The sequence below is a fragment of the Roseovarius sp. MMSF_3359 genome, assembly GCF_030733385.1.
Taxonomy (GTDB): Bacteria; Pseudomonadota; Alphaproteobacteria; order Rhodobacterales; family Rhodobacteraceae; genus Roseovarius.
This window is the reverse complement of record NZ_JASHJC010000023.1, coordinates 1-41,298: the sequence shown is the minus strand read 5'-3', so window position 1 is coordinate 41,298 and position 41,298 is coordinate 1. Positions and strand designations below refer to the sequence as shown.

The 41,298-nt window shown below is 59.7% G+C and carries 42 protein-coding genes and 1 pseudogene; 15 read left to right on the top strand and 28 right to left on the bottom strand.

The window, feature by feature from the left end; genetic code table 11:
• Positions 1-21 precede the first annotated feature (21 nt).
• The 5 genes from RBB29_RS21230 to RBB29_RS21210 all read right to left on the bottom strand — a co-directional run bounded on the left by RBB29_RS21230 (position 22) and on the right by RBB29_RS21210 (position 5,873).
• The gene (locus tag RBB29_RS21230; protein WP_306116799.1) at positions 22-1,161 is read right to left on the bottom strand and encodes a ring-hydroxylating oxygenase subunit alpha; all 1,140 of its coding nucleotides are present in this window, start codon (positions 1,159-1,161) and stop codon (positions 22-24) included.
• 90 nt (positions 1,162-1,251) lie between these two features.
• Complete coding sequence (locus tag RBB29_RS21225; RefSeq protein WP_306116800.1) at positions 1,252-2,283, bottom strand: GlxA family transcriptional regulator; 1,032 nt, start codon at positions 2,281-2,283, stop codon at positions 1,252-1,254.
• Positions 2,284-2,322: 39 nt separating this feature from the next.
• Positions 2,323-3,360, bottom strand: coding sequence for an ACP S-malonyltransferase (locus RBB29_RS21220; RefSeq protein WP_306116801.1), 1,038 nt, complete (start codon positions 3,358-3,360; stop codon positions 2,323-2,325).
• Positions 3,357-5,540 (bottom strand): thiamine pyrophosphate-dependent enzyme, encoded by a 2,184-nt coding sequence (locus RBB29_RS21215; RefSeq protein WP_306116802.1) that lies wholly within the window; start codon positions 5,538-5,540, stop codon positions 3,357-3,359. Before RBB29_RS21215 ends, RBB29_RS21220 begins: the two co-directional genes overlap by 4 nt.
• Positions 5,541-5,624: 84 nt before the next feature.
• Entirely contained in the window at positions 5,625-5,873 is a 249-nt protein-coding gene (locus tag RBB29_RS21210) for an accessory factor UbiK family protein (protein WP_306116803.1), read from the bottom strand.
• 120 nt (positions 5,874-5,993) lie between these two features.
• Between RBB29_RS21210 and lgt the strand changes: the two genes are divergently transcribed.
• From lgt to RBB29_RS21185, 5 genes are all read left to right on the top strand, one after another.
• A complete protein-coding gene (gene lgt / locus RBB29_RS21205; RefSeq protein WP_306116804.1) occupies positions 5,994-6,884 on the top strand; it encodes a prolipoprotein diacylglyceryl transferase in 891 nt (296 codons plus the stop codon).
• On the top strand, positions 6,881-7,942 hold the full coding sequence (locus RBB29_RS21200) for a class I SAM-dependent methyltransferase (protein ID WP_306116805.1): 1,062 nt from the start codon (positions 6,881-6,883) through the stop codon (positions 7,940-7,942). The genes lgt and RBB29_RS21200 overlap by 4 nt, the downstream gene beginning before the upstream one ends.
• Entirely contained in the window at positions 7,939-8,694 is a 756-nt protein-coding gene (pgeF, locus tag RBB29_RS21195) for a peptidoglycan editing factor PgeF (protein ID WP_306116806.1), read from the top strand. Before RBB29_RS21200 ends, pgeF begins: the two co-directional genes overlap by 4 nt.
• A 269-nt stretch (positions 8,695-8,963) precedes the next feature.
• A complete protein-coding gene (locus RBB29_RS21190) occupies positions 8,964-9,101 on the top strand; it encodes a hypothetical protein (RefSeq protein ID WP_306116807.1) in 138 nt (45 codons plus the stop codon).
• A 316-nt stretch (positions 9,102-9,417) separates the two neighbouring features.
• The gene (locus RBB29_RS21185; protein ID WP_306116808.1) at positions 9,418-10,212 is read left to right on the top strand and encodes a Hint domain-containing protein; all 795 of its coding nucleotides are present in this window, start codon (positions 9,418-9,420) and stop codon (positions 10,210-10,212) included.
• On the opposite strand, the gene RBB29_RS21180 is transcribed toward RBB29_RS21185, so the two are convergent.
• Complete coding sequence (locus tag RBB29_RS21180) at positions 10,209-10,709, bottom strand: Lrp/AsnC family transcriptional regulator (protein ID WP_306116809.1); 501 nt, start codon at positions 10,707-10,709, stop codon at positions 10,209-10,211. The two genes, RBB29_RS21185 and RBB29_RS21180, sit on opposite strands and share 4 nt — an antisense overlap.
• 346 nt (positions 10,710-11,055) lie before the next feature.
• Here RBB29_RS21180 and RBB29_RS21175 point away from each other — a divergent pair, with 346 nt between their 5' ends.
• Positions 11,056-11,853, top strand: a complete 798-nt coding sequence (locus RBB29_RS21175; protein ID WP_306116810.1) for a VWA domain-containing protein — start codon at positions 11,056-11,058, stop codon at positions 11,851-11,853.
• A 76-nt stretch (positions 11,854-11,929) separates the two neighbouring features.
• Here the strand turns inward: RBB29_RS21175 and RBB29_RS21170 are convergent, their stop codons facing one another.
• Complete coding sequence (locus tag RBB29_RS21170) at positions 11,930-12,241, bottom strand: hypothetical protein (protein ID WP_306116811.1); 312 nt, start codon at positions 12,239-12,241, stop codon at positions 11,930-11,932.
• A gap of 201 nt (positions 12,242-12,442) precedes the next feature.
• Here RBB29_RS21170 and trxB point away from each other — a divergent pair, with 201 nt between their 5' ends.
• Positions 12,443-13,387 (top strand): thioredoxin-disulfide reductase, encoded by a 945-nt coding sequence (trxB, locus tag RBB29_RS21165; protein WP_306116812.1) that lies wholly within the window; start codon positions 12,443-12,445, stop codon positions 13,385-13,387.
• 448 nt (positions 13,388-13,835) lie between these two features.
• Here trxB and RBB29_RS21160 read toward each other — a convergent pair whose 3' ends face one another.
• From RBB29_RS21160 to RBB29_RS21105, 12 genes and pseudogenes are all read right to left on the bottom strand, one after another.
• The gene (locus RBB29_RS21160) at positions 13,836-14,873 is read right to left on the bottom strand and encodes an extracellular solute-binding protein (protein ID WP_306116813.1); all 1,038 of its coding nucleotides are present in this window, start codon (positions 14,871-14,873) and stop codon (positions 13,836-13,838) included.
• A 17-nt stretch (positions 14,874-14,890) separates the two neighbouring features.
• Positions 14,891-15,700: an ABC transporter permease gene (locus RBB29_RS21155; RefSeq protein ID WP_306116814.1), complete on the bottom strand. Its 810-nt coding sequence runs from the start codon at positions 15,698-15,700 to the stop codon at positions 14,891-14,893.
• Positions 15,700-16,629: an ABC transporter permease gene (locus tag RBB29_RS21150; protein ID WP_306116815.1), complete on the bottom strand. Its 930-nt coding sequence runs from the start codon at positions 16,627-16,629 to the stop codon at positions 15,700-15,702. Before RBB29_RS21150 ends, RBB29_RS21155 begins: the two co-directional genes overlap by 1 nt.
• Positions 16,629-17,717: an ABC transporter ATP-binding protein gene (locus RBB29_RS21145; RefSeq protein ID WP_306116816.1), complete on the bottom strand. Its 1,089-nt coding sequence runs from the start codon at positions 17,715-17,717 to the stop codon at positions 16,629-16,631. The genes RBB29_RS21150 and RBB29_RS21145 overlap by 1 nt, the downstream gene beginning before the upstream one ends.
• Positions 17,718-18,215: 498 nt before the next feature.
• Positions 18,216-19,601, bottom strand: a pseudogene (locus RBB29_RS21140) (APC family permease).
• A gap of 260 nt (positions 19,602-19,861) precedes the next feature.
• On the bottom strand, positions 19,862-20,023 hold the full coding sequence (locus RBB29_RS21135; RefSeq protein WP_306121219.1) for a hypothetical protein: 162 nt from the start codon (positions 20,021-20,023) through the stop codon (positions 19,862-19,864).
• A gap of 116 nt (positions 20,024-20,139) precedes the next feature.
• Positions 20,140-22,209 (bottom strand): FAD-dependent oxidoreductase, encoded by a 2,070-nt coding sequence (locus tag RBB29_RS21130; RefSeq protein WP_306116818.1) that lies wholly within the window; start codon positions 22,207-22,209, stop codon positions 20,140-20,142.
• Positions 22,210-22,318: 109 nt separating this feature from the next.
• Positions 22,319-23,254: a LysR substrate-binding domain-containing protein gene (locus tag RBB29_RS21125; protein ID WP_306116819.1), complete on the bottom strand. Its 936-nt coding sequence runs from the start codon at positions 23,252-23,254 to the stop codon at positions 22,319-22,321.
• Positions 23,255-23,280: 26 nt separating this feature from the next.
• Entirely contained in the window at positions 23,281-24,774 is a 1,494-nt protein-coding gene (locus tag RBB29_RS21120) for an aldehyde dehydrogenase (protein WP_306116820.1), read from the bottom strand.
• Between the two features lie 16 nt (positions 24,775-24,790).
• Positions 24,791-25,465 (bottom strand): DUF1028 domain-containing protein, encoded by a 675-nt coding sequence (locus RBB29_RS21115; RefSeq protein ID WP_306116821.1) that lies wholly within the window; start codon positions 25,463-25,465, stop codon positions 24,791-24,793.
• 75 nt (positions 25,466-25,540) lie between these two features.
• Positions 25,541-25,957, bottom strand: a complete 417-nt coding sequence (locus RBB29_RS21110; RefSeq protein WP_306116822.1) for a RidA family protein — start codon at positions 25,955-25,957, stop codon at positions 25,541-25,543.
• A 47-nt stretch (positions 25,958-26,004) separates the two neighbouring features.
• Positions 26,005-27,282, bottom strand: coding sequence for an NAD(P)/FAD-dependent oxidoreductase (locus tag RBB29_RS21105; RefSeq protein ID WP_306116823.1), 1,278 nt, complete (start codon positions 27,280-27,282; stop codon positions 26,005-26,007).
• Between the two features lie 771 nt (positions 27,283-28,053).
• Between RBB29_RS21105 and RBB29_RS21100 the strand changes: the two genes are divergently transcribed.
• Positions 28,054-30,129 carry a bifunctional sulfate adenylyltransferase/adenylylsulfate kinase gene (locus RBB29_RS21100; protein WP_306116824.1) on the top strand — a complete coding sequence of 692 codons (2,076 nt, stop codon included), beginning with the start codon at positions 28,054-28,056 and terminating at the stop codon, positions 30,127-30,129.
• A 117-nt stretch (positions 30,130-30,246) separates the two neighbouring features.
• Positions 30,247-30,942, top strand: coding sequence for a hypothetical protein (locus tag RBB29_RS21095; protein WP_306121218.1), 696 nt, complete (start codon positions 30,247-30,249; stop codon positions 30,940-30,942).
• A 12-nt stretch (positions 30,943-30,954) separates the two neighbouring features.
• Here the strand turns inward: RBB29_RS21095 and RBB29_RS21090 are convergent, their stop codons facing one another.
• The 4 genes from RBB29_RS21090 to RBB29_RS21075 all read right to left on the bottom strand — a co-directional run bounded on the left by RBB29_RS21090 (position 30,955) and on the right by RBB29_RS21075 (position 33,920).
• Positions 30,955-31,893, bottom strand: coding sequence for a lysophospholipid acyltransferase family protein (locus RBB29_RS21090; protein ID WP_306116826.1), 939 nt, complete (start codon positions 31,891-31,893; stop codon positions 30,955-30,957).
• Between the two features lie 119 nt (positions 31,894-32,012).
• Positions 32,013-33,161 (bottom strand): DUF2235 domain-containing protein, encoded by a 1,149-nt coding sequence (locus RBB29_RS21085; protein WP_306116827.1) that lies wholly within the window; start codon positions 33,159-33,161, stop codon positions 32,013-32,015.
• A gap of 113 nt (positions 33,162-33,274) precedes the next feature.
• Complete coding sequence (locus RBB29_RS21080) at positions 33,275-33,502, bottom strand: DUF1150 family protein (protein WP_306116828.1); 228 nt, start codon at positions 33,500-33,502, stop codon at positions 33,275-33,277.
• Between the two features lie 4 nt (positions 33,503-33,506).
• The gene (locus RBB29_RS21075; RefSeq protein ID WP_306116829.1) at positions 33,507-33,920 is read right to left on the bottom strand and encodes an Hsp20 family protein; all 414 of its coding nucleotides are present in this window, start codon (positions 33,918-33,920) and stop codon (positions 33,507-33,509) included.
• A gap of 159 nt (positions 33,921-34,079) precedes the next feature.
• Here RBB29_RS21075 and RBB29_RS21070 point away from each other — a divergent pair, with 159 nt between their 5' ends.
• On the top strand, positions 34,080-34,304 hold the full coding sequence (locus tag RBB29_RS21070; RefSeq protein WP_306116830.1) for a YdcH family protein: 225 nt from the start codon (positions 34,080-34,082) through the stop codon (positions 34,302-34,304).
• Positions 34,305-34,310: 6 nt separating this feature from the next.
• On the opposite strand, the gene RBB29_RS21065 is transcribed toward RBB29_RS21070, so the two are convergent.
• Entirely contained in the window at positions 34,311-35,114 is an 804-nt protein-coding gene (locus RBB29_RS21065; protein WP_306116831.1) for a bifunctional 2-polyprenyl-6-hydroxyphenol methylase/3-demethylubiquinol 3-O-methyltransferase UbiG, read from the bottom strand.
• A gap of 147 nt (positions 35,115-35,261) precedes the next feature.
• On the opposite strand from RBB29_RS21065, the gene purE reads away from it, so the two are divergent.
• Together purE and RBB29_RS21055 are read left to right on the top strand one after the other, a co-directional pair.
• The gene (purE, locus tag RBB29_RS21060) at positions 35,262-35,750 is read left to right on the top strand and encodes a 5-(carboxyamino)imidazole ribonucleotide mutase (protein WP_306116832.1); all 489 of its coding nucleotides are present in this window, start codon (positions 35,262-35,264) and stop codon (positions 35,748-35,750) included.
• On the top strand, positions 35,743-36,816 hold the full coding sequence (locus RBB29_RS21055) for a 5-(carboxyamino)imidazole ribonucleotide synthase (RefSeq protein WP_306116833.1): 1,074 nt from the start codon (positions 35,743-35,745) through the stop codon (positions 36,814-36,816). Before purE ends, RBB29_RS21055 begins: the two co-directional genes overlap by 8 nt.
• A 101-nt stretch (positions 36,817-36,917) precedes the next feature.
• Here RBB29_RS21055 and RBB29_RS21050 read toward each other — a convergent pair whose 3' ends face one another.
• The gene (locus RBB29_RS21050; protein ID WP_306116834.1) at positions 36,918-38,066 is read right to left on the bottom strand and encodes an alpha-D-ribose 1-methylphosphonate 5-triphosphate diphosphatase; all 1,149 of its coding nucleotides are present in this window, start codon (positions 38,064-38,066) and stop codon (positions 36,918-36,920) included.
• Positions 38,063-38,785, bottom strand: coding sequence for an alpha/beta fold hydrolase (locus RBB29_RS21045; RefSeq protein ID WP_306116835.1), 723 nt, complete (start codon positions 38,783-38,785; stop codon positions 38,063-38,065). The genes RBB29_RS21050 and RBB29_RS21045 overlap by 4 nt, the downstream gene beginning before the upstream one ends.
• 65 nt (positions 38,786-38,850) lie before the next feature.
• On the opposite strand from RBB29_RS21045, the gene RBB29_RS21040 reads away from it, so the two are divergent.
• A complete protein-coding gene (locus RBB29_RS21040) occupies positions 38,851-39,288 on the top strand; it encodes an NUDIX hydrolase (protein ID WP_306116836.1) in 438 nt (145 codons plus the stop codon).
• Between the two features lie 8 nt (positions 39,289-39,296).
• Positions 39,297-39,788, top strand: coding sequence for a GreA/GreB family elongation factor (locus tag RBB29_RS21035; RefSeq protein ID WP_306116837.1), 492 nt, complete (start codon positions 39,297-39,299; stop codon positions 39,786-39,788).
• A gap of 9 nt (positions 39,789-39,797) precedes the next feature.
• Here the strand turns inward: RBB29_RS21035 and RBB29_RS21030 are convergent, their stop codons facing one another.
• Positions 39,798-40,259, bottom strand: coding sequence for a MarR family winged helix-turn-helix transcriptional regulator (locus tag RBB29_RS21030; protein ID WP_306116838.1), 462 nt, complete (start codon positions 40,257-40,259; stop codon positions 39,798-39,800).
• A 132-nt stretch (positions 40,260-40,391) separates the two neighbouring features.
• On the opposite strand from RBB29_RS21030, the gene RBB29_RS21025 reads away from it, so the two are divergent.
• Positions 40,392-40,616: a hexameric tyrosine-coordinated heme protein gene (locus tag RBB29_RS21025; protein WP_306116839.1), complete on the top strand. Its 225-nt coding sequence runs from the start codon at positions 40,392-40,394 to the stop codon at positions 40,614-40,616.
• Positions 40,617-40,628: 12 nt separating this feature from the next.
• Here the strand turns inward: RBB29_RS21025 and RBB29_RS21020 are convergent.
• Positions 40,629-41,298: DMT family transporter (locus RBB29_RS21020; RefSeq protein WP_306121217.1), on the bottom strand; the 670-nt coding region annotated here is incomplete at its 5' end.

Genomic DNA, 41,298 nt, shown 5'->3' with positions numbered 1-41,298 from the left:
CGGCGCGGCGGGGCAGACCCATCACGAGGTCACCTTCGCATAGGCGTCGAGCACCAGCCCGTGGAAATGATGCACCGCATGCTCGGACTTGCCCGACCCCGACGGATCATTCACGATCCGCCCCTGTTGAAACGCCGGTGTGCTCATCCCCCGCTGCACACTTTCGACCAACCCGATATCCTCGACCTGCAACACTTCATCCAGGTACCGGATCGCATCCAGTTCCATCGCATCAGGCTCCGGTGTTTCCAGAAAGAAATCATAGGTCTCCAACGTCCGGTCCGGCCCGACCGGAATGATGTTCAGCACGATCATCGACGACCGCCCCGGATACCGCATCAGGCAGGTCGTCGGCCAAAGCCACCAGACCGCATGGGTCCGCACCGTCGCATTCGACACGTCATAAGCCGAATTCGCCCCCGTCCCCGCGTCCGCCATGTGGCTGGAATAGATGCCATAGGTCGTGACCTTGTAGGTATCCATATCCACCAAGTCGCAGAAATCTTTGTGCGCGGTCGGGCAATGGTAGCATTCCAGAAAATTATCGACGACATTCTTCCAGTTCGACTTGATGTCATAGGTCAGCCGATGACCGAAGGTCAGTTGGTCAATATCCGGCGCCCAATGACGGATCTCGGTCTCCAGGTTGCCCGACACCTCACGCAACGGTGTCGCCTCGGGATCAAGATTGACATAGATAAACCCCGCGAACTCCTCGACCTGCACCTGATCGAGACAGATTTCCCGCGTATCGAAATTCTCCAGGTGCTCGGTCTCCGGCGCGCGCACCAGTTGCCCGTCAAGTTTGTACACCCAAGCGTGGTAAGGGCACATGATGCGGGTGGTGTTGCCCTCACCGGACAAAAGGTGATGCGCCCGGTGCTTGCAGACGTTGAAAAAGGCGCGCAGCACTCCATCGCGGTCCCGCACCACCGCCACCGGATGACCCGCCACATCCACGGTGACGAACGACCCCGGCGCACGCAACTTTTCCACGTGACAAACCCATTGCCAGGATTTCGCAAGAATGGCTTGGGTATCCGCGGCAAACCATTCGTCGCGGGTATAGGCATCCGCATGCAGAGATTGCGAATTGCCTTCATCGGCGGAATACCCGCGCGCGATGGCGGCGAATTGTGATGTGGATGGCAGTTGCGTCACGCTGGCTCTCCCCGATGCTGACCTGACTGACCATGATGATCGAAGATCAAGGCGGTACCCGTCTGTGCGCAATTCGCCGTTATTTTATCCTTAATCGCCACTCACAACATCTTCGGACCGGCGATACATCGGCCAGGCGCGGAATTCGAACGGCACACGCCCCTCGATCCGGTCATGGCTGGGCGACATGCCAAACCGCGCTTTGTAGGCGCGGCTGAAATGCACTTGGCTGGCAAAGCCGGCCGCAAGGGCCGCCTGCGCCAGCGGCAGTTCAGTCTGCGTCACCAACCCGCGCGCCCGGTCAAGACGAATGTCGCGATAATAAAGCTGCGGGCTGGTTTTGACGGTTTGCTGGAACAGCCGGGTCAATTGCCGCTGCGAGATATCGACCAGCGCACATATCTCCGGGATCGGGATTGGATGCTCAAGATGGGCCTCCATGATCTCGATTGCGCGCCGCACTTTTGCGGGCGCAGTATTCCCCAAAGGCTCCAGATGTGCATCGGTCTGATGGGTGCCCGGCCCGCGCACTGCGCTGTGGAAAAGATATTTCGCGCAATCGTTGGTGAGCGCATCGCCCACCAGGTCGCGCAGCAGGAACAAGGCATAATCCGCCGAGGCACTGCCGCCGCAACACGTTCCCACCGTCGTCTCATGCACGAACACATCCTCGGTCACCTCCACATCTCCGAACCGCTCACCCAGCGCGTCAATATGCTCGTAGTGAACCGTCGCCCGCCTTCCCTGCAACAACCCGGCTTCGGCCAGGATGAACGCCGCCGTGTCGATGCCGCCGACATAGCTGCCCGCGCGGGACATCCGCCGGATCACCGAGAGAAGCGCAGGGCTGGCAAAGGCCTCCGGGGTCCAGCTACTGGTCACGATCACCATGTCGGGGCGCCTGTCGCGCACGGCGGCGATTGGTTCCACCTCGACCGCAATGCCATTGCTTGCCCGGCACAAGCCCCCCTCTTCCGAAACCATCCGCCAAGTAAAATGCGTCCGCCCCGCGAGGTAATTGGCCGCCCGGAAGGGATCGAGGAAAGCCATCGTTCCCGCCATGTTGAAATGCGGGGTCACGAGGATCAGAAGGTCAACAGGATCAGAAGAAGGGCGGCGCATGCGGCCAATCTTGCACAAGATCCGGCGAATAAGAAAGGGTCAGCTGGTCACCAACGCCCGCTGCGCATCCAGCCCCATCGACAAAAGCACCGGCGCGGCGTCCTGCGCCGCCTTGAAATCGGATTTTGTTCCGAGGCCGCGCCAGTCGTTCAACAACAGGCTTTGCGCAACCGCCCCGCCCAAGGTGCCGCCGGGCCCCAGCACGATAAAGACATCCGGCATGAATTCCCGCGCGGCCACGCGGATCGCGGCGGTGAAATCATAGGGTTCGACCACCTGGTGGCCGAGCGTGTAATCGCGCAGGGCAGTACTGTCCGAACTGCGCGGATGCCAGATCGCCCCGCGCCCGTCGATCAGCGGCAGGTTGGGATCGCCAAACATGCCCGCATCCAACGCTGCACGCCCCTGGGCCGCGACCGGCACCTGCAGCGCGCTGTGGAACCCGGCATGGCCCGGCAGGCGCATCGGGAACCGGCCCTGCACAACCGGCATTTCCGCCTCGAACGCGGCCAGGCCTTGGGCATTCCCGGCCAGCACCAGCATCCCGCCCAGGTCAATCGACAGGCCAAGGACATGACCGGGCCGCATGTCGATCTCCGCCATCTTTGTCTCAACTCTCGCGCGCGCACCGGGGATAACCTGCCAATTTTCATCGACAAAGGGATAGATGAGCTGCCCGCCGATCATGTGCTCATGCATCAGCGTGCCCATCGTATTGACCAGCTTGAACCCGTCGAGCGGCGCCAGCGCCCCGGCGCAGGTCAGCGCGATGTACCAGCCCATGGAATTACCCGTCACCGCCAGAATGTCGAACCGATCCCGGTCAATTGACAGGAAATCCGCATAGGCACAGGCATGGATCAACCCGCTCGCATTGTCGCCACGGGTATGGCGCGCGCCGGAAAATCTTTCGGCACCGTCAAGAGCGGAAATCGCCTCCTGACCCTGCGCGGCACGATAGTCATCGAAGCTCGCCATGAGATCCCCCCGCGCCCCGTGATGGCGGGCAAGATACCCAAGCTCGTCCCGGTTATACGTCCCCCGCCCAGGGGCCACGACGACAGCGGTCTGTTTCATGCCGCCCCCCACAATCTGCGGGCCGCCTCGGCAATCGACGCGCGCGATGGCATTGTGGCGGCATAGGCCGGACCGGTCGCGATGAAACTGTCAAAAGCCGCGATGCGGGCATGGGGCAGGTCGGTATTTTCCTGCAGGAACGCCATCAACGCCTCGGACTGGCTGCCCGTTGTGCGGCATTCATCGACGATGAGAACCTTTTCGGCCCCCTCAAGCGCGGCAAGGATACCCTCAGCCGGCAAGGGCGCCAGCCAGCGCATGTCGATGATCCGGGTGCCGATCCCGTCGGGCCTCAGGTCCGCTGCGGCCTGGGCCGAAAGGTACCGGCCGTTGCCATAGGTCAGGATCGCGAGAGGACCCTCCCCCTCAACGCCCACCTCGCCCAGAGCGATACGCCGGTCCGGTGACGGATAACGCCCCATCCAGCCGCCATCCTTTTCAGCTATCAGATCGCGCATCGGATATAGCGCAATCGGCTCGACCATCACGACCACCCGTTGTTCCTCCCGCGCAAGGCGCACGCATTCGCGCAGCATCATCGCCGCGTCATCCCCGCGCGACGGACAGGCCACGATCAGCCCCGGAATATCGCGCAGGACCGCCAGCGAGTTGTCATTATGGAAATGCCCGCCAAACCCTTTCTGATAGCCCAAGCCCGCAATGCGGATCACCATCGGGTTGGTGAATTGCCCGGTCGAGAAAAACGGCAGCGTCGCCGCCTCGCCGCGCAACTGATCCTCGGCATTGTGCAGATAGGCGAGGAACTGGATTTCCGGCATCGGGACAAACCCGTTATGCGCCATGCCGATCGCGAGACCCAGAATGGATTGCTCATCGAGAAGCGTGTCGATCATCCGATCCGGGCCGAACCGGTCGATCAGTTTCTGCGTGACGCCGTAAACACCGCCCTTGCGGCCCACATCTTCGCCCATCATGGCGATCTCAGGGTGCTCCAGCATCAAGTCGGTCAGCGCCCAGTTCAAAAGCCGCGACATCGGCTGCGGGCTGTCCATCTGCTTGAAATCCGCCCCGAACGCGGCCTGCCTGGCGGCCTCGGACGGGCCATTGGTCGGCGCGCAATCGCGTTTCGGCGGGATGATCGAGGCCATGACCTGCTCCGCGCTTTGCAGGCGCGGGCGCGTGATCACTTCGGCGGCGACACGGGCACACTGTTCTTCAGCCTCCTGGTAGATTGCCAGAACCTCTTCGGCGTTCAGCACGTTCTTTTCGATCAGAAGCCGCGCGGAATGAAGCAGCGGATCATCGGCTTCCCACCCTTCAAACACCTCCCGATTGAGGTAGGCCTGCTGCAAATCCGATCCCGCATGACCGTAAAGCCGCACCAGCGACAAATGCAGGAACGCCGGTTTGCGGCGATGGCGCACATAGGCCGCCGCCTCCTGCGCGACGCGGTAGGTGTCATAGAGGTTCAAACCGTCAGCATGGAAATATTTCAACCCCGGTCGGGCCGCGAAATTCGCCTTGACCCAGCCGCCCGGGGTGCGGACGGAAATGCCGATGCCATTATCCTCGCAGACGAACAAAAGCGGCAGGGGGATCGACTGATAGGACGTCCAACAGGCGGTGTTGATCGCGCCCTGCGCCGTGGAATGGTTCGAGGAGGCATCGCCAAAGGAACACATCACCAGCCCATCGTCCGCCAGCATCGCATGTTCCGGTCGGTGACGTTTTGCCATGCCGATGGAATAGGCCGCACCGACGGATTTGGGCAGGTGGCTGGCGATGGTCGAGGTCTGCGGCGGGATGTTGAGCGCCCTGGAGCCCAGCACCTTGTGCCGCCCGCCACTGATCGGATCGTCCATCGAGGTCGCAAAGCTCAGGAGCATGTCCCAGGCGGGCGTTGTGCCCGGCACTTGTGCCGAGCGCATCGTCTGAAACGCGCCGTCCCGGTAATGCAGAAACGCCATATCCGTGGGCCGGAGCGCGGCGGCGACGGCGGCCATGCCCTCGTGGCCGGATGAGCCGATGGTATAATATCCCTGCCCTTCCGCCTGCATCTTGCGCGAGCGGCGATCGAGATTGCGGTTCAGGCATTGCGCCCGGAAAACGGCGACAGCATCCGTGGCGGTCAGCGGACCGGATGGCCCGGACCCTTCGGGCAATGCGCCCGACGCAACCGCGTTCCGAAACGCCTTGTCGACGATATCCGCCCGATCCATCGCTCTTCCCCCGCAGGAACACACCTGCGCCAAGCAGTAGCCTCAGATTTTCGGGAACGGAAGTGGTAACGGAAAATGCGGCGCTTAGCCCTTGGCGTCGCCTTCGAGCGCATCAAGCCGTGCCTTGAGCGCCTCGTTCTCCTCGCGGGCTTTCTGCGCCATCGCGCGGACCGCGTCAAACTCCTCGCGGGTGACGAAATCGCGATCCGCCAGCCAGCGGTCGATCATCGACTTCATCGCGGTTTCGGCCTCGTCCTTGGCGCCCTGCGCGACACCCATCGCGTTGGTCATCAGTTTCGAGATGTCATCGAGCACTTTATTACGGGTCTGCATGGCGGCCTCCGGCAAAAACTGTTGAGCCTTATATGGGGCCAATGCGGCCGCTTCACAAGGTCGGTATCGTCGCAGAGTTCGCCGTTGACTTCCCCCCGCGCGCATCACAAACAGGCATCCATGCAGGCCATGATCCCCTTCCCCGATATCGCGCCCGAGATCTTCAGCATCTCGCTTTTTGGCATGGAATTTGCGCTGCGCTGGTATGCGCTTTCCTATATCGTGGGCATCCTGATCGGTTGGCGGATGGTGGTCGCGACCGTCAAGCGCCCGAAACTCTGGCCCGGCGACAAGGCGGCAATGGGTGTACAGGATGTCGAGGACCTGCTGACCTGGGTCATCCTTGGCGTGATCCTGGGCGGGCGGCTTGGCTTCGTCCTTTTCTATCAGCCCGCCTATTACCTGCAAAACCCGGCGGAGATCCTGCAAGTCTGGCAAGGTGGCATGTCCTTCCACGGGGGCCTGATCGGCGTCATCATCGCCTGTTTCGGCTTTGCCTGGCGGCGCGGCATCCGCGGGTTTTCCGTGGCTGATATCCTCTGCATGGCGACGCCGGTTGGGCTTCTGCTGGGGCGGATCGCGAATTTCATCAATGCCGAACTTTGGGGACGGCCCACATCGCTGCCCTGGGGCGTGGCCTTTCCCGGCGCCGCGGCGCAGGATTGCCCAGGCGTCGAGGGCATCTGCGCCCGCCACCCGTCACAGCTCTACGAGGCGCTGCTTGAGGGGCTGGTGCTGGGCCTCGTCCTGCTCATTATGGTCTACAAGCGCGGTGCGTTGAAAAATGTGGGCCGGGTCACAGGTGTGTTTTTCCTCGGCTACGGCCTCTCGCGCTTCGTGGTGGAATTCGCGCGCCAAGCCGATGCGCAGTTCATCACCCCCGACAATCCGCTCGGCTACGTGGTGCAATTCGGCCCCGCGGGTCTCAGCATGGGGCAGCTTCTTTCGCTTCCGATGATTGCCTTTGGCCTCCTGATGATTGCCCTGTCACGACGGCGCACGGCCAAATGACCGATCTGCGCGCGCACCTGATCCGGCGGATCACGGCGGGCGGACCGATCAGCGTGGCCGAGTACATGGCCGAATGCCTCACCCATCCCGATATGGGATACTACGCCACGCGCGATCCGCTCGGAACAGCGGGTGATTTCATCACCGCGCCGGAAATCAGCCAGATGTTCGGCGAGTTGATCGGATTGAGCCTCGCGCAAAGCTGGCTCGATCAGGGCGCGCCAAGCCCTTTTGTCCTGGCCGAGGCAGGGCCGGGGCGCGGCACGCTGATGGCCGATATCCTGCGCGCCACACGCTCCGTGCCGGGGTTTCACGACGGGCTCGACCTGCACCTGATCGAAATTTCCGAACCTTTGAAGGCAATCCAGCAGAACACGATTGGCCGCGATGACATCACCTGGCACGACAGCGTTGCCTCCCTGCCCGACTTGCCGCTCTTTCTGATCGCCAACGAGTTCTTCGATGCGCTGCCCATCCGGCAGTTTCAACGGGACGGCGATGGTTGGCGCGAACGGCAGATCGGGGTTCAGGAGGGCATGCTCACATTCGGCTTGGCCGGCCCCGTTGTCCCCGGTGGGCTCGACCATCGGCTGGATGATACGAAACCCGGCGATCTGGTGGAGTTCTGCGCCGCGGGTCAGCACGCTGCGCAGCAGATAGGACAGCGGATCGCGGACCATGGCGGCGCAGCCCTGATCGTTGATTACGGCGACTGGCGGTCACTGGGGGACACGTTTCAAGCGTTGGAAAACCACGCGGCGGTCGATCCGCTTACCCGTCCCGGCGTCGCCGACCTGACCGCCCATGTGGATTTCGAAACTCTGGCCAACGCCACGCCCTCGCGCTTTAGCCGCCTGACCCCCCAAGGTGTCTTCCTCGAGCGCCTCGGCATCACCGCGCGGGCGCAGGCACTGGCGAAAAACCTCTCTGGCGAGGCGCTGCAAAACCATATCGCTGCACATCGGCGCTTGACCCACAGCGCGGAAATGGGGACGCTGTTCAAGGTACTTGCCTTTTATCCCGACGGGGCCGCGCCCCCACCCGGACTGGACCCATGACACTTGAAATCCTGACCGCCGATGCACTGGCCCCGCTGCGCCACGGGTTCTTCACCCGCAAGGGTGGCGCGTCGTCGGGTGTGTTCGACGGGCTGAATTGCGGGCTGGGATCATCCGATCAGGCCGAAGTGGTGCAGATCAACCGCGCCCGCGTGGCCGAAGCGATGCAGGTGCCGCCCGATCATCTGGTCACCGTGCACCAGGTGCATTCACCCGATGTCGAAATCTTGCACGGTCCTTTGAACACGTCCCCAAAGGCCGATGCGATGGTCACCGATACGCCAGGGGTGGCCCTCGCGATCCTGACCGCCGATTGTCAGCCTGTGCTGTTCGCCGATGCCGAGGCGGGCGTGATCGGGGCGGCTCATGCCGGTTGGCGCGGCGCATTGGACGGCGTGCTTGAGGCCACGCTGGACGCGATGACTGATCTGGGGGCCGCGCGCGACAGGATCAGTGCCGTTATCGGTCCATCGATCAGCCAGGGCGCCTATGAGGTCGGTCCGGAATTCATCGACGCCTTCCTCGATCAGGACCCGGATAACAGCCGGTTTTTCGCCAACGGCACCGGCGACCGGTACCAGTTCGACCTTACGGGCTATGGCGTTCATCGCCTGCGTGCCGCGGGGGTCGGCCACGCGGAATGGACGCGTCATTGCACCTACTCCGATCCTGACCGCTTTTTCAGCTATCGCCGCGCCACCCACGCGAAAGAGGCGGATTACGGTCGCCTGATCTCGACCATCCGTTTATGAATTGGGCAAGACCGCGGCACCATGGCGGAAAGTTCTGCCCGATTTGGCGGCCAAAAGCGGTAAACTTACCAAAATCTCAGATTTTTCCGCCTTCTTTTTAAAGACTTACCTAACGTAACTCTGAAATTCACATTTCCCCAACTCGCGTTCAGAACTTTTTTCCAATTTTAGTCAAATCGTCAAAACATGGCCGCAAATCGAGGCCATACATGATCTCGAGAAAACAAATGTGGTCAGGAACGGCCCGGTCAGAGCAGAGGAAAGAAGAGATGAAAAAGCGTTGGATGAACTCGGTTATCAAAAGCAGCAAGACAGAAGCGACGGCCCTGCCGTTTCATCGCTCGGTGCGTCTTGCCCGCAAGAAGGCCCAGCCCATCACGCTTGCACGGGAATTAAAGACCGCCTGAAGGGGGCGGCCTTTAACGAAGGGTTCATTAGTGCTTTTCGTATCAGTATTCTAGGGTGGATCGTCTCGGCAACGGGGCGATCCATTTGCATCCGGCAGGCGCGTTGTTCGGCAATTGTGGCCATCGCAGCGAAAAGATGGAAACAAATCACCACACGCCCGTCGGATTGGTTAAATTTCAGATACAAAATCGTCAAAAACTTGACTGAATTTAGGCAATTTTGTCATGTTTGGTGTGTACGAGTAACTCAAGACAGTCCTTCTGTCGTTGTCGGTGGGGGCCGACGCGGTTGTGACGCCAGTAAAAGGTAAACAACATGACCATGCCCCCGTTCCCCCGCCCCTTCATGCCCTCGCAATCGGATGCCGTCCGTCCGGTCGCCAGACCGCTCCACGATGTGGACCCAGAGGCACGCAAATCGCTGGTCATGCGCAAGTTCCGGGTTTCGAGCCTGACGCGCGGCGGCGACATCTATGAAACCGATCAGATCGGCCCCGCCACGCCACTTTTCGAGGCGGCGTTTTCCGCCTTCGCCCACGGGACGCTTATCAAGACCGACGAGGGGCAGGTTGCGGTCGAGGACCTGCAGCCGGGAACCAACATACTGACAACCGAATACGGTGCCTTGCCGCTTCTCTGGATCGGGTCGATGACGTTGATGCCGCGGGAAGACGACGGCACACAGCCGCCTGTTCAACTGACCCGTATCATGGCCGACAGCTTTGGCCCCGCGCGTCCCGCACAAGACCTCATGGCCGGACCAGGCGCGCGCCTTCTGACCCGCCGAACCGAGATACACGATATCGTCGGCACCGAGCAGGTCCTTTCCCCGGCTCGCGACATGGTCGATGGCGTCCACGTCATCAACATCGCCCCACCCCGGCCCGTGACGGTCTATCACCTGTGCCTGCAACGTCATGCGACGATCACCGCCGCAGGCCTTTCGGCAGAGACGTTTCACCCCGGACCGGGGTTCGAACGCGCCCTTGGCCCCAACATGCTGTCACTTTTCCTGTCATTCTTCCCGCATATTCACGTGCCGTCCGATTTCGGACCGCTGGCATATCCGCGCGCCTCTGCCAATGGGGTCAGTGAGCTGGAGGCGGGTTAGGCAGACTGGCTGAGCCGAGCTTCGAGCACATCGAACGGCACCCCGGGCTCATCCTTGGCGCCGCGGATCACAAGCGACGTCTTGACGCTGCCGACGTTTTCCGCCGCGGTCAGTTCCTCGGTCAGAAACCGTTGAAAGGTCGACAGGTCGGGTGCGACGCATTTCAGGATGAAATCAACCTCGCCGTTGAGCATGTGACACTCGCGCACCAAGGGCCAGCCATTGCAAAGCGCCTCGAACGCCGTCAGGTCCGCCTCGGCCTGGCTTTGCAGGCCGACCATGGCATAGACCTGCACCTCGAAGCCCAGTTCCCGCGCGTCAACATCGGCGTGGTAACCGCGGATATAGCCCTGTTCCTCCAAGGTACGCACCCGGCGGAGACAGGGCGGCGCAGAAATGCCTACACGGCTTGCAAGCTCGACATTCGTCATCCGGCCATCCGCCTGCAATTCGGCAAGAATCCTGCGATCAATCTCGTCGAGCCGGCTGTTTGCCATGCGATTTCTCTCCCGCGTCAACTTGGCGAAAGTTATATCAGCACCGGGGGTATGCGCAATATTGTTTCACAGCCCGGCAATAAAATTCTGATGCCAGAGACGACTGTCGCAAACGCGGAAATTCACTGTTTTAGGCCGCAAAAATCACGATTTTAGATCATTTTTAGTTAGAAATACGGCCAATTTGTGGTAACGTTTTCGTGCGTGAGAGCTTATGTGCCTGATTTTTCGGGATTTTTGTATTCGTCTTTTGCGTGTGTTTCTGGCGTATGCGTCCAAAGATTCGGTTCGGTTCTTTCCTCGTGCGTCGGATTATTTGAAACTATATTACGCACTGGAGGGTAATATGAAAAATAGACTGATGGGAGCCGCTGCGGCTGCTGCCTTCTCTGTATCGTCGTTCTTTGGGTCGATCGCACATGCGGCAAATATCGATCTCGCGTTCATCATGGATGCATCGGGAAGCGTCGGTTCGGGTAACTTCAACACGGCGATGGACTCGCTTGCAGACGCTCTGGCAGCAAGCATTCCCGTTGGCGGCACGGACACATACCGCATCGGTGTTGTCACGTTCTCCAACAATGCGAAGCTGACAACCCTGAAGACGATCTCGAACCAGGCGGACCTGGACACGGTGGTTGCCGACATCAAGGCAGAGTCGTTCATCGGATCGACAACCAACTACAAAGCGGCGTTTGATCTGGTTCGCACCTCGTTTGGAGCACTCGGCGCATCAAGCATCGTTAACATGATGACTGACGGCGAGCCTTGCTGCCTCAGCAGCTCCAACTCGGATGCTGTAAGTGCGCGGAATGCCCTGAAAGGCGCAGGCTGGGATTCGCTGAGCTTCGAGTCGGTGACAAGTGGCGCAGACAATGCGTTCCTGTCGCGACTGGGCTTCGACACTGCAGGTGACGGCGCAACCATCATTGACGACGCCGGCGATATCACCGACCCGCTGAACGACGCCTTCGTTCTGAAAGTCGCAAGCTTTGGCGATGCGTATGACCAGGCGATCACGACCAAGGTCCAGAAGATCGTGACGCCAGGTGTCGTCCCGCTTCCGACAGCTCTTCCGCTGCTCGGTGGTGGTATCCTGATCATGGGCTTCATCGGCCGCCGCCGCAAGGCTGCTGCTGCCTGATCCGGCAAACATAAGAAACAGAAAATGCCGGCGAATTCGCCGGCATTTTTTTGTTCAATCCGAGCGTTTCGAGGCGCTATTCAGCACCATCGTTGGCCAACAGAACCAGCTGCTCCGCTTCATTCACCCAGATTGCCAACGCGTTCCTGACACTCTCTTTCGGAAGTTTGTCATGCGCATCCGGCGCCTCCAGTGGGATAAACGCCGCATCGGTCCAGACCCAGGCCCCGCAGGGTTTCCGCTCGGCACAGATCGCACGGCCTTCATTTGCAAGATGATCCTCGCTGAGACCATCGGGGCAAAGAAGCATCGACACCATGCCGTTTGTTCCCTTGCCTTCGCAAACCGGCGTGTAATCCTCCTGCGCCATCGCGGGAACGGCAGCCATCAAGACACCGACCGGCGTCAACAGAGATAAACCCTTTAACATAAGATACACCTTTTCAATCAATTCGACCCCGGGAGTTTAGCAGAGTTTGCCAAACAGTTAACAATAAATCACTCCCCGGGCTGATGTTGTCGTGAAGGGGTTTTGCAGGCGGTGTGCGCAGGCTATATCCGGTCAGACTGCAATGCCGGAGATTCTTTCATGTCAGAGACGCGCCACACCAAAGCACTCATCATCGGCTCCGGCCCCGCGGGTTATACCGCCGGTGTCTACGCATCCCGCGCCATGTTGGAGCCCATTCTGGTGCAAGGGATCGAACCGGGCGGGCAGTTGACTACCACAACCGAGGTCGAGAACTGGCCCGGCGACACGGAGGTGCAGGGTCCAGACCTGATGGTGCGGATGGAGGCCCACGCCAAGGCGATGGGCTGCGAGATCATCGGCGATATCATCTCGGACCTTGATCTGTCGAAACGCCCCTTCACCGCAAAGGGGGACAGCGGCACGATCTACACCGCCGATGCGGTCATTCTGGCCACGGGGGCACGGGCCAAGTGGCTCGGTATGGACAGTGAAGAGGCGTTCAAGGGGTTCGGCGTCAGCGCCTGCGCCACCTGCGACGGGTTCTTCTATCGCGGCGAAGAAATCGTCGTTGTCGGCGGCGGCAACACGGCGGTCGAAGAGGCGCTGTTCCTGACCAATTTCGCCTCCAAGGTCACGTTGATCCACCGCCGGGACGAGCTGCGCGCCGAAAAGATCCTGCAGGAACGGCTGTTGAAACATCCCAAGATCGAGCCGCTTTGGTTCCACGAGCTCGAAGAAGTGCTGGGGGACGACAACCCCAAAGGTGTCACCGGCGTGCGGGTGCGCAACAACCAGACAGACGAAGTGTCCGAGATCGCATGCAAGGGCGTCTTTATCGCCATCGGCCACGCCCCCGCGACCGAACTGGTGAAAGACACGTTGGAGCTGCACAATGGCGGTTATGTCAAGGTGCAGGCGGGCAGCACCCGCACGTCGGTGCCGGGCGTCTTTGCCGCAGGTGACCTGACTGACCACATCTACCGCCAGGCCGTGACCAGCGCCGGCATGGGTTGCATGGCCGCACTGGACGCCGAGAAGTTCCTGGCCGAGCAGGAAGGTTAAAACTTCGGACGCCAACATCCGCTTCGAGCCCGAAGGAAACCAGGACAGTTTTGCTTCGCGGTCGCAGTACGAAATTCGCCGCGGCCGCATCCTGTTCAGCGCCGCAGCGCGATGCCGACAGCAGCCATTCAAGCGCGCCTCTGGGCGTAACTTATTCTCGAACTTTCGGGTTTTGGACAGAATCCAACAACCAGCAAACTGAAGCGTCAGCACGGTGCGGAGGTCTGGACGCGGCGGAAGGGTTGGACGGCAAGTTAAGCGGAGAGCCCCGCACTCCGGAGCGGCGAGGATGCGATCTGATCAAAGTCGAGCGGGTGTCGGTGACCCAGAGTAAAACCAGGCGGCCAGTTCAATGCCGCCTGGCCGAAAACACAAGGGATACGCTCTTCGCTGGGACTAAAGCAAAAAGACCCGCCTGCTGTCGCGGGCGGGTCCGATTTTTGAGTGATTACTTTTTGAGGTTTGTCCAGATCGTGTCGTAGACGGACTGGGTTTCCTGATCGCAGACTTCGATGAAGACACCGGCGCCGGCATCGGCAGGCGGGTTGGCTTCGGGCAGTGACGCAAGAGCCGGATCAAGGTGATCCGCGACACCGTTCACGCCGGCGCCGTAGCGTGCATAGTTCGACACCGCCGCGATGTTTTCGGGTTCCAGCAGGAAGTCCATGAACTTCAGGGCATTGTCGCGATTGGGCGCGTTCTTGAGCAGAACGACATTGTCCATCCAGACAATGTATCCCTGTGTCGGGAAGGCGTATTCGACATTCGCGCCTTCCTCGCGGGCCTTGGCTCCAAAGCCATCATAGATCTGACCCACGGCGGCATCGCCTGACACCAGAACCTCCTTGGCGGTATCCGAGTTGAAAGAGACCCAGTGGCCCTTGGCGTCTTGCAACATCGCGTTCAGCGCCTTGAGCTGTTCGCGGTCTGTCGAACATTGCGGAATGCCCATGTGAAGCGAGGCCATGGCCAGAACTTCACCCTGGCTGTCGAGCATGTTGATCTTGCCGGAAAGCTCTGAGGGCGGGTTGAACAGGATATCCGTGGTGTTGATATCGCCATCATAAACGTCCCGGTTCACCGAGAAACTGGTCGAGCCCCACTGATAGGGGATCGAATGCTGGCGCCCGGGATCAAAGCTGGGGTCCGCCCATTCCGGGGCGATGTTACCTTTGTTTGCCAGTTCGCCATCGGCAACCGTGTCCAAGAGACCCTGTTGCGCCATGATCGAGACCATGTAATCACCGGGAACAGCGACGTCATAGGTGCCGATCGCGCCCGCCTTGAGCGACGCCAGGAGCGCCTCATTGGAATCGTAGGTGTCCATCACGACTTCGACGCCGTGCTCCTCAGAAAACTTGTCCAAAAGCTCTTGCGGGATGTATTCGAACCAGTGATAGATCACCAACTTACCCTCGGCGCTTGCAGCATTCGCAGCCAGCGCCAGCGCCATCGCAGTCGCGGTCGTTTTCAGAAGTGTTTTCATTTCAGTCTCCCTGGTAGTTACTTGGTGTTGTCAGATTTGCTGACGAAATAGCTGATCGTGACCATGACAATCGACACCGCCAGCAGCATTGTGGAAATGGCCATGATGTTGGGTTTGATGCCCTGTTTGACCGATCCGAAGATCGCCGTTGGAAGGGTTTCGACGCCTGCGCCTTTCACGAAATTCGTGATGATGAAATCGTCGAGCGAGATGATGAAGGCCAGGATGAAACCTGAGATAATGCCGGGTAGCATCAATGGCAGCAGGATCTTGGTAAAGGCCTGTCGTTTGCTCGCGTAGAGATCCATCGCGGCCTGTTCATAGCTGTCTTCGATCCCCTGCATCCGCGCTGAAATCGGCATGTAGGCGAACGGAATGCAGAAAGCGATATGAGCCACGAGGATGGTCAGATAGCCGCGGGTGAAACCGATGGAGTTGAAAAAGATCAGCGTGGCCACCGCTGTCACGATCTCGGGCACCATCAGGGGCAGGCTGATCAGACCGAACGAGACTGTCCGCAACCGGAACCTTCCGCCCCGGATCATTGCCGTGGCTGCCAGCGTGGCGATCGTCGTCGACACCGTGGCCGCGACGATGGCGATGGTGAAACTGTTCCAGGCTGCGATCTTGAACTTGTCGGATTCCGGCCCGGTGAAAACATCGACGTACCAGCGGAAACTCACGCCTTCCCAGTTCGTGATCGAGTTGCTGTCATTCAGCGAGTAGACCGTCACGACCAGGAGCGGCGCATAGAGGATCACCAGACATAGCGCAGTGATTGGAAGGAACCCGGGGAAACTCTTGATATCGTATTTTCGACTTGCCATCAGCCTGCCCCCTTCTCGGCCTTGGCCTGCTGACGCGCAAAGATCAGCAGGATGATCAGCACCATCGTCAGCAGGATCATTGAGGCCGCCGCGCCAAAGGGCCAGTTGCCCGCATTGCCTTTGAACTGCTCCTCGATCAACGAACCGATCATGAAATTCTTGGCGCCGCCCAACAAATCAGGTGCCAGAAAAGACCCCAACGAGGGAACGAACACGAGGATGCAGCCCGCGATGACGCCGGGTTTGACCGCTGGCAACAGAACCCGCCGCAGGGTGACCCACTTGCTGGCGTAGAGATCGGCGGCGGCCTCGGACAGGCTGAAATTGTACCGCTCCACGCTGGCATAGATCGGCAACACCATGAACGGCAGGTAGGAATAGAACAGCCCTAACTGCACGGCGAAGTTCGTGTTGACGATGTGGATTGGGCTGTCGATCAGCCCGGTCGAAATCAGGAAGTCATTCAACGGCCCCTGATCGCGCAACATGAATTTCATGCTGACCGTCCGGATCAGCAGGTTCACCCAATAGGGAATTGTTATGAGAAAGACCCAGATAGGACGCACCTTTTCCGGCCGGGTGGCGATGAAATATGCGGTTGGAAACCCGATCACGAGGCTCAGCAGTGTCGCCGCCCCGGCCTGCCAGATCGAACGCCAGAAGATGTTGATAAAAGTCCACTCTATGGCGCAGGGCTCATCACCAAACAGGCCGCGGTTACAGAAGAACTGGTCATAAGCGGCAAAGCTGAACTCCCAGATCACGCCGCCGCGAAACTCCTTTGTCAAAAAGGAATAGACCAGCATCATCAGGACGGGCGCCAGAATGAAAATGCCCAACACCGCCCAGGCCGGTAACAAGAGCCACGTCCGGGCTTCGGCATACGTATCAGACTGCGCGCTGCCGCCGCTTGCTGCCCCGGCTGCCATCAGTCGACCAGGAGGCGCGCGGCCTCCGACTCCATGTTGACATAGGCCTGCGCGCCGGGATCAAAAATCCGCTTGTTGCCCCGATCAGAATTGGACGTACGCACAATCATTTGCGGCCCATCTGACAGATCGACAATTGTCTGGATATCGGTACCGACAAAGATGTTGTCCCGAACGGTTCCTTTCAGGCTCTCGGTCTCGGTTGGCTCGTCCGACAGGAACAGGCGCTCAGGTCGCACCGACATATGCACCTTGGAGCCGACGCCGACCCCCTGAACCTCGTTGCACGTCAACTCATGCCCACCCCCAAGATGGCACACGGCACGGCCATTTGTGATCTGATCGACGGATACCTCCAAAAGGTTGGTTTCGCCGATAAAGTCCGCCACGAACATATTATGCGGGCGCTCATAGATTTCCTTCGCCTCGCCCAGTTGCTGCATCTCGCCTGCAGACATCACCGCGATCCGATCGGACATGGTCAGGGCTTCTTCCTGGTCATGGGTCACGAAGATGAAGGTGATGCCGGTTTCGCGCTGCAATTCCTTCAACTCGAACCGCATCGCCTGGCGCAGCTTCAGGTCCAGCGCCGAAAGAGGTTCATCCAAAAGAAGAACCTTGGGTTGTGGCGCAAGCGCCCGGGCGAGCGCGACGCGCTGCTGCTGACCACCAGAGAGTTGCGATGGTTTCCGCGCGGCAAATTGCGAAAGCTGCACAAGTTCGAGCATTTCTCCGGCTCGGGTACGGGCCTCGGATTTTGATTTTCCGCGCATTTCCAATCCAAACGCGACATTTTCGGTGATGGTCATGTGCGGGAAGAGAGCGTAGTTCTGGAAAACCGTATTGACCGGTCGCTTGTTGGGCGGAAGGTTTTCGATTTCTTCGCCAAAGAGGAAAATCGCGCCTTCGGTGACGTCTTCGAACCCGGCAATCATTCGCAGTAGCGTGGTTTTACCACAGCCGGACGGGCCGAGCAGCGTGAAGAACTCATTGTCGAAAATCGATAATGATATTTGCTGAAGCGCGGTGAAGTCACCGTATCGCTTGACAGCGTCCACGACATCAATGGCATTTGATTTTTCTGGCATTCCCTGTTCCCCGGCATTTCGCATCGCTGCCGATGAGCATAGGTTTTTGCTAATCCCGCCTTAAGAACTGTATTCCTCAGCGATTGTTAGCCTATGCCTAAGCTGGTATTGTTATTGAAATACAAATACTTAATCCTGATTTCGCAATATGCGTGATACGGCGAGAATTGGAGTGCGCGAAACACGCTAAACCGAGTTTGGGCACGGGGTTTCATCGGATGTGCGATTGACCCAGGTTCGGCAAAGTCTAGTCCAGAGTGAGCAGTTCGAGACCCGGAAATCCCTGTCATTTTGCGCAAGCCAAGCCCAAGAATGAAGGACCAGTGACGGCGATCACTGCCGCAATGCCAACCACTTGCGCAATCTTCATCGAAGAACACCGAGCGTCCTCCGTTGACCAAATCACTCTGCCGCTTTGCATCTGCGGTCTCCTCTTTGTCATGTCGAAACAATGCGGGCCACGCGATGGCGGCCCGCACCGGGAGGATCAAAGAGGCGCTAGTCCTCTTCGACGAGGTTCTCGATAGGTTCCGGTGTGAAGAGCCCTTTCTTCATGACGAACATCACCCAGTAGGCTGCGAACAATGCGCCGGCTACCAAGACCCCACCGGCGATACCGAACACCTTGCCGGTCAGTTCTGGTGCGGGTGAGGCATGCCAGATTGCATAGAGCATTCCGGCGATACCTACGATTTGAGGCAGCGGATAGAGCGGCGTCTTGAAGGGGCGATCACGATCCGGATAGCGCATGCGCAGAACAATCACATCAACATGAGCAATGATGTAGGCGATCAGCCAGGCAATAGCGGCGCCGATCAGCAGTAGAATGATTGCATCAGCATCGACACCGTAAATCAGGATCGGTGCGCCTGTGGCTACGGCAACAAACGTAATCGCCACCCAGGGTGTTTGATACTTGCCATGCAGTTTTCCGAATGCCGCAAAGGTCTGCCCGTTCTTGGCCATCCCGTAGAGCATGCGCGGAACCGCCGCGAGAGACGTGTTAACCGTCGAGCATGTGGCCGTGAACGCCGCGATGGTCAGGAAGATCAGCCCGGTTTCACCAAAGACAGCCCCCACTTATTCGTAATGCGGCAAGGCCGACCCCGCCAACGTCTCCGCGGGCACATAAAGCAGAGCGCCGAGGCAGTACACCACATACATGGCCAAGATCATGGTCGCGCCAATGATCATTGAACGTGGTATGTTGCGCTCCGGGTTCTTGGTTTCGGCCACGAGCGGGCAGACGAATTCCAGGCCGACAAAACCCCAGATCGCAATCGCCAGGAGACCAAGAACACTGCCGTCGGCGAAAACAACCTCAAGCATCATCTGCTCTTCGGGGCGCGGCAGGGCAATACCGTAAATCGCCGAGAGGCCCATGAGCGAAATCGCCGATACCATGATGAAGGATAGCGCCGACTGCATTGTCGCGAAGATATCGACGCCGCGGATGTTGAGAAGCGTGAAGGCTGCAAGCAACACAAAAGCCAGCACCATCGGTGGCAGCTTGATACCCAACACTTCGAGAAGCATGAGTTCAATCAGTACCAGTTCGGCGGACAAGGCAAACATCGCAACAACCAAGTAACCCGCGAAAACCGCAACAATGGCGGGAAAATTGCCGATGGCCGCTTCGGTGTATGTGCTGAGCGTCCCCGGGCTTTTGAAGAGCAGAGAAAGCTCTGCGAATGAAAAGACGTAGAAGAGCGCAAGCAGGTACGCCAATCCCATTGTCGTGAAAAAGCCAAAGCCACCAAGGCCAGTGCCTTGGAGCATGATGACCATGACGCCCTGCGACACCACGAGGCCCACACCCACAGCCAGAAGCTGAGGAAAGCCAAGCGTTCGCTTCAACGCCACTTTTGTTGTATCAGAAGCCATTCCCTGTCCTTTGTTTGTTTGTCAGTGACAAGCACTGTCAAAGGAAACAGGTCCGCCGGAAATTACGATGTTCCGTGCCAAGGATTAGGCTAAGATTATCGCGCCCTGGAAGCGCCTTTGGCTTCAAAATTTAACTTTTCAAAACAGATATATAAGGTACGTTCTCACCTCTGGTTCGCCCGTGGATAATCCGCAAAATTCATGTTGGGCGGACCCAACTCTGCGTGCGCAGCCGGCCAATAGCCATTTTTGAGCGAAGTTTAGAATCGCTCGGCGGCCAGCTTGAACGGATCACGGGTCCAATGCTGACCTTCTACCGGCACAACATCCGTATGGCCCGACAAGAGAATACCATCGCCTGCGGGTCCAATCTCGGCATAGTGTCCGGATTTGGTCCCTGCCTGATTGGGGACCGGACGCATACGAACCACATGCGCCCAGATAGTCCTGAACATAGTCGATCAACCCGTGGTTTGATCGGGCACTGACCCTGTCGAACCCGACCAGCCGGTCAAGAATGTCCAGCCTTTCCGCCATTCTAGTCGACCGCCAGCTCGGTAATCTCCCGACGGAATGGCAGTGCATCACCGTAATCAGGCTCGTCCAGTTCACGCGCGTAGCGGTGACCAGCGTAAGTTGCCCATGCAATCGGCCCCGGTGCGTTTGCATCCCCAATGATCCTGATCGACTTGATGCCCGCGTCAGCCCACTCGGCCTCACGCGCCTTCAGATCGTTGAAGAGACCGTTATTCTCCTTGCGGGCCGCGACCATGACCACTGCGTCCGCGTCGTACTTTTGGGTACGGTCGGTATAGACGCAGTTGCTGATCACGTGATCGGCGTGGATTTCGGTGATCCCGCGGTTGAGCACGATCTCGACCCCGGCTTCGACCAGGCGCGGATGGATCGCGATCTGTTCCAGCGTGTTGTTGGTCCAGTCGCTGACGTAGGCCGAAGGTGTGATCAGCGTGACATCCGCCCCGTGCTTGGCCAACAGCTCGGCCAGTACGCCGCCCATGTAATAGTGGTCATCGTCAAACACGATAACCTTGCCCGACGGTATCGTGCCGTCCATCAGGTCGTCGGGTGTGAATATCTTGGCGCCCTCCGCGATGGGCATCGGCACCACGTGTTGACGGGCAACACCGTCACGACGCCATTTTGCGCCGGTCGCAATACACACATTTTCGAAGCCAAATTCAAGAATGCTCTCGGCATCCAACTCACTGTCGAAATATGTCTCGACATTGGGTTTCTGGCTGATCTGGTATTCTCGATATTCCAGCACACGGCCCCAGGCACTGAGGCCTGGCAGCTTGCGCTCACGCGCCACGCGGCCGCCCAATTCGGTCCCGGCCTCGGCGATCGCCACGTCATAGCCCCGCTCTGACAACGCACGCGCCGCCTCCAGGCCGGCAGGACCCGAGCCAACCACAAGCACGTTATCGCTGTCGCCCTTGGTGTTCATCTTTTCCGGGTGCCAGCCCTTGCGCCATTCCTCCATGAAGGTGGGGTTCTGGGTGCAGCGGCTGATCGACATGGTCATGTCGCCGGTGATGCAGATGTTGCAGCCAATACATTCGCGGATATCGTCGATGCGGCCTTCCTCGATCTTCTTGGGCAAGAACGGATCGGCGATTGACGGCCGTGCACAGCCGATAAAGTCGAGAACGCCAGACTTGATCTGTTTGACCATCGTATCGGCAGAGGTGAAGCGGCCCACACCCACAATGGGTTTGTCGGTCAATTCGTGAATGCCGCGGACCAATTCCTGCTGCGCCGCTTCCTCCTTGAACCGTGACGGACCGGAACAGTCTTCCCAGGTGCCCTGCGCCAGATCCCAAAGATCAGGCAGGTCCTTGTTCATCTCGACATAGTCACGCACCTCGGCGTTCGAAAACCCGAGCTCACCGATGGTTTCATCCAGCGACACCCGCAACGTGATGGCCATGGTGTCACCTATGGCGTCTCGCATGTCGGCAATCACCTCCCGGCTGAACCGCGATCGGTTCTCCAGGCTGCCGCCATATTCATCGCCACGCTGGTTGGTCGCACGGCTCAGGAAGTGCTGGAAGATGCCAAAGCCATGGGCGCCATAAAGACAGATCAGGTCGAAGCCCGCCTCCTTGGATCGTTTTGCTGCATTCACGAACCAGCGGCGCAGGTCCTTGATATCCTGCTTGTCCAGCGCCCGAGCCTGCACCGGGTCATTGGTAAAGGTGCGAATGGGCAGAGCCGTCGGCGCCAGCGGGACCTCTTTGGTGTAGAGGTTCGGCCCGTTGATACCGGAGTAGGCCAGCTGAATGCCCGCCAGAGCGCCGTGAGTTTTCATCTGCTCGGACATCTTGCGCAGTTGCGGGATGTCTTTGTCTTCCCAAAGCCGCAGTTCGATGAACGGTGTGATTTCCGACGTGTGGTGCATCTCACACTGCTCGGTGAAAATGACACCCCATCCACCTTCGGCCTTGATGCCGCGCATGGCAGCCGCTGCCGACGGATCGCGATAACCGCCGCCATTACAGTGGGGAACCTGGTAGAAACGGTTCTTGGCACTAAGTGGTCCGATCTTCATCGGTTCAAAAAGAATGTCATAACGGGGATCGCGCAATTTACCCTCCCATAGAAGCTGTTTTTGCCAAGATACCGGCGGCAGAGAACTGCGAAAGACAAGTCTCCAAAAGCCGGGGTTAGGAAGGGACTAAGCCGCGCCTCGCCTGTTAGGGCTTAGGTGCGTTATGATTGCCAAAAAAGGCACCAATGTCATGTTGATGGCGACAATGGCTGACAAAGGCCCTTACCACATTCGCGCTGTCGGCATCTGTGGCCGTCAACAGCCCCATCCGCATGGGTCTGACATCGCCCCGGAGGGTCAGGAACTTCAACGGCTTGCCGTCAGGTGACATGTCGTTCAAGGGGCGAATATTGGCGATGGAGTAACCGAAACCGTTCGCGACAAGGCTGCGCATAACGGCCATGTCCTTGGTACGTTCGGCAATGATCGGTTTGATTTCGGACTCTGCGAAGAACGAGAGGAAATACTCTGAACTAAACGGCAAATCCAAGAGAACCATGGGCAGGTTGCTCAGATCCTCCACGTCGACCTCTTCACGATCTGCCAATGGATGAGACTCGCCAACAATAACGAATGGCGGCAACTCAAGCAGGGATTCAAAGACCAGATCGGCAGGCAGGTCGAGATTGTAAGTCAGTGCCACATCAATCTCTGCCCGCCTGAGAGCACTGAATATTTCGGCCTGGTTCAACTCGAACTGCTGGACACGAACATCGCTGAATTCACTCTCGAAACTGCGCCGGAGCGACGGCAGGATCACTTGGGCGAACGTGACAAGGCATCCAACTGACAGAGGCCCGCGAACGGTGCCTGAGATATCGCCGGCCAGATCGACGATATACTCTGCTTCACTCAGCACCAGTTTGGCCTGATCCAGCATTCGCCGCCCGGCAAGCGTCAGTGACAGGCCCTGCGCGTGCTGCCTTACGAACAGCGACAAACCAAGCTCCTTTTCCAGTTGGTTGATGGCGGCCGAGATGGACGGAGACGAGACATTTACCTTCTCGGAAGCCAGCGCAATGCTGCCCGCCTCACCGACGGCAACAAAGTACTCGAGCTGTCTGAGCGTGTATCTGAGCAACGCGCGCCTCCGTAGAATGGCTTGGGTTAAGCTTTGTACTTAACCCAAGTGGTTTTCAACGCTGTATATTTCTCCAGCGAATGCAACGAGAGGTCACGGCCAAAACCCGATTGTTTCATGCCACCAAATGGGGTCTGTGCAGACAGCGCATCGACCGTGTTGATCGAAACCGTACCGACATTCAACGCATCGGACACTCGGAACGCCCGGCTGAGATCATCCGTCCAGACCGAAGCGGCCAGACCGTAGATCGAGTCATTGGCCATGCGCACGGCGTCTTCTTCGGTGTCAAACGGGATGACGGTCAGCACAGGTCCGAAGATTTCGTCGCGCGCGAGCGGATCGTCATGACCAACGTCGTCAAAGATGGTTGGCTGTATGAAATTGCCTTTTCCGTTGACGGTCACCTGCTCACCTCCGGTAATGAGGTTAAGGCGTTTTTTGCCGTCTTCGACAAACCGCATGATGCCCTCGGTCTGTTTGGCATCCACGATTGCCCCCATCTTGGAGGCCGGATCCAATGGATCGCCCGGTTGAGTGGCGGCGGCCCGTTCGATCATTTTCGCAACGAATTCATCCTTGATCGAGCGTTCCACGTATAGCCGTGAGTTTGCGCTGCAGACCTCGCCCTGGTTAAAGAAGATACCAAAGGCGGCCATATCCGCGGCCGCGTCCAGATCGTTGCAATCGGCAAAGACCAGGTTCGGGCTTTTGCCGCCGGTTTCCGGCCAGACCTGTTTGAGGTTCGACTGCCCTGAATACTCCATGAACTTCTTGCCGATCGTGGTTGAACCGGTGAAGGCCAGGCAATCGACATCCATATGCAGGCCAAGGGCCTGACCCGCCGTTGCCCCAAATCCCGGCACGACATTGAAAACGCCATCGGGGACACCCGCCTCAGCGGCAAGCTCGGCCAGGCGGAGCGCCGAGAGGGGCGACTGTTCGGCTGGCTTCAGAACAACCGAATTCCCCGCAGCCAGGGCAGCGGCCCCTTTCCAGGTCGCCATGTCCAACGGAAAGTTCCAGGGTGTCACCGCGCCGACAACACCAAGCGGAACACGTGCAACCAATGCCAGATCGCCGGGACCTGTCGGCGCGACCTCGTCATAGATCTTGTCGATCGCTTCGGCGTACCACTGGAAAAAATGCGCCGACCCCGGCGCGTCAACCGTAACCGCATCTGTGACGAGCTTCCCCATATCCAGACTGTCGAGCAGCGCCATTTCCTCAAGATTGGCGCGGATCAGATCAGCCAGTTTCAACAGGATGGCTTTTCGGTCACCAGGCGCCATGCGTGACCAGCGCCCATCCTCGAACGCGGCACGACCAGCAGCCACGGCGCGATTGACATCTTCGACGTCACATTCGGCAACGGTCGTCAGAACCTCATCGGTTGCCGAGTTGATGCAATCGAATGTCTTGCCAGAGACGGCATCGACAAAATTGCCATCTATGAAGGCCTGTCCACGGAATGAAAGCGCCGCCGCTCGGGTTTTCCAATCCTGATAGCTAAGATCCATTTTGTATCTCCCTGAGTTAGTCGTCGCCGGGCACGCCGTATGACGGTGCGGCGCTCGGGTCCAATGCGCGTTGGACGTAGGCGTCCAACTGAGGTTTGTAGACGTCCCAGGCCGTGGCAATGTTTTCGATCGGGCATTCCTCGGTCCAGTCGCAGCGCAGATCGGCCACAGGCCAGCTCACTTTGTCGACAATCATCAACCCCGCCGAATGTACCGGGCCCGCTTCGCCACCGGCGGCAAGACCGGCGCGCATCGCAGCGATAAGACGGTCCCCGATATGCCCGGGGGAGGCGAGGTACCCGTCAACAATGGCCTGCGGCACACCGTCATTGGCTAAAAGGTTACCGCCCGAGGCGACGTCTGGCCCTTGGGCTTGCGTCCAGATGCCAAGCGAGTTTGGCCCGGAATGAATCGCCGTGGTGCCGGTGCTGTCCACGGCCAGAACCTGCCGGTATTCGATGAACTTGCCGCGCTCCCGAACAGTGTCTATGGCCTCGGCGGCTGTCAGGCCGCTCTGCATCAGATCCAGCGCCATTGGACCCAGGCTGGGGTCAGTCACATTCTGCGACGCCACAGCCCCCACGCCAGCCCGCGCATAGGAACACCGTGCCGCAACCGCCGGCGAGGAAGAGGAGATTGCAACACCGAACATCCCCGTTTCAGCGCACCGCGCCACGAGCGAAAAAGTCATCTTTCACAGCCCTCCAGACTTGTTGGCAATTTGCCTTGCCACGCGCCGTTTCTTCCGCACGTCAAGAGTTACAGATCAGTCGGGAATAACGGCGGTACCATCAATTTCAACCAGCCAATCCGGGCGCGCCAACGCCTGAACCACGAGGCCGGTCGAGCAAGGGTAGACGCCCTTAATATACTCACCCATCGTGCGATACACCGCCTCCCTGTGGCGCACATCGGTAATGTAGACCACGACCTTGACAAGGTGCTCCATGCCACCACCGGCTTCTTCGATCAATTGCTTGATATTCTGCATCACCTTGTGGGTCTGCTCGACCGGATCGTGGCTGTCGATGTTGACCGCATCATCCAGGTTTTGCGGGCACTGCCCCCGCAGATAAACGGTTTTTCCACCCTGCGTGACCACCGCCTGGCAAAGGTCATTGTCCAGGTTTTGCTCGGGATAGGTCTCTTTGGTATTAAACTTACGAATGCGCGCATGAGCCATCGTGTGATCTTTCCTGTTCGCTATGCCGCAGTTTGCGGCTGATCAAATTATTCTGCGGCGTCGACCTTTTGTTCTTCGGGGCCGCGGTAACTTGAATAAGAACGCTGAATTGCAATCTGATCGGCGATGTACTTGGCGTCATGCCAGACGCCCCAAATGAAGGTTGAGCCACGGCGGGATTGCCAAGGTAAGCCCAGGAAATAGACGCCTGGTTCCTTTGACACGCCCCGCTGGTGGATCGGGGCGCCGCGGTCGTCAAACGCATCCACCTTCATCCAGCTGAAATCCTGACGGAAACCGGTGGCCCAGATGATCGAGGTGACACCTTCTTTCGCCAGATCAAGCTGACGAACTGGGTTGGTCAGACAATCAGGGTCCGGCAAGAAGTGACGGGCTTCAGGTTCTTCAGGGAGCACCAGCCCCATACGTTCGGCATAGGCGTCTGCAGCGTCCAGCATGGACAGGTAACTCGCATCACCATTGGCGATGTTTGTCTGCAAATCATCCGCGAAGCTCAACACTCCGTCGTCATAGGACTGCGTCAGACCAACCAGCGTGACGCCATCTCCGGCCAGCCGACGGAAATCCATCGTGCGCCCGCCATAGGCCCCGCTCACGGAAATGGTCACATGTTCGGTACCTGGCTCCTGTGCGGCCACATCCCAAAGGCCAAGCACGCCCAGCCACCAGACGAAATCCCTGTTGCGATAGGCGCGTGGTGGGCGCTCATGCGGACCAACCGACAAGTAAACGCGGCGGCCTGAGCGCCGCAATTCTTCCGCGATTTGCGCGCCGGAAGATCCTGCACCAACAACCAACACTGCCCCTTCGGGCAACTGGTCAGGATTGCGATAGTTGAACGAGTGAATCTGGGTCAGACCAGCTACCTCAGGCACTACTGGTGGTATAGACGGGATCTGAAAAGCGCCGGTCGCCGCCACGACACGCCTCGCTCGAATGTTTCCCGCACTGGTTGCGACGGTAAAATCGCCGGTTCCTTCGTCACGGGTTGCTTCGAGCACTTCGACGCCGGCCCTAATCGGAGCATCAAACTTTTTTGCATAGTCGCAAAGATATTGGGCAACACGTTCTTTGGGCGCAAATTCCTCGGGGTCGCAGTCATCAAACTCGAGATTTGGAAACCGGTCGTGCCAGGCCGGGCCATTTGCGACCAGCGAATCCCACCGCCCCGAACGCCAGGCTTCAGCGATGCGGTCTTTCTCCAGAACGATATGCGGAACACCTTGTTTCGTGAGGTGCTCACTCAGGGCAATGCCCGCTTGGCCACCGCCAACAACCACTGTGTCCGTCTCCTCAATCGACATTTGCATATCCTTCAATGTTACGACCAACTGCGCTTGTGTGTTTTGTGATGAGCATAATTTGCAACCTCGGTCGCCTAAAACATGATCTCTCTAAGCATTGCTTGGCATTGGCCTAATCGGGCATTTCCGGGGATGTGGAACTTGCTGGCCAGGCCCGGTCTCAGTGGAGATACTTTACCGATAACGATCAACAAGAAGTGCCAGCGCAAGGTACGTCACCATCCTGATGCAGGCGAGAAACGCGCAGGACACGAAACCAATTCTACGCAACGTTTTTTTTCGACTACGTCGCCCACCGATCTAGCAAATAGCGGCAAAGGGCTAGTCTGGACTCGGTACTCCGCGGGAATGTCCGATGACCGGTTGGATGGGCAAATTGAGCGGTGTCGACATTGGCATCCGCCGACGCAAAGGCACTTCGCATACGCCGAATTCTGGTGTGTCCAGCAGCTCGGTTGCCAAGTTTGACCACGGCGAACGCGCGGGTTGAAAGCTGGGTAACTTGATACAATTGAGTGACTGCAAAAGGCAAATCCGCTGCGCAGCCTAGTTCCCCGTGCCGTACGTGCGCGCGTTTTCTGCGGCAGTAACGCAGACGTCAGTCAGGTCAATTCCTCCGCCCGCACCTTATTCCAAGAGACACTAACATCATCGCAGCGTGACCCACTGGCCACAGTTCTGAAACACTCTGTTGCCCTTCAAATTTGGGCTTTCGGAAATCCCGGCGATGTGACATGTGTTCACGCGTGAACATACTTTGAGTCGCGTATAATGAATTCGATTGACCCCAAAGCCAACCTGCCGGAGAGCGATCATCTCTTCCGCCTTCTGCGCCAGCTCGATCTGGCGCCGGATGCGTCGCAGCGGGCGACGGCGGCGGCGCTTGGGGTATCTCTCGGTGGCCTGAACGCGCAACTTCGCGCGGCGGCCGACGCGGGGTTCATCAAGATCAGCGAGCGTAAGGGCGACGACCGCCGCCAACGCTTTGCCTATGCCCTGACGCCAAAGGGCGCCGCGGAAAAAGTACGTCTCACCGATCAATTCCTTGCGCGCAAACTTGCAGAATATGACGCGCTTCATGCCGAACTGACCGGCACCGCCAGTAACCTTGTCCCCCTCAAACACAGGACCAGTCTCTTGCAGAACAATCTTACCCCCATCCCCGAGCTTTATGTTTCCTACGAAAGCGCCCAGAAACTGAAGGTCGAAGCGGCCGACCTGGTAAGCTGGGATCTGACCCCGCGGCAGATCTGTGACCTCGAACTGCTGATGAATGGCGGCTTCAACCCGCTCAAGGGCTTCCTCAGCGAAGAGGATTACAACGGCGTTGTCGACAACATGCGCCTCGCTGACGGCACGCTCTGGCCGATGCCGATCACCCTCGATGTCTCGGAAAAATTCGCCGAAGGTCTGGAAGAGGGTCAAGACATCGCCCTGCGCGATCAGGAAGGCGTGATCCTTGCCACGATGACCGTGACCGACAACTGGACCCCTAACAAGGCGCATGAAGCCGAGAAGGTCTTTGGTGCTGATGACGATGCCCACCCGGCGGTCAACTACCTGCACAACACCGCGGGCAATGTCTATCTCGGCGGGCCGGTCACCGGCATCCAGCAGCCCGTGCACTACGATTTCCGCGGCCGCCGCGACACGCCGAACGAGCTGCGCGCCTATTTCCGCAAACTGGGCTGGCGCAAGGTCGTGGCCTTCCAGACCCGCAACCCGCTGCACCGCGCGCATCAGGAACTGACCTTCCGCGCCGCCAAGGAAGCGCAGGCCAACCTGTTGATCCATCCGGTCGTGGGTATGACCAAACCGGGCGACGTCGATCACTTCACCCGCGTGCGCTGCTACGAGGCGGTGCTCGACAAGTACCCCGGCTCGACCACCACGATGAGCCTTCTGAACCTGGCGATGCGCATGGCAGGTCCACGCGAGGCGGTCTGGCACGGGCTGATCCGCGCCAACCATGGTTGCACCCATTTCATCGTCGGTCGCGACCACGCCGGCCCCGGCAAGAACTCCGCCGGTGAGGACTTCTATGGCCCCTACGACGCGCAGGACCTCTATCGCGAGAACCAGTCCGAGATCGGTTGCGAAATGGTCGATTTCAAACACATGGTCTATGTGCAGGAACGCGCCCAGTACGAGCCGAATGACGAGATCGCCGACAAGGACAATGTCACGATCCTCAACATCTCGGGCACCGAGCTGCGCCGCCGTCTGGCCGAGGGTCTTGAGATCCCCGAATGGTTCAGCTTCCCCGAAGTGGTCAAGGAGTTGCGCCGCACCCGTCCGCCGCGGTCCAAGCAAGGCTTTACCGTCTTCTTCACCGGCTTCTCAGGCTCGGGGAAATCGACGATCGCCAACGCCCTGATGGTCAAGCTGATGGAAATGGGCGGCCGTCCGGTCACGCTGCTTGATGGCGACATCGTGCGGAAGAACCTCAGCTCCGAGCTTGGCTTCTCCAAGGAGCACCGCGACCTCAACATCCGTCGCATTGGCTATGTCGCCAGCGAGATCACCAAGAACGGCGGCATCGCCATCTGCGCGCCCATCGCCCCCTATGCCACCACCCGCCGGGCGGTACGCGAGGATATCGAAGCCTTTGGTGCCTTCGTCGAGGTGCACGTGGCCACGTCGATCGAGGAATGTGAACGCCGCGACCGCAAGGGCCTCTACAAGCTGGCGCGCGAAGGAAAGATCAAGGAATTCACAGGGATTTCAGACCCTTATGACGTGCCGGAAAGCCCCGAACTCAGCGTCGAGACCGAGAATGTCGATGTCGATAACTGCGCCCATCAGGTCATCCTGAAACTGGAGCAGATGGGGCTGATCGCAGGTTAGTCCCCGGCGCTTTAACCAACTGCAGGCGGGCCGTCCTTTTCAGGGCGGCCCGTTTTTGTGAGCAGGGTCCACTCAGGAAACATCCCGATCCGGCGCTGGATGCTGTATGGACAAGGGATGTACGCCATCTCGCTCACCTCCATTCCACCGCGTTTCCCCCGGCTTGGTCCGGTGTTGCACAGCCTTCTGGCCCAGGATCCGGCGCCCGCGGAAATCATCCTGTGTCTGCCCCGTGCCTATCGGAGGTTTCCCGGCAAGGTCGAGGCCCCTGCGTTACCGGATGGTGTCCGCCTGCTCTGGTCCGACGTCGATCATGGCCCGGCGACAAAGATCCTTCCGGCGGCACATGCCTTGTCGGACACGGACAGCCCGCTGATCTACTGCGATGATGACTGGCTGATGCCGCCCGGTTGGGCCGCTGCACTGCTCCGCTCAAGGGAAAGAGGTGTTGCCGTGGCAGCATCAGGGTTCACCGTGGACCGGCTGGGCCGACGTTCCCATGCCAGAACGGGTGAGGTCGATATTGCGCAGGGTTTTTCGGGCGTCTTGGTTGATCCCGACTGGCTGGCAGCGCCCGACCTGACCCCGCCCGAGACCGCGTGGCCCGTCGATGATATCTGGCTTTCGGGCCACCTGGCACGGCGCGGGATAGCGATCAAACTGGCTGATGCCGCGCGGGACGGCATGCGGCTCGCGTTCGATGATGCGCATGAGCTGCAACACGCGGTGATTTCCGGCCGAACTCGGGATCAGGCCAATCGCGCCTGCGCGGAGCTTTTGCATCGAGAATATGGCATCTGGCCACCGCTCTGACCGGCGAAAGCCTCAGCCCTTCTGACGCTCGCTCAACTGCTGCGCGCCACGGTCGGCCAAAGGACCGGTGCCATCCTTCCAGCGGCGGTGGATCCAGAACCACTGCTCCATGCGCTCACGCACCTGCGCTTCAAGCCGGTCGTTGACCTCTTGCGTCATGGTCACGGCATCCGTGGGCGCCACCGGCTCTTCCACCAGAATATCAAAATCCAGACCGTTCTCCGCCCGTATCCCCCAGGTCGGCACCAGCGGCGCGTCAAATTTCAACGCAAGCTCGGCGGTCGCCAAGGGCGACATGGCGGGCTTGCCAAAGAACTTCAGCGGCACGCCGTCATGAGCATTAAGGTCGGTCAGGATGGCCAAAACCCCACCAGAGCGGAGATGTTTGACCATCTGCATCATGCCGCGTCGACCCTGTTCGAACATCGGCTGCGATAGCGCCCCCATGGCCGCCGTGTAGCGTTTGTTGAACCACGCGTTGTGCATGGAGCGGTAGAACACGCCCATCTCGAACCCCTGCTCGATCATGGCGACACGGGCGGCATTGAAACTGCCGAAATGGCCGGTCACGAAGATGATCGGACGGCCATCGGCCTGCGCCTTCTTGATCGTGTCCATGCCGGGGCCGAAAACCCGCGAATGCCGGGTCCGTTCGGAAAACTCACGGTGCGAAAAAAGCTCGATCATGTTGCGCCCGGCATTGTCCGGAACCGCGCGCATCAGGCGACGCACCTCGGCCTCGGGCAGGTCGGGCAGCACATGGGCCAGGTTTTCGCGCACCCGCTTGTCATAACCCGCAATTGGCGCAACGAGCCGCGATGTGAGCCACCCGACGAGCGGGATACGGAGCCGGTAGGGAAAGACCCGTGCCAACGCAATCGGCGCATACATCGCAAGTCCGATCAGCGTGTCGGTCGCGCGACTGGCAAAGGGGGTGGGTTTCTCGCTCATCAACTGGCCACTATGAGGGGGTTTGTGGCGGCAGACATACGCCGCCGGCCGTTCAATCACAAGGTATATCCAAAGATCGGACCGGCGCGCGCGTCTTTGCACCGGATAACTGCCGCGCCTCAGTCCCGTGGTGGCAGGTTTTCGGGCCGGTAATCCGCCCGGGCCACGAAACGTTCGGTCACACTGGGGTGGATCTCGGTCTGCGGATCGACAAAGCGCGGCTCGGACCGGGGCAGATAGGCACCGAGGAACGCTTTCCGCGCTGGCCACTCGATCCGCCGCGCGCGTTTCGGCAGAAACTCGAGGATGCGCCATGCCCAACTCATGGAATCGTGCAAATCCGCCGTCGGGTCCGGCGCGCTATAGGCAAAGCTGCTGTCATCGGGGTTCTTGCCCAGGACCAGAAGATCCGGCAGCTCGGGCCGAAACCTCAAGCCTTGTTCGGCGGCTTCGTCCATCATCCATTGCAGCACGATCTTGGCCGCGCCGCTTTCAGCCTCGGGATACCCGCCGCCAATGTCGGAATGCACGCCCGAGAACCAGACCTGCTTGATGTCCTGCGCGGTGATCTCGGCCTCTTTGGCGAAGGGGTTGGGCTTGTATTCCTGCGGTTCCTTCCACGGGACCAGCCGGAACATGCGCCGCCGCTCGTCAATGGCCATGGCATGGCGAAAACACTGCACCGATGGGTTCGTCATCGTGTAGGGCAGCGTTTCGAGCGAGGGGATGTAAAACCGGTCCCGGCGCGGGATGATAACCGACCCGACCGTGTCCCAACACCCCATGAACCGGATCGGCGCATAGGTCGTCTGCAACACCCGGTGAAAGCGCCAGGCGATCTTGAAATCGTCCTTCTCGCTGGCCTGCTTATATGCCGTGAGCGCATAGCCGCAGAGGTTGTCCTGTTCCTTGGGCAGGATGCCGACAAGGTTCATGAAACCGGCCAGCACGCGGATGGTATAAGCCCCCCGGCTGAACCCCAGCAGGTAGATCTTGTCGCCCTCGGCGTAGTTGTTGACGATGAACCGGTAGGCTTCGAGAATGTTGTGATCGAGGCCATACCCGGTCAGCAGGCCAAACACGCCCTTGGCCTTGGTCTTGAAGACCGACCAGGCGCCGCTGTCGCTGATCGTGCCGACACCGGGGTCGTAATAGACAACCTGTTTTTCGTCCTTTGCCAAGATACGAAAGAACTTGAGGACGTTGGATTGATGCTCTTTGATCTCGTTGCCCGTACCGTCGCAACAGATCACAATTGATTTTGACACTCTTTGCGATCCTCTCAGACCTGAATGCCAAACATGCTAGCGTCGAAGTTAATGCAATACAAACGGGGCGGCCCAGCGCCCCTCCTCAGGGACAGGGAAAACGTGGCCCGTCCTTAGTGAACGGCGACCGGTTCCATGTCGTTCTGCCGTGCCAGTACAAAGGCAAGCGACCTGTCGCGGACCAGCGCAAGGCGCTCCCCTTCGGCGGAATGAACCGCGTAAAGGATCTCATGCCCCATCGCCTGCTCGCGCATCTCTTCGGGAAGGTCCGCGACATTCACCGCGCGGACATAGACAATCGGCTGGCTCGCCTCGGCGCCAAAATCGTATTTCGCATCCATACTCTTACCCCTTCTTGATCTTTATCGTTTGCACCACCGTCTCGGGCTGCGCGCGGGTCAAATCCACGTGCAACAGCCCATTTTCGATGATGGCATCACCCACCTCGACGCCATCGGCCAGGACAAAGGACCGCTGAAACTGGCGGGCGGCAATCCCGCGATGCAAAAACACGCGGTTTTCACCATCGTCGTTCTGACGTCCCCGGATCACCAATTGTCTGTCTTCGACAGTGATCGACAGGTCATCTTCGCCAAAACCGGCCACGGCCAGCGTAATCCGATAAGAGTTCTGCGAAGTTTGCTCGATATTGAAGGGCGGATACCCTTCGTTGCCGGATTTTGCGCTGCGTTCCAGCAAGCGTTCAAGCTGTTCAAACCCCAGCATGTAAGGGTGCGACCCCAGGCTTAGTTTTGTCATCGACACGTCCTTGGCGTTAAGCGACAGTCCATCAACACGGCCCCTTTTTGGCAACCGGTTATGGTAAATATGGGGATTAAGCATGTGCGGCGCAAGGGCTTTGCGAAAGCGTGGTTAAAGTCTATATTGGTTCCGAAGGTGCCAAGGAAACGTCCCCAGATGAACGCCTATCGCGATTTATCCATGAAATCCGAAGAGGTTCTGCGCGTGGAACTCGAAGAGTTTCGCCGCCAGCATCGTGACCTGGATGAGGCGATCTGCGCGCTTGAAGAAAAGGGCGCGCGCGATCCGCTGACGATCAAACGGCTCAAGCAGCAGAAACTGCGCCTCAAGGACATCATCGCCGCAATCGAAGACCGGCTCATTCCGGATATCATCGCCTGAGGCAGATCACCCCGGCTTGCGCGCCACGAGGGTGAAACACATCGGTATCTGCGCCTCACGCCCTTCGTAAATGTCATACTCGACCTCACGGTTTGAATGTGAGTGCTCGCGCAGTTGCTCAACAATCAGCCCCGCCTGCACGCAAGCCGTGACAATCTCGCCCAGCCCATGCGTGAACCAGTAGGAGGTCGGCCCCGGCTCACCGGGCGATCCGTCATAGGTGATCGTCTCGGACCAGCTTTCGGGCGTCTTGTCGAAATAGGACCGTGACGGGGTGAACGGGTCTTCGGCCTCCGGGTCGAACATTTCCATGACGGGATGGGTTTCATAGATCACCAGAATGCCATCCGGACCAAGAAGCCCTGCGACCACGTCGAAGAAACGCCCGATATCCGGCATCCAGTTCAGAACGCCAATGGTTATCAGCCCAAGATCGAAATCGGCCGGAACATCGCCGGGCAACTCGTAGATGTCGGCACGCAAGAACCGGCAATCGGACCCGGCGATCTGCGCAAGCCGCCGCGCCTGGTCGAGGAACTTCTCGGAGATATCGATCCCAAGGGCGGGCACCGCACCAAGCGATGGCAATGACAGCAATTCGCGCCCGTTATTGCAGCCGATCTGCACCGCGCGGCGCCCTTTGATACCGAGGCCCTGCAACGTCTGCGTCATGGTCTGATCGAAATCGGAGAACCCACCCGATTTGAGCGCCTCAACCATCTCCTGCCACTCTTCCTTGCCCTCGAACGCCGCCGCAGAGGCATCCCACACATCGCGATTCGATCCGGTATAATCTGATAGTTTCTTCATTTTCTCCCCCGGGGTGGGTGCCGCATGATCGTGACGCATCCTACGCCGGTTTTCCCCGAAATGGCCACCGCAAGCGGCGACAATCTTAGCAGTAGAACTCTTTGAAAGGATCGCTATAGTGCGCGCTTCATTGCTAAAGGGCGGGATATGACAGAGCTACAGGTTGGGATCATCATGGGCAGTCAGTCGGACTGGAGCACCATGCGCGCAGCCGCGGAAATCCTGGATGAATTGGGTGTGGCCTATGAGACCAAGATCGTTTCGGCGCACCGGACCCCGGACCGGCTCTGGGACTATGGCAAAACCGCTGCGGATCGCGGCCTCAAGGCAATCATTGCCGGCGCTGGCGGGGCGGCGCATTTGCCGGGCATGATGGCATCGAAGACCCGTGTCCCGGTGATCGGCGTGCCGGTCCAGACCAAGGCGCTTTCCGGCGTCGACAGCCTTTACTCCATTCTCCAGATGCCCAAGGGCTTTCCGGTCGCCACAATGGCCATCGGTGCGGCCGGTGCGGCCAATGCCGGGCTGATGGCCGCCGCAATTCTGGCCACGTCGGACGCAGCCCTGGCCGAACGGCTCGACGATTGGCGCACCGCCCTTTCCGCCTCCATTCCCGACGAGCCGCAAGATGACTGATCCGCTGACAACCGGTGCCACAATCGGCATCCTGGGCGGGGGCCAGCTGGGCCGCATGCTCTCGGTCGCCGCATCCCGCCTCGGCTTCAAAACCTGCATCTTCGAGCCCGGTGGCGATTGCCCCGCAAGCCATGTGGCGAACTACCATTTCCAGGCTGGTTACGAAGATGAAGACGCTCTGCGCAAATTCGCAAGCAGCGTCGACGTCATCACCTACGAGTTCGAAAACATCCCGACCTCCGCGCTCGACCTGCTCGAAGAGCTCAAACCGGTACGCCCCGACCGCATGGCCCTGCGCGTAAGTCAGGACCGCCTTGTGGAAAAGGCGTTTCTGAACGATCTCGGACTAAAGACCGCGCCTTTTGCCGCGATCGACGACGCCACCGACCTTGCCGAAGCCATGGACGAAATCGGCCTGCCCGCGATCCTCAAGACCCGCCGTTTCGGGTATGACGGCAAGGGTCAGGCCCGGATCATGACCGAAGCGGATGCCGACAAGGCGCTTGCGGATATGGCCGGTGCGCCCGCGATCCTCGAAGGCTTCGTGAATTTCACCCACGAGGTTTCGGTCATCGGCGCGCGCAATCCGGCGGGCGATGTGTCCTGCTTCGACCCCGGTGAAAACGTCCACGAAGGCGGCATCCTGCGCACCACGACCCTGCCTGCACGGCTCAGCGGCGCGCAACGGACCGATGCGGTGCTGCTGACCGGCAAGATCCTCAACAAGCTTGACTATATCGGCGTGATGGGGGTGGAACTTTTCGTGACGCCCCAGGGCCTGATCGTCAACGAAATCGCCCCGCGCGTGCACAATTCCGGCCACTGGACACAACAGGGCTGCTCCGTCGATCAGTTCGAGCAGCATATCCGCGCCGTCGCGGGTTGGCCCCTCGGCGATGGCAGCCGGTACAGCGACGTGGTCATGGAAAACCTGATCGGCGACGACATCGACCGCATCCCTGAAATCTCCAGGGATCCGACCGCCTCTCTGCACCTCTACGGCAAGACTGACGCCAAACCGGGACGCAAAATGGGTCACGTGAACCGGATCGTCTCCAAAACCTGAAACACCGACACCCCGTTCAGATCAGAGCGCCAAATGCTGAGGCGCCCGCCGGAAGGCGGGGCCGAGGTGAACCGGTGCGCGCGGCAGCGCGCTCAATTTGGTTATCTGATAAACCGGGCGGCAACCTCGCCGGACATGTAACTGACCCGTCCGCCCGCGAAGGTCGCCGCAACCCGGCGTGTGGCCGCATCCAGCACCACGAGATCGGCGCGCTTGTCTTTGGAAATCTCGCCACGATCCGGCAAGCCAAGCAGTTTCGCGGGGCCGCTCGAAATCAACGCCCACGCCCCGGCTAGGTCCGTCACGCCCCCATCCGCCAGAAGGAACGCCGCCCGCCGCAGGGACGGATAGTGGTAATCCGACGCCAGCGCATCCACCAACCCCATCATGACCATCTCGACCGCGCTGACATTGCCGTTATGCGACCCGCCCCGGACGACGTTGGGCGCGCCCATAATGATCGCATCGCCCCCTGCCCGCGCCTCTTCGGCGGCCTCCATGGTTTCGGGAAACTCGGTAATGCCCGCGCCCCGCGCGCGCCATGCGTGGCGCTCGTCTGCCGTCCGGTCATCATGGCTGCCCATCAACACATTTTGCGCGGCAAGGACGGCGGCAAGCCGGTCCACCGCCGGGCCAACCTCCGCCCGTCGGGCATGCATCGCCTGCATCATCGCCAAGTGCTTTTCCGGGTTGCGCCCGATCCTGAGCGCCTGCCCGGTCAGGCGCGGGGGCCGCTTGCCCTTCTCCAGCGCGTCATGCGGCAGATGATCGTTGAACACGACATAACCGATCTGCCGGTCGGCAATCACCTTCTCGACCGCCGCATAATCGTCCAGCATCGGTATCTCGAACCGCAACTGCACCCGCAGGTCGGTCTCTACCGCGCCCTTTATCTTCGCCAGGCCGTCAAAAACGCGATCCGCGAATTCCGGACCGCGCATGCCACCCTCCCAGCTATAGAACTGCGCCAGCGTGGCCGTTGTGATCCCATTGGCCGCCAGTTCGGCCTCCGCCGCGATCAGCCCCTGATCCAGATCCTTCATCGCGCCGCGCCGCGGAGCCAGATGCCGCTCGAACCCGTCGCCATGGGCATCGACGATACCGGGCAACACCATGAAACCGCTCAAATCGACCTCACGCGCGGGGGCGTCCGCGACAATCATGCCACCTGCCGACGTCACCGGCGCGTCACGCAGACCACACGGCATCAGCACCTGCGCGCCCACCAGTCGCACTTCAACTGCGTTCATTCACTGCCACCCCAGAACAATTCCCCGATGCCCATATCATGGTCAAACGCGCCGTCACGCAGAAAAGCCGAAATCTGCGCCAGCACCATCGGATTGTTCATCATGAACGTGTGGGTCACAGGCAATTCGATGTGGTCCGCCATGCCCTCGACGCGGGTTGAGGCGACGGACACCTTGCCGTCATCCGGCCCCTCGATCAGGGTCGAGAAATAGGGGTTGAGCGACCGTGTTCCTGCGATCACGCCCAGTTCGAAATCCACCGGCGGCAACCGTTCCGGCAATCCGCCCGGGCCGGTTTCCAGCTGCGTGAAGGCCGGACCGTTGATCCACTCCACCAGGTCCAATGCGCCCAGTTCATCCACCACCTCGGAGCCATGGTTGGGCGGGGCCAGCATCACCACGCGACCGAGCTTTTCGGGCCGGTTATCCCTCAGCCACGCCCGGAGCAGGATGCCGCCCATGGAATGGGTGACGAAGTGCACCGTCGTATCGCCGCAGGTCCGCACGGCAAAGGGCAGCGTTTCGTCCGCCAGCTTCGTGATCCGTTTTTCCGTGGACGGATAGCTCGGTGCGAAAGTGTCGTATCCTTCGGCCTCAAGCACTTCCTGCAGGACCAGAAACGACGTCTCGGTCCTTGCCAATCCATGCAAAAGTACAACGCAATCGGCACGCGCCGCCATCGGCAGCATCAAAAAAAGGGCAACGACAAATCGTTTCATACCCTTGAGATACGCGCTATTTGCCCATTAAAAAAGGGTTTGTCACGTAACGGAACACCCCGGCCATGCCCATACGCCTTGCCACACGCGCGATCATTGTCAGGGAAAACCGCCTGCTTCTGGTCAACGCATACCCCAACGGCACAAGCGATCTGTGGTGCGCGCCGGGCGGCGGGGCCGAGATGGGCGCATCCCTGCCGGATAACCTGGTCCGCGAAGTGCATGAGGAAACCGGCCTGACCATCTCGGTCGGCGCGCCCTGCCTCATCAACGAATTTCATGACCCCGAAACGGGATTTCATCAGGTCGATATCTTCTTTCGCTGCACGATTACCGATGGGACGATCGACCAGCAATGGCAAGACCCCGAAGCGATCGTCACCGACCGCCGTTTCTTCACCCGCGCGGAGATGGCAGGACTGCGCTTCAAGCCCGACAGCCTCGCGGAAATCGCCTTTTCCGACGGGTTGCGCTATGATCCGTTGGAACGGCTGATCCGGTAGGAGGCGACATGAACAAGGCGTTCACCAAGGAAGACGACGGCAGTACGCCGCAGCGCCTGCCGGATCTACCGGTGTCGGATCACCCGAACCTGGTGACCGCCCGGGGCTTCGCTCAATTGCAGGAACGCCAGGCTGCCCTTGAGGCCGAGGTGGCGCGCCTGCGCGATCATCGCGACCATCTCGACGATCTGCATCCGCTGGCGGTGGCCGAGCGCGATCTGCGCTATGTCGAAGCGCGCCTGGCCAGCGCGCAGTTGATCCACCCACCCGACACGGTCACCCATGTGAGTTTTGGCGCCACCGTGACAGTCGAGGACGAAGAGGGGCGGACATCGCAATACACCATCGTCGGCGAGGACGAGGCCGACCCGGCGCGGGGCCTGATCGCCGCCTATTCCCCTCTGGCCCGCGCCCTCATGGAAGCGCAGATCGGCGACATCGTGGAATGGCCAAAACCGACGGGCGATGTGGAGCTTGAAATCCGCGATATTCGCTTCTGACGCCACCTGTCAGGTGGTGGTGTTCGCGGTCACGGCATCCCTCAGTTCGGAAAGCTCGGCCACCAACCGCTCCAGCGCAGCCATGTCCTTGCCCGTCGCGCCAATGATGCAGCGCGTGATATCGGGGGCTCTTGCCCGCAACGCCGACCCAGCCTCGGTGAGTGAGACGAAAACCTGCCGCTCATCCGTTTCCCCCCGGCGACGCATGACCAAGCCAAGCCCCTCCAGCCGCTTCAACAGGGGCGTGACCGTGCTAGGATCAAGCCGCATGCGTTTGCAGATCGTCCCCACCGGCACAGTCCCTTCCCGCCACAGCACCATCAGCGCGATGTATTGCGGATAGGTCAGACCGAGATCCCGCAAGAGCGGTTGATAGGCCCGCCCAAGCGCATGGCTGGCGGAGTAGAGCGCAAAACAGATCATGTCCTCCGCGTTCTCGGGCAGATCGTGGTCATCGGGTGTGTCAGACATGTCGGGTACCGGCGATGTTGTGGCGTGTCGGGAAATACCTCGCGCACGATATATCAACTCTTGACCAAAGTGCAATTCGCTCGTATTTGTATCGCTCAACAATATATCGTACACGATTTAATGGAGGAAGCAATGAGCTGGCTACCCACACTGATCACCGACACGCCCGAAGAGGGATACGCCGTAGCGATCAAACTCTCGCGCATGGCGGTCAAGATGACCCAGCCGGATGACGCCATCCGGGCCAAGCTGCGCCCGATCTACGGCGAGGATGCGACCAACCTGATCCAGTCTTCGCAGGTGGTGGCGACGAATTTCAACACCGTGGCGATGGCGAACAATTTCTGGCGTGACTGACGCGCTTGCGGCTCAGGGTTTTCGCGGTTTCAACACCGAGATCGCGACCCCTCCAAGAACCAGAACCGTGGCAATGGCAAACTGAAGGCTCAGTTCTTCGCTCAGCAACAACATACCGCCAATCGTCGCGATGATCGGAACGGTCAGTTGCGCCACGGCGGCCACTGAAGAGGCCAGCGACGGCAAAACGCTGTACCAAAGCGCATAGCCCATGCCCGAGGTCACAGCACCGCAGATGATCGACAGGATCACCCCCTGCCCGGTCAGAACCGTGGGTTCCATGGTTGGCAGCAAGAGGCCAATCGCGACCCCCAAAGGTGCCGCCAGGATGAAATTGGCCGCAGTGCCTTGCAGTGCGTCGCGACTAAGTTGCCCGGCGAGCGAATAAATCCCCCAGCCGACACCGGCAAGCGCCATGAGCAATCCGTGCACGAGGCTGATCGACGGGCCACCCCCGGGCCAGAGCAACCAGGCAAGCCCGGAAAACGCCACGCCCGCACCGATCCATCGTCGCGGCGGCATTGGCTCGGACTTGAGCAGGCCACCCGCGAACATGGTGATCTGCACCACACCAAAAAGGATCAGCGCGCCAAGCCCGGCATCCAATCCCCGATAAGCGGTGGAAAATCCGTAGAGATAAAGGAGAAGCGAGGCCACCCCCGCGAGGCGCCCAGCCCCCCCG

Coding starts and splice junctions, on each gene's coding strand:
- RBB29_RS21155 (WP_306116814.1), bottom strand. CDS start 15,700: ATGGCAAGTCGAAAATACGATATCAAGAGTTTCCCCGGGTTCCTTCCA.
- RBB29_RS21110 (WP_306116822.1), bottom strand. CDS start 25,957: ATGGCTCATGCGCGCATTCGTAAGTTTAATACCAAAGAGACCTATCCC.
- RBB29_RS21200 (WP_306116805.1), top strand. CDS start 6,881: ATGACCGATCTGCGCGCGCACCTGATCCGGCGGATCACGGCGGGCGGA.
- RBB29_RS21180 (WP_306116809.1), bottom strand. CDS start 10,709: ATGGCAAACAGCCGGCTCGACGAGATTGATCGCAGGATTCTTGCCGAA.
- RBB29_RS21170 (WP_306116811.1), bottom strand. CDS start 12,241: ATGGCTGCCGTTCCCGCGATGGCGCAGGAGGATTACACGCCGGTTTGC.
- RBB29_RS21150 (WP_306116815.1), bottom strand. CDS start 16,629: ATGGCAGCCGGGGCAGCAAGCGGCGGCAGCGCGCAGTCTGATACGTAT.
- RBB29_RS21175 (WP_306116810.1), top strand. CDS start 11,056: ATGAAAAATAGACTGATGGGAGCCGCTGCGGCTGCTGCCTTCTCTGTA.
- RBB29_RS21040 (WP_306116836.1), top strand. CDS start 38,851: ATGCCCATACGCCTTGCCACACGCGCGATCATTGTCAGGGAAAACCGC.
- RBB29_RS21025 (WP_306116839.1), top strand. CDS start 40,392: ATGAGCTGGCTACCCACACTGATCACCGACACGCCCGAAGAGGGATAC.
- RBB29_RS21105 (WP_306116823.1), bottom strand. CDS start 27,282: ATGTCGATTGAGGAGACGGACACAGTGGTTGTTGGCGGTGGCCAAGCG.
- RBB29_RS21035 (WP_306116837.1), top strand. CDS start 39,297: ATGAACAAGGCGTTCACCAAGGAAGACGACGGCAGTACGCCGCAGCGC.
- RBB29_RS21145 (WP_306116816.1), bottom strand. CDS start 17,717: ATGCCAGAAAAATCAAATGCCATTGATGTCGTGGACGCTGTCAAGCGA.
- RBB29_RS21220 (WP_306116801.1), bottom strand. CDS start 3,360: ATGAAACAGACCGCTGTCGTCGTGGCCCCTGGGCGGGGGACGTATAAC.
- RBB29_RS21055 (WP_306116833.1), top strand. CDS start 35,743: ATGACTGATCCGCTGACAACCGGTGCCACAATCGGCATCCTGGGCGGG.
- trxB (WP_306116812.1), top strand. CDS start 12,443: ATGTCAGAGACGCGCCACACCAAAGCACTCATCATCGGCTCCGGCCCC.
- RBB29_RS21210 (WP_306116803.1), bottom strand. CDS start 5,873: ATGCAGACCCGTAATAAAGTGCTCGATGACATCTCGAAACTGATGACC.
- purE (WP_306116832.1), top strand. CDS start 35,262: ATGACAGAGCTACAGGTTGGGATCATCATGGGCAGTCAGTCGGACTGG.
- RBB29_RS21215 (WP_306116802.1), bottom strand. CDS start 5,540: ATGGATCGGGCGGATATCGTCGACAAGGCGTTTCGGAACGCGGTTGCG.
- RBB29_RS21225 (WP_306116800.1), bottom strand. CDS start 2,283: ATGCGCCGCCCTTCTTCTGATCCTGTTGACCTTCTGATCCTCGTGACC.
- lgt (WP_306116804.1), top strand. CDS start 5,994: ATGCAGGCCATGATCCCCTTCCCCGATATCGCGCCCGAGATCTTCAGC.
- RBB29_RS21115 (WP_306116821.1), bottom strand. CDS start 25,465: ATGACTTTTTCGCTCGTGGCGCGGTGCGCTGAAACGGGGATGTTCGGT.
- RBB29_RS21095 (WP_306121218.1), top strand. CDS start 30,247: ATGTACGCCATCTCGCTCACCTCCATTCCACCGCGTTTCCCCCGGCTT.
- RBB29_RS21160 (WP_306116813.1), bottom strand. CDS start 14,873: ATGAAAACACTTCTGAAAACGACCGCGACTGCGATGGCGCTGGCGCTG.
- RBB29_RS21135 (WP_306121219.1), bottom strand. CDS start 20,023: ATGCGTCCGGTCCCCAATCAGGCAGGGACCAAATCCGGACACTATGCC.
- RBB29_RS21100 (WP_306116824.1), top strand. CDS start 28,054: ATGAATTCGATTGACCCCAAAGCCAACCTGCCGGAGAGCGATCATCTC.
- pgeF (WP_306116806.1), top strand. CDS start 7,939: ATGACACTTGAAATCCTGACCGCCGATGCACTGGCCCCGCTGCGCCAC.
- RBB29_RS21065 (WP_306116831.1), bottom strand. CDS start 35,114: ATGAAGAAACTATCAGATTATACCGGATCGAATCGCGATGTGTGGGAT.
- RBB29_RS21090 (WP_306116826.1), bottom strand. CDS start 31,893: ATGAGCGAGAAACCCACCCCCTTTGCCAGTCGCGCGACCGACACGCTG.
- RBB29_RS21190 (WP_306116807.1), top strand. CDS start 8,964: ATGAAAAAGCGTTGGATGAACTCGGTTATCAAAAGCAGCAAGACAGAA.
- RBB29_RS21075 (WP_306116829.1), bottom strand. CDS start 33,920: ATGACAAAACTAAGCCTGGGGTCGCACCCTTACATGCTGGGGTTTGAA.
- RBB29_RS21030 (WP_306116838.1), bottom strand. CDS start 40,259: ATGTCTGACACACCCGATGACCACGATCTGCCCGAGAACGCGGAGGAC.
- RBB29_RS21045 (WP_306116835.1), bottom strand. CDS start 38,785: ATGAAACGATTTGTCGTTGCCCTTTTTTTGATGCTGCCGATGGCGGCG.
- RBB29_RS21070 (WP_306116830.1), top strand. CDS start 34,080: ATGAACGCCTATCGCGATTTATCCATGAAATCCGAAGAGGTTCTGCGC.
- RBB29_RS21120 (WP_306116820.1), bottom strand. CDS start 24,774: ATGGATCTTAGCTATCAGGATTGGAAAACCCGAGCGGCGGCGCTTTCA.
- RBB29_RS21080 (WP_306116828.1), bottom strand. CDS start 33,502: ATGGATGCGAAATACGATTTTGGCGCCGAGGCGAGCCAGCCGATTGTC.
- RBB29_RS21050 (WP_306116834.1), bottom strand. CDS start 38,066: ATGAACGCAGTTGAAGTGCGACTGGTGGGCGCGCAGGTGCTGATGCCG.
- RBB29_RS21185 (WP_306116808.1), top strand. CDS start 9,418: ATGACCATGCCCCCGTTCCCCCGCCCCTTCATGCCCTCGCAATCGGAT.